This is a genomic window from Halorussus salinus (genome assembly GCF_004765815.2).
Taxonomy (GTDB): Archaea; Halobacteriota; Halobacteria; order Halobacteriales; family Haladaptataceae; genus Halorussus; species Halorussus salinus.
Genome location: NZ_SBIS02000008.1, coordinates 165,523 through 220,701 on the forward strand (window position 1 = coordinate 165,523; position 55,179 = coordinate 220,701).

The 55,179-nt window shown below is 66.0% G+C and carries 58 protein-coding genes (2 of these 58 cut by a window edge); 25 read left to right on the forward strand and 33 right to left on the reverse strand.

Annotated features, from left to right (window positions below; translation table 11 throughout):
- From EPL00_RS17855 to EPL00_RS17865, 3 genes are all read left to right on the forward strand, one after another.
- A protein-coding gene (locus EPL00_RS17855; RefSeq protein ID WP_135854195.1) for an acetolactate synthase large subunit crosses the window boundary here: on the forward strand, positions 1-394 show its end. 1,193 nt of this gene lie to the left of the window's left edge; only the last 394 of its 1,587 coding nucleotides appear in the window; its start codon lies beyond the left edge, outside the window; its stop codon occupies positions 392-394.
- A gap of 200 nt (positions 395-594) precedes the next feature.
- Positions 595-1,665: a halocyanin domain-containing protein gene (locus EPL00_RS17860; protein ID WP_135854194.1), complete on the forward strand. Its 1,071-nt coding sequence runs from the start codon at positions 595-597 to the stop codon at positions 1,663-1,665.
- 87 nt (positions 1,666-1,752) lie between these two features.
- A complete protein-coding gene (locus tag EPL00_RS17865) occupies positions 1,753-3,273 on the forward strand; it encodes an ATP-binding response regulator (RefSeq protein ID WP_135854193.1) in 1,521 nt (506 codons plus the stop codon).
- A gap of 45 nt (positions 3,274-3,318) precedes the next feature.
- Here the strand turns inward: EPL00_RS17865 and EPL00_RS17870 are convergent, their stop codons facing one another.
- The gene (locus EPL00_RS17870; RefSeq protein ID WP_135854192.1) at positions 3,319-4,716 is read right to left on the reverse strand and encodes an NAD-dependent succinate-semialdehyde dehydrogenase; all 1,398 of its coding nucleotides are present in this window, start codon (positions 4,714-4,716) and stop codon (positions 3,319-3,321) included.
- A 219-nt stretch (positions 4,717-4,935) separates the two neighbouring features.
- Between EPL00_RS17870 and EPL00_RS17875 the strand changes: the two genes are divergently transcribed.
- Complete coding sequence (locus EPL00_RS17875; protein ID WP_135854191.1) at positions 4,936-6,201, forward strand: ABC transporter permease; 1,266 nt, start codon at positions 4,936-4,938, stop codon at positions 6,199-6,201.
- A gap of 416 nt (positions 6,202-6,617) precedes the next feature.
- Entirely contained in the window at positions 6,618-8,243 is a 1,626-nt protein-coding gene (locus EPL00_RS17880) for an ArnT family glycosyltransferase (protein ID WP_135854190.1), read from the forward strand.
- A gap of 27 nt (positions 8,244-8,270) precedes the next feature.
- On the opposite strand, the gene EPL00_RS17885 is transcribed toward EPL00_RS17880, so the two are convergent.
- Positions 8,271-9,443 (reverse strand): tubulin/FtsZ family protein, encoded by a 1,173-nt coding sequence (locus EPL00_RS17885; RefSeq protein WP_135854189.1) that lies wholly within the window; start codon positions 9,441-9,443, stop codon positions 8,271-8,273.
- 364 nt (positions 9,444-9,807) lie between these two features.
- Between EPL00_RS17885 and EPL00_RS17890 the strand changes: the two genes are divergently transcribed.
- Positions 9,808-10,704 carry a hypothetical protein gene (locus tag EPL00_RS17890; protein ID WP_135854188.1) on the forward strand — a complete coding sequence of 299 codons (897 nt, stop codon included), beginning with the start codon at positions 9,808-9,810 and terminating at the stop codon, positions 10,702-10,704.
- A gap of 9 nt (positions 10,705-10,713) precedes the next feature.
- Here EPL00_RS17890 and EPL00_RS17895 read toward each other — a convergent pair whose 3' ends face one another.
- From EPL00_RS17895 to EPL00_RS17905, 3 genes are all read right to left on the reverse strand, one after another.
- Entirely contained in the window at positions 10,714-10,950 is a 237-nt protein-coding gene (locus EPL00_RS17895; protein WP_135854187.1) for an Rdx family protein, read from the reverse strand.
- Between the two features lie 414 nt (positions 10,951-11,364).
- Positions 11,365-11,913: an Ntn hydrolase family protein gene (locus EPL00_RS17900; RefSeq protein WP_135854186.1), complete on the reverse strand. Its 549-nt coding sequence runs from the start codon at positions 11,911-11,913 to the stop codon at positions 11,365-11,367.
- A 91-nt stretch (positions 11,914-12,004) separates the two neighbouring features.
- Complete coding sequence (locus EPL00_RS17905; RefSeq protein ID WP_162224256.1) at positions 12,005-12,208, reverse strand: hypothetical protein; 204 nt, start codon at positions 12,206-12,208, stop codon at positions 12,005-12,007.
- Between the two features lie 121 nt (positions 12,209-12,329).
- On the opposite strand from EPL00_RS17905, the gene EPL00_RS17910 reads away from it, so the two are divergent.
- The 3 genes from EPL00_RS17910 to EPL00_RS17920 all read left to right on the forward strand — a co-directional run bounded on the left by EPL00_RS17910 (position 12,330) and on the right by EPL00_RS17920 (position 14,209).
- Positions 12,330-12,869 carry a metal-dependent hydrolase gene (locus EPL00_RS17910; RefSeq protein ID WP_162224257.1) on the forward strand — a complete coding sequence of 180 codons (540 nt, stop codon included), beginning with the start codon at positions 12,330-12,332 and terminating at the stop codon, positions 12,867-12,869.
- 137 nt (positions 12,870-13,006) lie between these two features.
- Complete coding sequence (locus EPL00_RS17915) at positions 13,007-13,540, forward strand: hypothetical protein (RefSeq protein WP_135854184.1); 534 nt, start codon at positions 13,007-13,009, stop codon at positions 13,538-13,540.
- A 9-nt stretch (positions 13,541-13,549) separates the two neighbouring features.
- On the forward strand, positions 13,550-14,209 hold the full coding sequence (locus EPL00_RS17920) for a twin-arginine translocation signal domain-containing protein (protein ID WP_135854183.1): 660 nt from the start codon (positions 13,550-13,552) through the stop codon (positions 14,207-14,209).
- Between the two features lie 145 nt (positions 14,210-14,354).
- Here EPL00_RS17920 and EPL00_RS17925 read toward each other — a convergent pair whose 3' ends face one another.
- Positions 14,355-14,879 (reverse strand): twin-arginine translocation signal domain-containing protein, encoded by a 525-nt coding sequence (locus tag EPL00_RS17925; protein ID WP_135854182.1) that lies wholly within the window; start codon positions 14,877-14,879, stop codon positions 14,355-14,357.
- A gap of 228 nt (positions 14,880-15,107) precedes the next feature.
- Here EPL00_RS17925 and EPL00_RS17930 point away from each other — a divergent pair, with 228 nt between their 5' ends.
- Together EPL00_RS17930 and EPL00_RS17935 are read left to right on the forward strand one after the other, a co-directional pair.
- Positions 15,108-16,211, forward strand: a complete 1,104-nt coding sequence (locus tag EPL00_RS17930; protein ID WP_135854181.1) for a Gfo/Idh/MocA family protein — start codon at positions 15,108-15,110, stop codon at positions 16,209-16,211.
- Between the two features lie 42 nt (positions 16,212-16,253).
- A complete protein-coding gene (locus tag EPL00_RS17935) occupies positions 16,254-16,511 on the forward strand; it encodes a hypothetical protein (protein WP_135854180.1) in 258 nt (85 codons plus the stop codon).
- Position 16,512: 1 nt separating this feature from the next.
- Here the strand turns inward: EPL00_RS17935 and EPL00_RS17940 are convergent, their stop codons facing one another.
- From EPL00_RS17940 to EPL00_RS17960, 5 genes are all read right to left on the reverse strand, one after another.
- Positions 16,513-18,150 carry an alkaline phosphatase family protein gene (locus tag EPL00_RS17940; RefSeq protein WP_135854179.1) on the reverse strand — a complete coding sequence of 546 codons (1,638 nt, stop codon included), beginning with the start codon at positions 18,148-18,150 and terminating at the stop codon, positions 16,513-16,515.
- A 2-nt stretch (positions 18,151-18,152) separates the two neighbouring features.
- The gene (locus EPL00_RS17945; RefSeq protein WP_135854178.1) at positions 18,153-18,371 is read right to left on the reverse strand and encodes a hypothetical protein; all 219 of its coding nucleotides are present in this window, start codon (positions 18,369-18,371) and stop codon (positions 18,153-18,155) included.
- Position 18,372: 1 nt separating this feature from the next.
- Positions 18,373-19,143 carry a glycosyltransferase family 2 protein gene (locus EPL00_RS17950; RefSeq protein WP_135854177.1) on the reverse strand — a complete coding sequence of 257 codons (771 nt, stop codon included), beginning with the start codon at positions 19,141-19,143 and terminating at the stop codon, positions 18,373-18,375.
- Between the two features lie 285 nt (positions 19,144-19,428).
- On the reverse strand, positions 19,429-20,358 hold the full coding sequence (locus tag EPL00_RS17955; protein WP_135854176.1) for a glycosyltransferase: 930 nt from the start codon (positions 20,356-20,358) through the stop codon (positions 19,429-19,431).
- Entirely contained in the window at positions 20,355-21,617 is a 1,263-nt protein-coding gene (locus EPL00_RS17960) for a DUF354 domain-containing protein (protein WP_135854175.1), read from the reverse strand. Before EPL00_RS17960 ends, EPL00_RS17955 begins: the two co-directional genes overlap by 4 nt.
- A 256-nt stretch (positions 21,618-21,873) precedes the next feature.
- Between EPL00_RS17960 and EPL00_RS17965 the strand changes: the two genes are divergently transcribed.
- Positions 21,874-22,167 (forward strand): PadR family transcriptional regulator, encoded by a 294-nt coding sequence (locus EPL00_RS17965; RefSeq protein WP_135854174.1) that lies wholly within the window; start codon positions 21,874-21,876, stop codon positions 22,165-22,167.
- A gap of 116 nt (positions 22,168-22,283) precedes the next feature.
- Here the strand turns inward: EPL00_RS17965 and EPL00_RS17970 are convergent, their stop codons facing one another.
- The 4 genes from EPL00_RS17970 to EPL00_RS17985 all read right to left on the reverse strand — a co-directional run bounded on the left by EPL00_RS17970 (position 22,284) and on the right by EPL00_RS17985 (position 27,862).
- Positions 22,284-23,606, reverse strand: a complete 1,323-nt coding sequence (locus EPL00_RS17970) for an RDD family protein (protein WP_135854173.1) — start codon at positions 23,604-23,606, stop codon at positions 22,284-22,286.
- Between the two features lie 77 nt (positions 23,607-23,683).
- Positions 23,684-24,502 carry an aldo/keto reductase gene (locus EPL00_RS17975; RefSeq protein WP_135854172.1) on the reverse strand — a complete coding sequence of 273 codons (819 nt, stop codon included), beginning with the start codon at positions 24,500-24,502 and terminating at the stop codon, positions 23,684-23,686.
- Positions 24,503-24,993: 491 nt separating this feature from the next.
- Positions 24,994-26,844 carry an MBL fold metallo-hydrolase gene (locus EPL00_RS17980; RefSeq protein ID WP_135854171.1) on the reverse strand — a complete coding sequence of 617 codons (1,851 nt, stop codon included), beginning with the start codon at positions 26,842-26,844 and terminating at the stop codon, positions 24,994-24,996.
- A gap of 193 nt (positions 26,845-27,037) precedes the next feature.
- Positions 27,038-27,862, reverse strand: coding sequence for a phosphosulfolactate synthase (locus EPL00_RS17985; RefSeq protein WP_135854170.1), 825 nt, complete (start codon positions 27,860-27,862; stop codon positions 27,038-27,040).
- A gap of 122 nt (positions 27,863-27,984) precedes the next feature.
- Between EPL00_RS17985 and EPL00_RS23645 the strand changes: the two genes are divergently transcribed.
- Entirely contained in the window at positions 27,985-28,128 is a 144-nt protein-coding gene (locus tag EPL00_RS23645; RefSeq protein ID WP_202932688.1) for a hypothetical protein, read from the forward strand.
- 16 nt (positions 28,129-28,144) lie between these two features.
- Here the strand turns inward: EPL00_RS23645 and EPL00_RS17990 are convergent, their stop codons facing one another.
- The 4 genes from EPL00_RS17990 to EPL00_RS18005 form a co-directional block, all read right to left on the reverse strand.
- Complete coding sequence (locus EPL00_RS17990; protein ID WP_135854169.1) at positions 28,145-28,498, reverse strand: CGCGG family putative rSAM-modified RiPP protein; 354 nt, start codon at positions 28,496-28,498, stop codon at positions 28,145-28,147.
- 53 nt (positions 28,499-28,551) lie between these two features.
- Complete coding sequence (locus EPL00_RS17995) at positions 28,552-29,913, reverse strand: MmgE/PrpD family protein (protein WP_135854168.1); 1,362 nt, start codon at positions 29,911-29,913, stop codon at positions 28,552-28,554.
- A 224-nt stretch (positions 29,914-30,137) separates the two neighbouring features.
- Positions 30,138-30,674, reverse strand: a complete 537-nt coding sequence (locus EPL00_RS18000; RefSeq protein WP_135854167.1) for a helix-turn-helix domain-containing protein — start codon at positions 30,672-30,674, stop codon at positions 30,138-30,140.
- 133 nt (positions 30,675-30,807) lie between these two features.
- On the reverse strand, positions 30,808-32,982 hold the full coding sequence (locus EPL00_RS18005; protein WP_135854166.1) for a DUF7827 domain-containing protein: 2,175 nt from the start codon (positions 32,980-32,982) through the stop codon (positions 30,808-30,810).
- 351 nt (positions 32,983-33,333) lie between these two features.
- Between EPL00_RS18005 and EPL00_RS18010 the strand changes: the two genes are divergently transcribed.
- Positions 33,334-33,945 (forward strand): DUF998 domain-containing protein, encoded by a 612-nt coding sequence (locus EPL00_RS18010; protein WP_135854165.1) that lies wholly within the window; start codon positions 33,334-33,336, stop codon positions 33,943-33,945.
- A 132-nt stretch (positions 33,946-34,077) separates the two neighbouring features.
- Positions 34,078-34,707 (forward strand): hypothetical protein, encoded by a 630-nt coding sequence (locus tag EPL00_RS18015; protein ID WP_135854164.1) that lies wholly within the window; start codon positions 34,078-34,080, stop codon positions 34,705-34,707.
- Positions 34,708-34,744: 37 nt separating this feature from the next.
- On the opposite strand, the gene EPL00_RS18020 is transcribed toward EPL00_RS18015, so the two are convergent.
- Together EPL00_RS18020 and EPL00_RS18025 are read right to left on the reverse strand one after the other, a co-directional pair.
- Positions 34,745-36,376 (reverse strand): potassium channel family protein, encoded by a 1,632-nt coding sequence (locus EPL00_RS18020; protein ID WP_135854163.1) that lies wholly within the window; start codon positions 36,374-36,376, stop codon positions 34,745-34,747.
- 117 nt (positions 36,377-36,493) lie between these two features.
- A complete protein-coding gene (locus tag EPL00_RS18025; protein WP_135854162.1) occupies positions 36,494-37,108 on the reverse strand; it encodes a GbsR/MarR family transcriptional regulator in 615 nt (204 codons plus the stop codon).
- Between the two features lie 56 nt (positions 37,109-37,164).
- Here EPL00_RS18025 and EPL00_RS18030 point away from each other — a divergent pair, with 56 nt between their 5' ends.
- The 4 genes from EPL00_RS18030 to thiC all read left to right on the forward strand — a co-directional run bounded on the left by EPL00_RS18030 (position 37,165) and on the right by thiC (position 41,040).
- A complete protein-coding gene (locus tag EPL00_RS18030) occupies positions 37,165-37,968 on the forward strand; it encodes an ABC transporter ATP-binding protein (RefSeq protein WP_135854161.1) in 804 nt (267 codons plus the stop codon).
- On the forward strand, positions 37,961-38,770 hold the full coding sequence (locus EPL00_RS18035; RefSeq protein WP_135854160.1) for an ABC transporter permease: 810 nt from the start codon (positions 37,961-37,963) through the stop codon (positions 38,768-38,770). The genes EPL00_RS18030 and EPL00_RS18035 overlap by 8 nt, the downstream gene beginning before the upstream one ends.
- Positions 38,767-39,534: an ABC transporter permease gene (locus tag EPL00_RS18040; protein WP_135854159.1), complete on the forward strand. Its 768-nt coding sequence runs from the start codon at positions 38,767-38,769 to the stop codon at positions 39,532-39,534. Before EPL00_RS18035 ends, EPL00_RS18040 begins: the two co-directional genes overlap by 4 nt.
- A gap of 63 nt (positions 39,535-39,597) precedes the next feature.
- Complete coding sequence (thiC, locus tag EPL00_RS18045; RefSeq protein ID WP_135854158.1) at positions 39,598-41,040, forward strand: phosphomethylpyrimidine synthase ThiC; 1,443 nt, start codon at positions 39,598-39,600, stop codon at positions 41,038-41,040.
- Between the two features lie 52 nt (positions 41,041-41,092).
- Here the strand turns inward: thiC and EPL00_RS18050 are convergent, their stop codons facing one another.
- Positions 41,093-41,401 (reverse strand): nucleoside triphosphate pyrophosphohydrolase, encoded by a 309-nt coding sequence (locus tag EPL00_RS18050; protein WP_135854157.1) that lies wholly within the window; start codon positions 41,399-41,401, stop codon positions 41,093-41,095.
- Positions 41,402-41,460: 59 nt separating this feature from the next.
- Positions 41,461-41,742: a winged helix-turn-helix domain-containing protein gene (locus EPL00_RS18055; RefSeq protein WP_394352083.1), complete on the reverse strand. Its 282-nt coding sequence runs from the start codon at positions 41,740-41,742 to the stop codon at positions 41,461-41,463.
- A gap of 158 nt (positions 41,743-41,900) precedes the next feature.
- On the opposite strand from EPL00_RS18055, the gene EPL00_RS18060 reads away from it, so the two are divergent.
- On the forward strand, positions 41,901-42,698 hold the full coding sequence (locus EPL00_RS18060; RefSeq protein ID WP_135854155.1) for a creatininase family protein: 798 nt from the start codon (positions 41,901-41,903) through the stop codon (positions 42,696-42,698).
- Positions 42,699-42,700: 2 nt separating this feature from the next.
- Here EPL00_RS18060 and EPL00_RS18065 read toward each other — a convergent pair whose 3' ends face one another.
- The gene (locus tag EPL00_RS18065) at positions 42,701-43,735 is read right to left on the reverse strand and encodes a hypothetical protein (protein ID WP_135854154.1); all 1,035 of its coding nucleotides are present in this window, start codon (positions 43,733-43,735) and stop codon (positions 42,701-42,703) included.
- A 119-nt stretch (positions 43,736-43,854) separates the two neighbouring features.
- Between EPL00_RS18065 and EPL00_RS18070 the strand changes: the two genes are divergently transcribed.
- The 3 genes from EPL00_RS18070 to EPL00_RS18080 all read left to right on the forward strand — a co-directional run bounded on the left by EPL00_RS18070 (position 43,855) and on the right by EPL00_RS18080 (position 45,484).
- Positions 43,855-44,127, forward strand: coding sequence for a hypothetical protein (locus EPL00_RS18070; protein WP_135854153.1), 273 nt, complete (start codon positions 43,855-43,857; stop codon positions 44,125-44,127).
- A gap of 114 nt (positions 44,128-44,241) precedes the next feature.
- Positions 44,242-44,640, forward strand: coding sequence for a DUF308 domain-containing protein (locus EPL00_RS18075; protein WP_135854152.1), 399 nt, complete (start codon positions 44,242-44,244; stop codon positions 44,638-44,640).
- Positions 44,641-44,701: 61 nt separating this feature from the next.
- Positions 44,702-45,484: an SDR family NAD(P)-dependent oxidoreductase gene (locus EPL00_RS18080; RefSeq protein WP_135854151.1), complete on the forward strand. Its 783-nt coding sequence runs from the start codon at positions 44,702-44,704 to the stop codon at positions 45,482-45,484.
- A 32-nt stretch (positions 45,485-45,516) separates the two neighbouring features.
- Here the strand turns inward: EPL00_RS18080 and EPL00_RS18085 are convergent, their stop codons facing one another.
- The 9 genes from EPL00_RS18085 to EPL00_RS18125 all read right to left on the reverse strand — a co-directional run bounded on the left by EPL00_RS18085 (position 45,517) and on the right by EPL00_RS18125 (position 53,183).
- Positions 45,517-46,263, reverse strand: coding sequence for a DUF7504 family protein (locus EPL00_RS18085; RefSeq protein WP_135854150.1), 747 nt, complete (start codon positions 46,261-46,263; stop codon positions 45,517-45,519).
- Between the two features lie 71 nt (positions 46,264-46,334).
- Positions 46,335-47,009 (reverse strand): O-methyltransferase, encoded by a 675-nt coding sequence (locus EPL00_RS18090; RefSeq protein WP_135854149.1) that lies wholly within the window; start codon positions 47,007-47,009, stop codon positions 46,335-46,337.
- Between the two features lie 95 nt (positions 47,010-47,104).
- Positions 47,105-47,659: a DUF7282 domain-containing protein gene (locus tag EPL00_RS18095; protein ID WP_162224258.1), complete on the reverse strand. Its 555-nt coding sequence runs from the start codon at positions 47,657-47,659 to the stop codon at positions 47,105-47,107.
- Positions 47,660-47,960: 301 nt separating this feature from the next.
- Entirely contained in the window at positions 47,961-49,301 is a 1,341-nt protein-coding gene (locus EPL00_RS18100) for a M20 family metallo-hydrolase (protein WP_135854147.1), read from the reverse strand.
- 72 nt (positions 49,302-49,373) lie between these two features.
- Entirely contained in the window at positions 49,374-49,805 is a 432-nt protein-coding gene (locus EPL00_RS18105) for a universal stress protein (protein WP_135854146.1), read from the reverse strand.
- A 48-nt stretch (positions 49,806-49,853) separates the two neighbouring features.
- On the reverse strand, positions 49,854-50,933 hold the full coding sequence (locus EPL00_RS18110) for a hemolysin family protein (protein WP_135854145.1): 1,080 nt from the start codon (positions 50,931-50,933) through the stop codon (positions 49,854-49,856).
- A 141-nt stretch (positions 50,934-51,074) separates the two neighbouring features.
- Complete coding sequence (locus EPL00_RS18115) at positions 51,075-51,734, reverse strand: RNA ligase partner protein (protein ID WP_135854144.1); 660 nt, start codon at positions 51,732-51,734, stop codon at positions 51,075-51,077.
- A 441-nt stretch (positions 51,735-52,175) separates the two neighbouring features.
- Entirely contained in the window at positions 52,176-52,478 is a 303-nt protein-coding gene (locus EPL00_RS18120) for a HalOD1 output domain-containing protein (RefSeq protein WP_135854143.1), read from the reverse strand.
- Positions 52,479-52,688: 210 nt separating this feature from the next.
- Positions 52,689-53,183, reverse strand: coding sequence for a DUF7344 domain-containing protein (locus tag EPL00_RS18125; RefSeq protein ID WP_135854142.1), 495 nt, complete (start codon positions 53,181-53,183; stop codon positions 52,689-52,691).
- 258 nt (positions 53,184-53,441) lie between these two features.
- Here EPL00_RS18125 and EPL00_RS18130 point away from each other — a divergent pair, with 258 nt between their 5' ends.
- Positions 53,442-54,830, forward strand: coding sequence for a tryptophanase (locus tag EPL00_RS18130; RefSeq protein ID WP_135854141.1), 1,389 nt, complete (start codon positions 53,442-53,444; stop codon positions 54,828-54,830).
- A gap of 131 nt (positions 54,831-54,961) precedes the next feature.
- A protein-coding gene (locus EPL00_RS18135; protein ID WP_135854140.1) for an L-aspartate oxidase crosses the window boundary here: on the forward strand, positions 54,962-55,179 show its 5' portion. Its footprint extends 1,681 nt past the window's final position; 218 of the gene's 1,899 nt are visible here — the first part of the coding sequence; its start codon is at positions 54,962-54,964; its stop codon lies beyond the right edge, outside the window.

Sequence of the window (55,179 nt, forward strand, 5' to 3'; positions counted from 1 at the left end):
CACCTGCATCATCTCGAACGGACTCGCCTCGATGGGCATCTCGGTGCCCGGCGGTCTCGCGGCCGACCTCGCGGTGGATTCGAACGTCGTCGCCGCGACGGGCGACGGCGGGTTCATGATGAACGCCGCCGAGATAGAGACCGCGACCCGAATCGGCTGTGGCTACACGATTCTGCTGTTCTGCGACGACGAGTACGGTCTCATCACCGAGGAGCAGGTCGAACACCGCGGGGAACACTTCGGGACAGAACTCGCCAACCCGGACTTCCAGACGTTCGCCGAGAGCTTCGGTATCGAGGCGTACCGGCCCGACGACTGGCGGGAGTTGCACGACGCGCTCGAAACTGCGATTCCGAGCGACGAGATGTCGCTGGTCGAAGTCTCACTGGAGTAACGAGGCGCGATTCCGCCGAGCGACGACCGGCGACCGCGGCGGGACTCACCGGAACGACGACCTCGCCGGAACTCACCGGAACCCGCCGGAATTCGCCGAAACGACGACCCCACGTCACTCGCCCGAACACGTTCGACTCGATTTTCACCGGACGGGAACGGGAGCGGGTTTATATCCATCTTTCCGCGGAACGTCGAGATATGACGAACTCCGACATCTCCCGTTCCGGTGGCGCGTTGGACCGACGAACCTTCCTGAAGGGCGCGGCAGGCCTCGCGGGCGTCGCGGCCGTCGGCGCTGGCGCGAGCGCACCCGCGGCGGCCCAGTCGGCCTTCGGCGGGTGGTTCGAGAACGTGTCGAACTACGACGGCGTGGTGGATAAGACCGGCAACAGCGAGGTGACGGTAGAAGTCGGCGCGAAGGGCAACAACGGGAACTTCGCGTTCGGCCCGGCCGCTGTCCGGGTGGACCCCGGCACGACGGTCGTCTGGAAGTGGACCGGGAAAGGCGGGTCGCACAACGTCGTGGCCGAAAACGGCTCGTTCGAGAGTAAGATGACGGGCAGTTCGGGCCACACTTTCTCCCAAACCTTCGAGGAGAAGGGCATCTCGAAGTACGCCTGCACGCCGCACAAGGCGATGGGCATGAAGGGCGCTGTCGTCGTCGGAAGCGAGGCGGCCTCCGGGGCCGCGTCGAGTAGCGACTCCGCTGGCGACGGCGGCGGTTCCGGCGACTCCGACCAGTCGAGCGGTTCCGGCGGCTCCGGCGAGAAACTCGGCGACTGGCTGGGCGGCGTGTCGAACTACGAGGGCGTCGTGGACCTGACCGGCCGGTCGAAAGTGACGATAGAAGTCGGCGCGACGGGCAACAACGGGAACTTCGCGTTCGGTCCCGCGGCGGTCCGGGTGGACCCCGGCACGACGGTCGTCTGGAAGTGGACCGGCAAGGGCGGCAGTCACAACGTCGTCGCCGAAGACGGCTCCTTCGAGAGCGAGATGACGGGCAGTTCGGGCCACACCTTCGAACACACCTTCGAGGAGGCCGGACTCACCAAGTACGCCTGCACGCCCCACAAGGGGATGGGCATGAAGGGCGCGGTCGCGGTCGGGTCCGGGGCCGCCCCCGACGTGAAGTCGGTCCAGCCCGCGGGCGGGACCGGAGGCTCTGGTGAGTCGGACGTAGAGCGGAACCTGACGCTCGGGTTCGCCGCGGCGTTACTCGTCGGTCTCTTCGGCCTGCCGGTCGCCGAGATGCGTAAGCGAAAGGAGTAGCCGGAACGACCGGTCTCTCGTCGCGATTTTTTCGGCCGGACCCACCCCGAGGTTATATTACGACCGCCTCGGAAGCTTGCAGTCAGGATGACAGCAGGTCACGAGGACGCGGGCCTCTCCGTCCTCTACGTGGACGACGACGAGCATCTGCGGGAACTCGGTCGGACGTTTCTCGAACGCGCCGACGACGGACTGACCGTCGAAACCGTCCCCACGGCGGCGGCGGCTTTGGAGCGACTCGACGCTGGCGACTACGACGCGGTCGTCTCGGACTATCGCATGCCGGAGACCGACGGGTTGGAACTCTTGGAGACGGTGCGCGAGGAGCGCGACAGCGACGTGCCGTTCGTGATGTTCACCGGCCGCGGCAGAGAGGAGGTCGCGATGGACGCGCTGAACCTCGGCGCGGACCGGTACGTCCAGAAAGGTGGCGACCCGGACTCCCAGTACGACGTACTGGCAAACTCCGTCCGGCAGGCCGTCGAGTACCGCCGGGCCGAGGCCGCTCGCCGGGAGAACGAGCGCCGGTATCGGTCGCTGTTCGAGAGCAATCCGATGGTGTTCTGGGTCGAGGACTTCTCGGGCGTGAAGGCCCGTCTCGACGAGACGGCGGGGGACGTGGACGATTTGGAGGCGTATCTCGACCGGAACGCGGCGGAAGCCAGCCGGTTGTTGGACGAGGTTCGCATCATCGACGTGAACGAGAACGCCTTGGAGTACTACGGCGCGGCGAGCAAGCGCGAACTGGTCGAGAACATGGACGCGCTGTTCACCGACGAGTCCTTCGAGGCGTACAAGTCGCTGATGGCGACCGTCGCCCGCGGCGAGACTCACTTCCGAACCGAGTCGGTGATGAAGACCCTCGACGGCGAGCGGAAACACGAACTCATGGAGGTCAATGTCCCCGACGAGTACGCCGACGACTACTCGCGGGTGTACGTCACCATCACCGACATCACCGACCGCGTGCGGGTCACGAACCGCGAGGCGTTTCTCCACTCGCTGTTGCGCCACGACGTGCGGAACAAAGAGCAGGTCGTCCACGGGAACCTCCAGCGACTCGCGGAGTTGGACCTCCCCGACGAGGCAACCGACTACGTGGCGACCGCGACCGAGACCGTCGAGGAGAGCATCGACATAATCGAGAAGGTCGGCACCCTCCTCCGGGCCGAGGAGGGCGAGGCGACCGAACTCGTCGCGCTCCGCCCGGCGGTCCGGTCGGCCGTCGAGAGCCACGCGGCCCGCGCCGAAGCGCGGGGCATCGGCCTCGACGTGACCGGCGACGCACCGCGGGTCGAGGCCGGGCCGCTGGTCGAAGAACTGTTCGACAACCTCGTCGCCAACGCGGTCGAACACGCGGACGCCGACCGGATTCGGGTCGAACTCGCCGACCGGCCGGACGGCGCGGTCGTCACCGTCGCGGACGACGGCGACGGGTTGCCGACCGACGACCCCGAGGAAGTCCTCGAACGCGGGTTCACGGCCGGGTCGAACGCGGGTGCCGGTCTCGGTCTCCACTTGGTCGCGACGGTGGCCGAGAGCTACGGGGGGCGCATCGAGGTCGGCGAGTCGGACCTCGGGGGCGCTCGGTTCGACGTGTATCTCTGAGAGACGCCCGGTCGCGCGACCGGGCGTCTCGTGAACCGGTGGGCGCTACTCTATCGTCACGTCTTCGTCGCTCGCGTCGGCTTCCTGCACCCAGACGGTCTTCTTGTTGACGAACTCCTCGATGCCGTGTTCGGCGAGTTCGCGGCCGTAGCCCGAGTCTTTCACGCCGCCGAAGGGGACGCGGGGGTCTGACTTGACGAGTTCGTTGACGAAGGTACACCCCGCGTCGATGCGGTGGGCGACGCGCTCGCCCCGCTCCAAGTCCTGCGTCCAGACCGACGCGCCGAGACCGAGGTGGGTGTCGTTGGCCAACTCGATGGCTTCCTTCTCGCTCTCGACTTCGAAGACGGCCGCGGCCGGACCGAAGACCTCCTCGCAGGCGGCCACCGAGTCACGGGGTACGTCCGTGAGGACCGTGGGCGGGTAGTAGTAGCCCTCGCGGTCGAGCGGTTCGCCGCCGAGTTCGAGCGTCGCGCCCTCCTCGACGGTTTGCTGGACCTGCTCGTGGAGGTCGTCCATCAGGTCCTCGCGGGCCTGCGGGCCGAGGTCGGTCCCGTCGTCTGTCGGGTCGCCGACCGTCAGGTCGTCCATCTCGGCGACGAAGGCGTCGAGCCACTCGTCGTACACGTCGGTGTGGACGACGAATCGCTTGGCCGCGATGCAGGACTGCCCGGCGTTGATGGTCCGGGCGGTCGCGCCGGTCTTCGCCGCGGACTCGATGTCCGCGTCGTCCAGCACGACGAAGGGGTCAGACCCCCCGAGTTCGAGGACCGTCTTCTTCAGGTTCTCGCCTGCGGTCTTGGCTACCGAGCGCCCCGCGCGGGCGCTCCCCGTGAGCGTGACCGCCTTCACGCGGTCGTCCTCGATGACTCCCGCCGCTTGGTCGGAGCCGATTATCAGCGACTGGAAGACGCCCTCGGGGTAGCCCGCCTCCTCGAAGACCTCCTGAATCGCCTCCGAACACCCCGGCACGTTCGAGGCGTGCTTGAGGAGACCGACGTTGCCCGCGGTCAGGTGGGGCGCGGCGAACCGGAACACCTGCCAGAACGGGAAGTTCCACGGCATGACCGCCAGAATCGGGCCGAGCGGTTCGTAGGACACCTTCGCCTCGGCGTGAGCGGGACCCGGCAGTCGCTCGGTCTGGAGGTGTTCGGCGGCGTTCTCGGCGTAGTAGTCACAGACCCACGCGCACTTCTGGACCTCCGAGCGGGCCGACGCCAGCGTCTTGCCCATCTCTCTGGTCATCAACTCGGCGTACTCGTCTTCCTTGTCTCGAAGCACCTCCCCGGCGTTCGCCAGCAACTGCTGGCGCTTCCTGATGGGAACGTCTCGCCACTCCTCGAAGGTCTCGGTGGCCCGGTCGAGCGCGGCCTCGACGTTCTCCTCGGAGTCGTCCGCAATCGGTTCGAGTGACTCGCCAGTGGCGGGATTGAGTCTGTCCATGACGTGCGCAGTTCGTCGCCCACCGGGTTGTACCTTCGGGTGACGGGACGGTCGAAGCGCCGCCGGGCGTCGGTGAAACGGACGAAACGGCCTTTCGAACGGCCTAAAACGCCGGTAACGCGGCGTTTCGGTTCGGGGGTTTTTGTCGCTGCTCGTCGTAACCGAACCACGGAAACCCGGCGGAGTCGGCGACCGGGAACGGGGGACCGGAGGAACACGATGAACGTCATCGAAGGGGCACGAATCAGTTGGCGCAACATCCGGGAACACAAGCTTCGCTCGACGCTGACGACGTTGGGGGTCATCATCGGCGTCGCGGCGGTCATCACCTTCGTCACGCTGGGCGCGAGCCTCCAACAGGACATCATCAGCACCGTCGCTGGCGGCAACGCCGCGACGATGTACGTGACCGCCCAGTCGCCCGGCGACAGTCGCGTGCCGTCGCTGGGCGGCGGTGGCGGGTCGGTCGTGTTCACTCAGCACGACGTGGAACAGATACGCCAGCTTCCGGGAGTGGAACTCGCGGCCCCGGAGAGCGGCATCGCCGCCTCGTCGGTCACCTACAACAACTCGACGGTCGGGAGACAGTTCATCACCGTCTCGTCGCCGGGCTACTTCCAAGTCCGGAACATCCAGTTCGTCTCGGGCAGACCGTACCGAACCGGCGAACAGGAGGTGGTGCTGAACCAACCCGCCGCCCGGATGTTCGGCGACAACGTGACCGTCGGGTCGAACATCTCGTTCACGCGGGCCGCGAGCAACGAACAGCTCAACGCGACGGTGGTCGGCATCGTGGAATCGACGGGCGGCGGCGAGGTCCTCGGGTTCAGTCAGGGGAGCGCCGACCCCCGAATCTACGCGCCGACCGAACCCTACTACCTGCGGACCTCCCGGAGTCCGACCACCCAACAGGAGCAGTTGGTCTACGGGCGTCTCCTCGTGAAAGCCGAGTCGGCGAGTCAGGTCGATGCGGTGCAGGGCCGGGTCTACAACTACCTCGGCCAGAACTCCGACGCGCGCCAGCTCAAGTCCCAGTCCTACCAGTTCGAGGTCACGACCCAAGACCAGATAATCGGGCAGGTCAAGCAGTTGACCAGCACGTTCACCGCCTACATCACCGGCATCGCGGTCATCTCGCTCATCGTCGGGTCCATCGGCATCGCCAACATCATGCTCGTGTCGGTCACCGAGCGGACCCGCGAAATCGGCATCATGAAAGCCGTCGGCGCGCAGAACCGCGACGTACTCCAGTTGTTCCTCGTCGAGGCGGTGATGCTCGGCGTCCTCGGGTCGGCGCTCGGCGCGGTCGTCGGCATCGCCGGCGGCTACGCGGGTGCCCAAGCAATCGGGCTTCCGCTGGCGTTTCAGCCAATCTGGTTCGTCGCCTCGGTGGCCGTCGGCGTCCTCGTCGGCGTCCTCGCGGGGCTCTACCCGGCGTGGGACGCGGCCCACACCGACCCCATCGACGCGCTCCGGTACGAGTAGACGATACCTCGGCGCAGAGGAGTCCCGGCCGGAGACCCAACCGTCGAGGCGCTAAAATGTTCGTTACCGGACACCTACGCCGTCTGGTGTGTCACCTTTTCTCGTTCCTACCGGGTCGGGTCTCGTCTCCTCGCGGTCGGAGCGGAGTCGGAGTCCCGTCGTCTCGCCGGTCGAGGGCGGTATCGGAGTCTCGACCCGATGCCTCGGAGCGGCCTCGTCTCGGCCGAAAGGTATTTGATTCGTTTCGAACCGTTCACGAGGAAACCCGCGGTTGAACGGCGGCCGCGACGAGTAACGACGCGGCCGATTTCGCTCCCGCTCGCGGCGGATTCGATAGCCACTGGATAACAAAGGGACCCCCGATACAAGGCCACGCCAAGACTAGCGCGTCCAATTGGACGCGAGGAGTCCGCTCTATGACCGAACAGAACGTCACACACGAGACGACGGTACGCGAAGAGGGTTGGAAACGGGAACTGATGTGGCTCGCGCCCGCGCTCCTGTCGGGAATCGTCCTCTTTTTAGTTTATCTGCGTTCGCACCCCTACCCCTCGTTCGGGGCCGGACTGTACCTCTTCATCGCCGAGCGCATCTCCGAGATGGGCTACGCGCTTCCGGAGACGATTCCCCACTACACCGAGGGCGGCGTCCCCTTCGCGTACCCGCCGCTGATGTTCTACGCGGTGGCGGCGATACGCGACCTGACCGGCGTAGACCCCATCGCCATCTCGCGGTTCCTGCCGGGTATCGTCACGCTGGCGTATCTGGTTCCGCTGTACCTGTTCGCCCGCGACCTGTTCGACTCCCGGCCGCAGGCCGCGCTGACGAGTCTGCTGGTCGCGGTGAGTCCGCCGGTCCTCCAGTGGCACATCTCGGCGGGCGGCATCGTCCGCGCACCGGCGTTCCTGTTCTCGCTGTCGGGCATCTACGCCGGACTGCGCCTCTACAAGTACCGGGACCGTCGGTGGGTCGTCCCCTCGCTCGTACTGTTCACGCTGACGGTTCTGACCCATCCCGTCTACACCGTCTTCTTCGCGCTATCGTACTTCCTGCTCTTTCTCCAGTTCGACCGGTCGCTCCGGGGACTCGTCCGGGGCGCGGTGGTCGGGTTCGGCGGCATTTTGCTGGCCGCGCCGTGGTGGACGCAGGTAATGGCCGCCCACGGTATCGACGTGTTCACGGGCGCGGCGGGCACGCACGGCGGGTTGGGCGGCGGCATCCCCTCGCTGTCGGCGCTCACGCACGTCAGCCTTCAGAACGTCTTCTTCGGGAGTCTGCTGTCGGTCCTGCCGCTGGTCGGGGCCGTCTACCTCCTGAAAGAGCGGCGGTTCTTCCTGCCGGTCTGGTTCGTCGCGGTGACGGCCGTCATCGGGAAGGCGCGCTTCTCGATGCTCGCCGGGTCGTTCATCACGGCGGTGTTCCTGCTGGAGGTGCTGGGGGTCCGTCTCAAGGAGCAGTCCCGGTTCGCCGTGGGTCGTCGCGGGGTCGTCACGGCCGCGCTGGTCCTGATAGCCACGGTCGGCATCGCCGGGAGCGCGATGTACACGACCGGCGACGTGGACGCCCACGCCGGGAGTCCGTCGCTCCCGCAGTTCGTGGACCACGACGACGTGGAGGCGATGGAGTGGGCCGAGCGCAACACGAAGCCGAGCGCCACCTTCGTCGTACAGGGTGACGCCGCCGAGTGGTTCCCACAGCAGACCCACCGGACGATGCTGGTCGGACCGTGGGGCGTCGAATGGAAGGGCCACGAGCCGTACACCCGCCAGTTGGGCCTGTTTCGGGGAGTCTCGTCGTGCAACAGCGCCCAGTGCATGAGCCACACGCTCTCGGAGGAGGGCGTCCACCCCGATTACATCTACCTGCCGAAAGGGGAGTTCACGGTCCGCGGGATGCAGTACCAGCGCACGAGCAAATTGGCGATGTCGATGCACCTCTCGCCGACGTACCGGACCGTCTTCGAGAACGACGGCGTCATCGTCTTCGAGGTAGTGGGCGGGCAGAACTCGGACGGGGATTCTTCCGGAGGAGGCAGCGCGTAACTCCGGAAAGCCGACTCGAAGAAAGATTCAGAACAGCGGGTCCAACTCGCCGTCGTCGTCCTCGATGAGGTCGGTCGTGTTCTGCTCGCTCTCGGCGCGAAGCTCGTCGATGTTGTCCTGCGTCTCGACGGCGACCTCCTGTAGCTCCTCGACGCGGGGCACCTCCGAGACGCCCGACAGGAGGACGACGCCCGCGACCTGCTCGGCCCCCTCGATGGGGTAGTCGCCGCCCCGGACCTCCATCGAGGAGGTCTGGTCTTCGAGCCATTTCCGACCTTTTTCGACGCCCTTGCGGTTCAGGTACTCGGGCGGTCCGCTGGCGACCAACAGCGACCGCTCGGCGCTGTCGATTTCGCAGGGCAGGGTGAGTCGCCCCAGTGCGGCCTTCCGAACCAGACTCGTGATGCGGTTGGTCGCGTGGGCCGAATCGACCGCCTCGGTCCCGTCGCTCTTGAACCGCGAGAGGAGACCGCCCGAGGGGTTGTCTACCTCCTCGGCCGCGTAGCCGATGGTCGAGACGCCACCGGTCGAGAGGGTGTTGATTATCTCGCTCGAATCCACGACGCTCTCCCCCACCGCCTCGTCGCCCTCAACCTCGCCCGCGCCGAAGAGGATGCCGAACCGCCGGACTATCTCCTCGTTGATGCGGTCGTAGCCCGCGCCGACGCTCTCGCCCGCCTCGCGCCACGCGTCGTTGTCGAAGACGAGGAGGTTGTCCACCTCGCGCACGAACGTCTGGAACGACCGCGCGGCGTTGAGCGTGTAGATGCCGCCCTCGTCGCGGCCCGGCAGGACGCCGAGTCCGTAGACCGGTTCGGTGTAGATGCGCTTGAGGTACTTCGCCAAGACCGGCGCGCCGCCCGACCCGGTGCCGCCGCCCATCCCCGCGACGAGGAGAAAGGCGTCCACGTCGTGAATCGGGACGTTGTCTATCGCGCCCTGCACCTCGTCGATGTCCTCCTCGGCGATTTCGGCCCCTAACTCGTTGTCCGCGCCGACGCCGTGGCCCTTCACGCGGGACTGACCGATGAGGACCTGATTCGACTCGGGCACGTGGTCCAAGCCCGCGAGGTCGGCCTTCGCGGTGTTGACCGCCACGGCCGACCGGACGGCCTCGCCGCCGGTCCGGCGGTCGTACTCGATGAACTTGTCCACGATTTTGCCACCGGCCTGTCCGAAGCCGACCATCGCCAACTTCATGCGAACTCCTCCGTCCCGTCGGTCAATCGGTGCCTGTCGCGATCGCTGGCGGCACCTGTAACTGTGACACTACCCCCGTACTGGCTGATACACATTCCGTAGCCCCCGAGGGGTAGACCACGCGGTCCGTGATAAATCCTCGACTCGGTTTTGTGGCGCGGGTGACACCTCGACTCGTCAGGAGATGCGTAACTCGGCGACTCGGCGTCTTCCGGCGTCTCGTCGGGGTTTCGGCGCGTCTCGGGCGCGCGACTCCGACCGTTCGAAACCTTCCGGGCACCGACAGGTAGAAATTACAGTCGGCGGACGTGACGACAGGCAGTAACTAAATGTCGCTCGACAGTGACGATGGACAGGGAAACCGATGACGCGAACAGTTCTAGCCTGCCTCCTCGTCCTCGGGGTGGTCGGTGCCGCGGTACCGCCGTCCTCGACTGCCCACGTCTCGAAACCGAACGCGTCGTTCACGACCCACTCCGCTGACGCAGGTGTGGCGTCACAGGCTCTCGTTTCGGACGCAGATGCCCCGTCGCAGGCGAACGCCACCGAGTTCCCGCCGGGCGTGAACGAATCGGGAATTACCGACCCGCTGGCGCTCGTGGATGCCCACCAGCGGGCGCTCGGAAACACCTCCTACACCGTCTCGACCAGCGCGACGTATCGCCGCCCGAACGGCACGCTGGTCGCACAGGAGTACACTGTCGTGCGGGTCGCACCCGGCGGCGACTCCTACTCCGCGGTCAGGACCCAGACGGTCGCAAACGATACGCGCTGGTTCGGCGGCGAACGCTCCCATCTCGCGGTCTGGGCGAACGAGACCGACGCCGTAGTCGCCGAGAAACCCTCCGGCGCGGAGACGACGTATCACTGGACGAGTCCGTCGCGGGTGAGGCTCGGCCCGACCTCGCAGTGGGAACGACTCTACGCTACGGTCGGGGCCGGTGACGCAGAAGTCGTCGGACAGGTCGAGCGCGACGGGACGACGCTGACCAAACTCGTCTCCACGCCCTCGCTCTGGTTCTCGAAAAACGAGACGGCCGACTCCGCCACGGCGAAGTTGCCGTCCGAGTTCACGGCACTGGTGGACTCGCAAGGCGTCGTTCGCTCGATGCAGACGCTCCGCCGGACGATTGTCGAAGACCGGCGAGTCGTCGTCACTCGAACGATTCGGGTGTCAGAGATGGGGAACACGACCGTCGAGCGTCCGGGGTGGTACCAGCAGGCGGCGGACAATCGGACGACGAGCGAGGGTCGGAGGTGAGCGTTCGGCTTACGCCGACACGCTCTCGCCGACTGAGGCCACGATAGCGTCCACGTCGAACTCGTCTTCCTCCTTGTCGAAGACCTCCTCGCCGTCGGCGCGCACCTCGAAGACGCCGCTGTCGCCCGTGACCAGCGCCACCGAGTCGAGTCGTTCGCCGTACTCCTCCAAGAGCGCGTGCTGTACGTCCTGTGCCCGGTCGAGCATCCCGCAGGGGACGCAGTACTCGATTTCGACCTGTGTCATGTTCGCTCGTGGGTAGGTGTCGGAGGGAGTTAAAAACCGGTGTGGAGGCGAGCGCGGGTGGGTTTCGAGTTCGAGGAAACCGCTGATCGCTCCTTCGGAGTCACCACGACAGTAGACAGCACCACGACAATAGACAGCACTTCAACAGTAGACAGCACTCCAACAGTAGACAGCACTCCAACAGTAGACAGCACTCCAACAGTGAACCGCACTGTCGCCGACAACGAGGAGTCACCGCAACCGCACTGCACCGCATCAGCCACACGCCTCCCCAACCGACTGCGTTTCTCGATCCACTGCGTTCCGCTCCGATACTCGTCCCTCGCGCGCTGATGGCGCGTCGCCCGCGGACGACGCGCCAGCGCGCGCCGGGTAGTTTGTCGAGCAATCGACTGCGGAGTCCAGTCGCGCCGACTACTCGCTTTCGAGTCGGTAGATGTCGATTTCCGCGCCGGTGTCCGTGTCGCGGTCGGCCGCGGCGTCGATGGCGTCGCGCGCGAGGTCTTCGGCCTTGTCCAACGACCGGTCCTCCTCGCGGCCGTCGAGGACGCCGAGGGCCAACTGCGCGCCCGACCCGAACGCGACCACCGCGTCGCCGAGGAGTCCCCCGTCGCTCCGGATGCCCCGAATCGAGGCCGACCCGTCCTCGTCGCGGGCCGCGACGACCGCTTGGACCGACTCCTCGTCGGCGAGTTCGCTGGCGCGCGTGGCGAGTCGGGTTAGTCCCATCTCCTCGCCGTGTTCGGTCTCGTGGGACTGGACTTCGGTTTCGAGCCTGCGCCGGAACTCGTCGATGCCGCCGGTGGTCCCGGCCCCCTCGCCGCCGACCGCCGCCGCGCCGACCGCGCCGAAGTCGAAGACGTGGGGCTTCTCGTCGCTAGCGACGGTGTCGCCCGCGGCGTGGCGTCGGTCCCCCGCCAGCACTGCGCCCTCCTCGGACTCTATCGCGACGATGGTTGCCATGTCCCGACGGACGGCGGCCGGTCGGAAGTGCGTTGTTGCCGGAGGGCCGACGCTCGAAACGCCGTCGGTCACTGTCTCGACGCGCTGTCGGTTACTGCTCGGCGTAGGTCCGGTAGGACCCCCACGCGAGCGACGCCACACCGACGGTCAACACGACCAGTCCGACGACGATGGGAACGACCGTCCCCGGAAGCGGCCCCGTCGCCGGGTTCAGTAGCATCGACCACACGGCGTACACCGCCAGCGTGACGCCGAGGATGGTCGCGAGGTGGTTGGCCGCGTGCTGTCGAGTCATGACGACGGTCCCGGCTTCGCCGTCCCGAAAAGTACGCTTTGGGGAGGTCCGCGGTGGCCGGTGGCCTCTTTTGGCTCCTCGACGTAGTACCGACCGAGAAGCGACCGATTTTCCTTCGACCATGTATCCCCTCGGCCACTTCGGCGTCGCGCTGCTGTTCACCGCGCCGATAGCCGCGGGGCTTCGCCCGCGGACGCAGACGGGGTTCACGTCGTACGCGCTAGCGGCGGCGTTGGTCCCGGACTTCGACAGGCACGTTCCCGGTCTCGTCCACCACGGAATCACGCACACGTTTGCCTTCGCCGCCGTCGTCGGTCTCGTCGGCGGCGTGGTCGCGTCGGTCGCAGTGGTGGTCTCCCGGCGGACGAGCGAGGAGGGCTTCGGAGACGAGTTCGACCCGGTGCGCGTCTTCGCGTTCGTCTCGCTTGGCTTCTTCGTCGGCACCGCCAGCCACGTCGTCGGCGACCTGCTCGTCCTCCTGCCGGGGACGAAACCGGTGAGTCCGCTCTGGCCGTTCAGCACCGAGACGTACCGCGTCGAGTTCCTCCGACTCGGGAATCCGGTCCGGAACGCGGTGTTCCTCGTCGTCGGCCTCGCGGGTCACGGCGTGGTCAGTTGGCGCGCGTCTCCCGACACCGGCAGGTCGCTCCGGACCGACTGATTCGTCGCGGACGCCCGACGACCGGGGTCCTCGTCGGGATTCGTCGTCCGGCCGCCGGTTCGTGCGCGTTTCGGTGGTACGTACGAACCGATTTCCCGCCCGGAGACCGCTCCTTCGTTTTTGCCATTTACCGATAGTTGAAACTCGACTGGCTCGGATTCCAGTCGCCTAACGACCGCTTGATTCGACAACTGGCCAACGAGATTAACCCCGAGGATAAGTTTGTTCTCCTCGTCCCGGAGGGGGCAGTCTACTACACCATGAACGGAAACGAGACCGACACCACGGCGAGCGAAGCCGCGTTGCAGGACAGCGGCGGGGAAGCGTACATGTTCCAGAACCAGTTCTTCCCCGACGGTCGATTCCACGTCGTCTCGACCGAACTGCAGGGGATGTCGACGCCCGCCGGGGCTGGCGAAGGCCAGTTCCTCGCTAGCTTCGACAATCGGCTCATCCAGTACGTGGGGGCCAGAAACATGTTCGCGTTCTTCTTCCCCTACGAGGACGCCGAGATAGAGCAGGGCGTCCTCTACCGGCTCGGGGGTGACTGGGAGGACATCGACGACGGCAACAACAACGGGGGCGGGGACACGCCCTCCTCGAACCTCGTCAACGTGACGTTCAGCGCGGTCGGCAACGTCGATAACGACGACGGCTGGTTCGACTTCTGAGACACGACCATGACCGAAAACGACACCATCATCGACGGAATCGCGGACGAATCGTCTCGTCGGTCGTTCATGAAGAAGAGCGCCATCGCCTCCGGGGGCCTCGCGATGGGCCTCTCGGGGACGGGGACGGTCGCGGCACAGGACGGAGGCGACCAGAACGGGGACGCCATGCGCGGGCTGATGTTCAACACGCAGTTCCACCCGCGCGCCCGGTTCGAAGTGAACTCCCAAGCCATCGACTGGGCACCGATAGAGACCGACCAGCAGGGCGACAACTTCCTCGCGGACCCGAACGACGAACTGCTGTTCGACGACCCCGAAGTGTTCGCCAACTTCAACACCCGCGTCATCGACTACCGAATCGGCCGCCAGTCGTGGGCGCTCCTGTTCCCCTACGAACAGGCGAACGTCCAGCAGGGCCAGACCTACCAATTGAGTCCGGCGTTCAGTCCCTACGGTCCCGATGACTTCCAGCAGTTCGGCATCGACCAAGGCGACTACGACGGATTCTACGGCCCGGACCAGAGCCAGTACGCCAACCAAGGCTACAACGAACTCGGCATGGTCACCGTCGAGTTCTCGCCCGTCGGTGGCGACGGCGGCGGTGGCGGCGGTGACGGCGGAACGCAGGGCGACGGCAATCAGACCGACGGAAACGAGACCGCCTGACGGGAACGAAACCATCTGACGGACTCGCTAACGAGAGCGGTAATCGTTACTCCGCAATTCGGTCGCCGTTTTTCGAAGCGCCCGGAACGGGAGTGAGTGCTAGACAGTCAAAAGAGTCTTCTCCGCGGTCGGCCCCGGCAATCGGTTACTCGCCGGTGCTGACGCCGGGACCGGTCCTGATTTCTACGCCGGGAATCTGGGTCGCGTTCAGTCCGACCCACTCGCCCGGACACTCCTCGACGCGGTTGGCGACGAACGGCGTCCCCAGCGGGACGGGCGAGTCCTGTTCGTCCACGTAGATGGTGTCGAGTTCGACGAGTCTGTTCGCGCGAACCACCGGTTGGGCACCGGAGAACATTGACCGCAAGTCCCCCGCCGCGCTCTCCCAATCGACGATGATACCCTCCCAGACGCCTACGTCGGTCGGCGGCCAGTCGGCGAACGCGCACCCCGCCACCTCGCTCACGTCCGAGTTCTCCTCGTCTCGGTCGGTCATGAGCAGTATCTTCTGTCTGGGTCCCCCTTCGAGGCGCTCGGGATAGTCCAAGACGACGCGTCTCGCCGTGCGCGCGGCGGACGGTTCGTCCTGCGACAACACGCCAGCCAGCCCCACCGGTGCGACCGCGCTCTTCTTCAGGAACTCCCGTCTGTCGATGTCCGTGTCGTGCATAGTAGATACCCCCGAAACCGTACCGGAGTCGTAGCCCGTGCGTCCACTGGTTGGTTCGTCGCGTCGCCGGTCCGCGTCGAGTAGGCCGACGGTTCGCCGGACGCGACCGGACTCTCCGCTCCGACTCCTCCCTGCGCGCCCAAAAGGCGTGTGGCCGACGCGTTCGGCGTCCGACCCGACGAACGGCCGAAGAATGAATTACTACTCTCGTACTCCTCTCGTACACGGATGTCTCAGGCCGAGAAACTCCGAGTGGGCGTCGTCGGCGGCGGCTACATCGGAACCACGGTGGGCGCACAGTTCAACACCGACCCGCGCTCGACGGTGACGGCGCTGGCGGACGTGAATCCCGAGACCAGACGCACCGCTGGCGAGAGTCTTTACGTCGGCGAGGGGTCTCAGTACGAGGAGTACCGCGAGATGTTCGACGCCGAACCGCTCGACGCGGTACTCGTCGCCACGCCTCACACGCTCCACTACGAGATGGTGACGGCGGCGCTCGACCGGGACCTCCACGTCTTCTGCGACAAGCCGCTGACGACCGACTTGGAGGAGGCCCGCGACCTCGCGGAGCGCGACGAGGAGACCGACCGAGTCCTGATGGTCGGCTACCAGCGCCACCTCAACCCGGCGTTCCAGACCGCCCGCGAGCGGTGGCAGGGGAGCGACGCCCCGAGCAGTGCGGACGCCGCGACCGGCACCGACGCCGCGAGCGGCGACTCGGACGCGGACGCCGGTTCGACCGCGGACGCGGCGTCGAACCCGGAACCGGACTTCGTGAGCGCCGAAATCACGCAGAACTGGATTTCCCGGTTCGAGGACACGTGGCGGACCGACCCGGACCTCTCGGGCGGCGGGAACCTCTACGACACCGGGAGCCACCTCGTGGACGCCGTGCTGTGGACCACCGGACTCGTCCCCGAGGAGGTCAGCGCCGAGATGGTGTTCGCCGACGACGAGGGCCGGGTGGACGAGCGCGCAATCCTGACCGTCGAGTTCAAGAACGGTGCCCACGGAACCATCTCGGTCCACAGCGACGCGCCCTGCGTCCGCGAACACATCCACGTCTGGGACGACGAGGGCGCGGTCTACCTCGAAGGCCGCCAGTGGGAGGAGCGCGAACTCGAACGCGTCGAGGCCGACAGCACGACGGTCATCCCCTACATCGACCGGAGCCAACAGCGCACGAAGGCCGAGGCGTTCCTCGATTGCATCGAGACCGGCGAGGAACCGCCCGCCACGGCCCGCGACGCGCTGGCCGTGACGGCGTTGACGGAAGCGGCCTACGAGTCGGCGCGGAGTGGGGAGAAGGTGGCAGTCGAACTGAATTGACCGAACGCCACGATTTTTATTCTGGACTGCTATAGAAAAGTTATGTTTGAACTGCTACGCGAATCAGGCGAAACCGTACTTGGTGGTGCTATTGCCGGTGTTGTTGCTACTGCAATCACTCAAAGCAGTAGTGAAATATCGGCTACTTTCTTGGCGATTACCGGGGTTGCGATGCTTGTATTTTATAAAGGATGGATGAAAATCCTTGACAGCAGATACTCAGAAGAAAATAGCAAAAGAGAAAACAAGATAGTTGAAAATGAAAGGAGAAAGGCCGACAAAAATTGGAAGTACACCTAATTTACTGTTCGATGTCTCCGACCACTTCCCGCACCGCGCGCTTCGCCTCGACCTTCCCGTCGAACCGCTCGCGCTCGCCGCGCACGTCCACCACGTCGTCGCGGACCTCGCCGTCCATCTCCTCGGGCACCGGCACGTCCAGTAGCGAGCAGGCCGTCGGCGCGAAGTCGGTGAGGTCCACCGTCACGCCGGTCTCGCTCTCGACGGGACCGCCCCACGCGTAGAAGATGCCGTGCATCTCGTGTTGGGAGGTGTGGGAACCGGTCTTGGGCGGGTCGGCGAACACGCGCTTGGTCTTCATCGTCTGGGGGTACTGAATCTGGTAGCCCGGCGCGGGCATGCAGACGAGGTCCGGGCGCGTCTCGTCGTACTCGTCGCCGTACACGTCCTCGCCGTACAGCACCGAGTCGATGACGCGCTCGCCGCGCTCGGGGTGTTCGATGGCCAGTAGCTCCTCGCGCAGGCTTTCGCGCACGTCGTCGTACATCTCGGGCGAAATCGCGCCCTCGTCGTGGTCGTCGGTGTTCAGATAGATTTGGCCGCCGCTGGCGACGGTGAACGCCGCGGTCCGACTCCAGTCGATGTCCTTCCGGGAGATGGTCAGCAGTTCCGCGAGGTCCGGGCCGGAGCCGTCGCCGCTGGTGCGGGCGACACCCATCTTGAGCTTCGAGAACAGGTTGAGTTCGCTCATCGCCGTCTCCACGGCGTCGTAGACGTGGTTGTAGCCGAACTGCTTGAGGCGGGTCCACGGCCGGTCTTCGAGTTCGAGGTAGCCCGCCTGATGGAGCCACGAGTTGAGGTTGATGGTCTGGTAGATGGGACCGTGGCCGTGGTCCGAGAGGACCATCATGGTGTCCTCGTCGTCCATGCGCTCCATGACCCAGCCCAAGAAGTCGTCGTAGAGTTCCAGCAGTTGGAGGGGCTTGTCGTCGTACCGCGCCGCAACGTCGGGGTCGTGCTTCGGATGAGTCTCGTCCAGCACGTGCCCGAGGACGTGCAACACGTTGTCGGGGCCGGAGAAGACCAGCGAGTAGAAGTCACAGCCGTACTCGTCCACGAGCATCTTGGCGACCTCGATGCGCTTTCGCTCGATTTCGAAGAAGGCGTCGAGGAGTCCGCCGAGGTTCTCCTCGTCGGTCCCGTCGTCGTAGCTCTCGTAGGGGTCCACGTCGTACTCGCCGACGCGCGATTCGATGTCCGCCTCCAACTGGTCGGGGAAGGCGTACGACCCCGACGAGGGCGTCGTGATGTTGTCCGAGATGTGGAACCCGGAGGTCCGCGACGGGGGATACCCCGGCATGACGTTCATCACGCCCGAGCGTCTGCCCTCGGCGTCCAGATACTCCCAGACGGGCACCGACTGCTCGCGGAGGGTGTCGGCGTTGACGAAGTTGGTGCCGTACCCGCCCTCCTCTTTGAGCATGAAGTTGTAGACGCCGTGGTTGCCGGGGTTGCGCCCCGTGGCGAACGAACTCCACGCTATCATCGAGAGGGGCGGGACCGTAGAGCGCGTCGTCCCATCGGTGCCCTCGCCGCGCATCCGCTCGAAGTTGGGGAGTCGTCCCGCGTCGATGCCTCTATCAACCAGTTCGGGCGGTACGCCGTCCAGCCCGAAGACGTAGACTGAGCCGTCGCTCATCGTCACTTTTCGAGGTACCCCAGTTGTTCGAGGCGGTCCTCCACCACGTCGTCGTCGGCGCTGTCGGCGGCCCCGCTGGCCGCGTCGCCGCGCTCGATTTCGGCGGCGGTCGATTCGAGGACGTACTCGGCGAGGTCGTCGGCGTCGTCGAACCCGTCGAGTTCGTCGGCGAGCAGTTCGTAGCGGTCGCTGAGGTTCGCGGGGAGTCGTATCGTAGACATGTTAGCTGTTGTCTCGGGGGGAAGTCGGTCGTCGTCGCTTCGCGAGTCGCGCCAGAAACGCCAGCACGGCGAGCCCGTGTTTGACCGGGTTGTGGGTCTGGCCTTCCAAATCGTCGTAGCGCGCGTCGATGGCGCGCTCGGCGATGGTCAGGTCCTCGCTGGTCGCGGAGTCTATCATCTCGCTCTCGACGCCCATGCCATCGGTCGTCAGCGAGAGGGTTTCGAGCGCCTCGGGGGAGAAGGCTCGATAGCCGCTCTGGGTGTCGGTCAGGTCCTCGCCGCCGGTCACGCGCGAGGTGCAGTAGTCGAGCAGGACCTGTCCCACCCGCCGGTAGGCGGGCGTCTCGTCGTCGGGGTCGTCGGCGAGGTACCGACTCCCGATGACCATGTCGGCGTTGTCGTCCACGACCGGTTCGGCCAGCGAGGGCACGTCGGCGGGGTCGTGCTGACCGTCGGCGTCCAGCAGGACCAGCGCGTCGCATTCGGCCTGCTGGGCGTGGTCGAACAGGGTCCGGACCGCGGCTCCCTTGCCCCGGTTTCGCTCGTGGCGCAACACCGTCACGTCGGCCTGTTCGGCGATTTCGGGAGTCCTGTCGGTACTGCCGTCGTCTACCACCACCACGTCGTCGGCCCACCGCTTGACCCCGAGGACGGTACTCCCGATACCGCTCTCCTCGTTGTACGCGGGGATGCCGACGACGACGTGGGCGCTGCCGAGACGTTGCTCGGCAGAGTGGGCGACTCCCTCGCCCTCGGCTACCTGTAAACTCATGATTCCTTCGGAGTATTCGTCCGTTTCTCGCCACTTTGTTCTCAAGCGCCTATATCGAGATAGCGGTAGGTTGCCCCGACTATAGGACCGCCGTACGGGGTTTACGCGGCGTATCGAGTGGTACACCGTGCCTAGGGTTCGGTCGAGCGACAGGTTCGACCGGAGCGGTTGGGACCGCCTACGACCGGGCGAGCAGGGAGTAGGCACCGGTTGGCGGGAATCAATGGAAACGCAGGATAAAGAGAAGGCAGAACTGGAACGAAATCCGAGCGAAGTAGCGAAAAATTACGACCGGACCGACTCGTAGACGCCCTCGATGCGCTCGGCCATCCGGTTCAAACTAACGTCCCGAATCGCCTCCCGACCGTCGGAGGGCCGGGGGTCGGCCAACACGTCGGCCAGCGCCGCGACCAGTTCGTCGTCGTCGTCCGAGACGGCGGACGGCGACACGCCGTCGAGTCTGTCGCGTACGTCGCCCACGTCGGCCGAGACGACCGGGAGGTTACAGCTCATCGCCTCCTTCACCGAGTTGGGCGACCCCTCCCGCTTCGAGGTCAACACGAGCGCGTCGGCGGCGTTCATGTACGTCGGGACCTCCTCGTGAGCCACGCCGTAGACGACTTGCAACTCCACGTCGGCGTCCACGCGCTCGCTCGCACGTTCGACTATGCGCCGCGCGCGAGGGTGGTCTTTCACGTCTTGGGAGGGCGGGTACGGGAACAGGACGTGGCGCGCGTCGGGGTTCCACCCGACCTCCTCGCGGGCCTCCTCCTCCGATTCCGGCGCGAACCGGTCCATGTCGATGCCGTGAGGGATGACGTGGCAGGGCTGGCCGAGTTCGCGGGCCATCTCGTCGGACATGACGATGGTCGCGTCGCAGTGGCGCGCACACCGCTTCGAGAGCCACCCGTACTCGCCCATCAGGTCGGTGCCCCACAGCGAGAGGACCACCGGAAGCCGCAGTTGGGCCAGCGCCATCGGCGCGGTCAGCCCGTAGTTCGCGTGAACGAGGTCGTAGCCGTTTTGCGCCTCGCTGACCACCTGCGGCACGAACTTGAGGTAGTCGCCGACCGTCCGTTCGGTCATGTCCTCGCGGGCCACGTGGTCGCCCGGCGGTTTCATCGTCGTGCAGTCGATGCCGCGCCGCTCCAATACCTTCTCCTGTTGCTCGAAGAACCGCGCGTCCTCGTTCGAGACGAGGTTGAGGACCTTCACCGTCGGTTTCCCTCCGTTCGGTCGCGGTCTCTCGCTCCGTCGCGGTCCCGCGCTCGCTCGTCTCGGGCCGCTCGTCGGGGCGGCGTCTCGTGGCGAGACCGGGTCTCCTCGCCGCCGTCGCTCCGGACCGCACCGAAGGGGAGCGCACGGTCGGCGTCCCTGTCGGCGCTCCGGGAGTCGAGTCCGGCCACGCGGTCGAGCGAGCGAGCGTCGAGACCGCCCGAGGAGGCCGCGCGTTCGGCCACCTCGACCACGACTTCGGTGAGGTTCACCTTGTCGTCGAGGTACTCCTCGCGGAGGGTCCGCCAGCGTTCGGCGGCCGTCTCGTCGCTCAGGATGTCGGTCGCGGCGTCCAGAACCGCGTCGAACTCCTTGAGGTTGTAGACCAGCCCCGCGCGTTCGAGGGCCACGAAGTTGCCCATGTCGTCGTCGCCGACGAAGGAGTTCGACCGAATCGCTGGCGTCCCGAGCAGGGCGGCCTCCGTCACCATCGTCTGGGTGTCCGCCACGAGGAGCGACGCCTCCGCGAGCGCGTCGTGCAGGAGCGCGGGGTGGAGGTCGAACGGTCTGGCGGGCGTCTCCTCGGTGTCCAACTCGCCGCCCTCGTCGGAGACGAAGACGGTCGCTCGCTCGGCCAGCCGCTCGATTAGCTCCCGGCGCTTCGCGGGCGTGAAGCCCGCTTGCCCCACGTCGTGGTGCGAGCCGAACGCGTTCAGGCGGACGATGGCGAACTCCTCGTCCGGGCCGACGCCGAGTTCGTCTCGGATGTCGCTCTGGCGCTGGTACTCGTCGGGGTGGAGGTAGGCACACTCCTTGAACCCGCGGAACTCGTAGTGGCTCTCGCCGAGGTCCTTCTCGAACGTGTGGGGCGTCAGCACGGCGTCGGCGAGGGGGACCGCGACGGCGTGGTCGAGGTCGGTGGTCTCCGAATCGTCCACGAGGACGACCGGCGCGCGGGCGACGGTGCCCGCGAGCGCGGCGAACGACCCGCGGCCGAAGACGCAGTCGGGGTCGAACCGCCGGGTCTCCAAGACGATTCTGGCGGCGTGCTTGGGTAGTTCCGAGGCCAGCGAGAACTTGTCGGTGCCGACTCGCCCGTAGGACTCGTAGGGAACGTCGTAGTGGTCGAGGAGCGCCACGGTGCAACCGTAGTCCCGCGCGAGGACTAGCGCGTCGTGACCTCGCTCCCGGAGCGTCGTGACTGCGCGCCTGTACTGGTGGACCTGCGCCGGTGTGTTCGTGAAGAACAGATACTTCATGGTGGTGTCTCCGCCGGACCGGACTCCGGCAGTCGTACCGACTCGTAGCCGCGGGACGGCCATTGTTATACGGTGCCTGAAACGTTGGACGACGGCTACACCCCGACGAGAACGCCGAAATCGTCCGTGCGGATTACTATCATACTAGCTGACAGCTTCGTAAGATACCACCCAAAGTTGAGGGTTTGGGGCAAAATACTGAATTAAGCGGCCACCAAGCTTATAATTACAGGGGAACTATCGGCTATCGTAACTCATGCACGACCTGACTGGTTTCCAGCGGGACCTGTTGTACGTCATCGCGGGGAAAGACGAACCGCACGGCCTCGCCATCAAGGAAGAACTCGAATCGTACTACGAGAAAGAGATTCACCACGGCCGTCTGTACCCGAACCTCGACACGCTCGTGGACAAAGGTCTCGTGGACAAAGGTCAGCGCGACCGGCGCACCAACTACTACGCGCTCACCGACCGCGGGAGCCGCGAAATCGAGGCCCGCCGCGAGTGGGAGACCGAACACCTCGGCGAGAAGTCCTCCGTCACCGCGTAACCCCATCTCCCGACCCGACTCCCGATTCGCCCTTCACGCAGTCTCTATCTCGAACTCCTCGAAAGTCCGCTCGATAGTCCGGTACTCCTTCTCGTCGGCCGCCCGGCCCGAGCGCGTCACTCGGTCCGGACGACGACGGTGTCGGCCGCCGCGTCGCCGAGTCGCTGTGCGCGGTCGGTCGCCAGCATCACGACGAACCCGAGCGCGTAGCAGACGAGGAGGTCCAGCGGCCGGAGCAGGTTCCGCACGAGGACCGCGCGCCGGGAGACCGGCGACCCGTCGCCCGCGACGACGACCAACCCGAGCAACCACTTGCCGGGCGTGCGACCGAGCGTCGCCTCGAAGACGAGGTAGTACAGCGGCGGAGCGACGACCAACCCGACGACGACCGAGGCGGTGATGGCCGAGTCGCCGACCGCGAGAAAGCCCGCGCCGCCGACGACCACCGCCCCGACGACGCCGAACGCCAATCCGCCGACGACGCTCGCGACGGCCGCGCCGCCGAGGTCCACGATGGCGGCGACTATCCGCCTGCCGAACACCGCCGTCTCGGTGCCCCGTGCCGGTTCGGGGCGGCGGAGTCCGAACGCGGTGGTCAGCCACCCGAGCGGGGACGACCCCCCGAACTCCTCGGGGTCCGGGTCGTCGGTTACGTCGTCCGAGCGTCTGAGCCACCGGGAGACGTGGACTCGGGAGACGGCGAGGTCGGCGTCCGCCGCGAGACCGGCGAGGCCCGCGACGTGGGCTTTCCCCGTGACGAGGCAGGCCCGGTCGTACCCTTCTCGGCCGGAGATAGTCGAGATGCGCTCTAGCATGTGCGAATTCCGGTACTCGTTGAGGAGGCCCGCCGACGCCGCGTAGAAGACCAGTACCCCGGCGACGGGAAAGATGGAGACGAGACCGTTCGCCGCCGCGAGGGCGAACGGCCCCACCGTCGCGGGAATCGCGGCGACGAGCCAGAGGCGGCGGTCGAGCCACTTGGTCAGAAGCGTCGCACCGACCGAGAAGACGAGGAGACCCGCCAACGCCGCGAAGGCGGTCCCGAAGGCGTACGCCAGCGCCGCGAGCGCGGCCCAGTTGGCCAGTATCCAGCGCGGTCCCGCCCGACTCATGTAGAGAACCGGGTGGTCGTCCACTTCGTGAACCGGGAGGCCCCGGTCGGCGGCGACCCGGCGGACGGCGATGGCTTCGGCCTCGTCGTACTCCCGGTGCAGGAGAACGTACAGCGGTACGAACGCGACGAGCTGGACGAACATCCCGAGGAGGAACGTCGGCGTGCGGGCGGCCACGCGGCCGAACGTCCGGAGCGTTATCTCGGTCTCGGGTCGTTCGATGAACAGCGCGTCGGCGTCGGCGGCGAACTCGTCCAACTCCGCCCGGACCTTCGCCGGACGGTCGGCGTGGATGACGCCGAAGAGGCTGAGCGACGGGGATGGCATTCGACCGGGACTGTCAGTGCGACGACCGAAAACCTATCGACTCCGCGGTGAGGGCGGTCGGACTCAACCGCCAGCCGTCAGACCCCGAACCGACCGCGGAGGAACGACGCGCCGGTCCGGAGCCGAGAGGGGCGCTCGATTCGGACCATCTCCTCGTCGGTCAACTCGAAGTCGAACACTTCCAGATTCTCCCGGAGGTGGCGTTCGCTGGTGGACTTGGGGATGGCGACGACGCCCTCCTGCTGGACGACCCACCGGAGCGCGATTTGGGCGGGCGACTTGCCGTAGACCACGCCGAGTTCCCGAAGCACGTCGTCGTGGAGGACGCCGCCGTGGGCCAGCGGACTGTAGGCGGTCACCAGCACGTCGTGAGCGCGGCAGTACGCCCGGAGGTCGCGCTGTGGCTGGTAGGGGTGAAACTGCACTTGGTCGGTGAAGATGGGCGCGTCGGCGGCCGCCTGCGCGGTCCGCAACTGCTCGACGGAGAAGTTGCTCACCCCGATGTGCCGGGCGAACCCGGCGTCGATGCAGTCCTCCAACCCGGCCATCACCTCGGCGGTGGACGCGAGGGGATTCGGCCAGTGGATGAGGAGCAAATCGACCTGCTCGACGCCCAACTGCGCCAGACTCGACGCCGCGGAGCGCCGGATGGCGTCCCTGTCGAGGTGGCCGGGCCAGATCTTCGTCGTCAGGAACACCTCCTCGCGCTCGACCGACGACTCGGCGATGGCCCGCCCGACCTGTCGCTCGTTGTCGTACGCTTGGGCGGTATCGACGTGGCGGTAGCCCAGTTCCAGCGCGGTCTCGACGGTCCGGCGACAGGTCTCGCCCTGTAGCCGCCACGTTCCGAGGCCGATTTTGGGGACCTCCTCGTCCCCGACGGTTTCGTACTCCATGCCTCCCGAGAGGGTGGGCACGGGCATAGAGGTGTGGGCGATTCGGGTCGGCGGGACTCGGTGTAGCAGGATTCGGAATGGTGGGACACGGAATAGCGGGATAATCTCGGGTTCCCCCACTGTGGTCGGCGCGTGCAGGCGCGGCCCGGAGTGGCCGCGCCTTCTCGCGCGAGGGCTGAGTAGCGCACGTCGGAGCGAAGCGGAGACGAGCAACGCAAGCGGTTGGGGAGGCGTGAGGTTCGCCGTAGCAGTGCTGTTGCGGTTCGAGAGGTGTCGGCGATAGCCAGCGTTGTGGTCGCAGTGCGGTCGAGGGTAGCGGTGCGGTCGCCGTACGGTGACTCCTCGGCGTCGGCATCGGCTCGCCGTCCGGTCGCGGTGCCGTGCGGTCGCAATCCTGTGCCGTTATTAGATAAAAAAGACATAGCAACGTCAAAGAAATCTACAGTTATGCTAAAGATTGATAGAAACACGTCAAAAGCGCGTCGAACCGCTCACTCGTCGTCGGAGAGAACCACCGTCACTTCGTCGCCGTGGTCCAAGTCGGCGTCGTCCAGCAGTCTGAGGAGGGTCACGTCCTCGCCGCCGTCCACGACGCGGGCGCGGACCGACTCGCCGGTCTCGTCCGAGGAGAGCGCGTCGAGGCGGCCGAGGACCGCCCGGCGGAATCGTTCGCTATCCTGCACCGCGTCGTGGTCGGCCGCCACCGACTCGCCGAGGAGGGACCCGTCGCCGCCGGTCTCCTCGCCGCTGGTCTCCTCGCCGCCGGTGGCGGCGTCGGCTCCGGTCCCGGACTCGGCCGCCGCGTCACTCCCGGCGCGGGCCGCCGCTCCGGTCTCGGATTCGGTCGCCGCGTGGGTCCCGGACTCGTCGCCGGTCGCACGCTCCGCCGCGGTCGCACCGTCCGCCGAGGAGGCCGCGACCGCGGTTCCGTCGGGCGAGTTCGCGCCGTCGGCGGTCGCCGACGGGGCGGTGGCCTCGCTCGCGCCGAACCGGTCGTCGAGGCGTTCGACGCCGACGCCCTCCGCTTGGAGGTCCGGGTCGTCGGCACGGACGATTTCGGGGAGTTGCCGCTCGCCGTCCGCGACGAGGTCGCCCAAGCGGGCACCGTTGGTCTGCCAGTCCTGCGCGCGGATGGACTGGACCGCGGTGTCGCTCAACCACGGCGGCGGCGACCAGCGGCCGTTCTCGTAGAGGGTCTGCTCGCGGTCGTCGTCGCTGGCCCAGACGAACCGCTCGTCGTAGCGCCCCCGGAAGTTCCGGAGCGCGCGCCGCGGCCCGTGGCCCGCGACGACGTGGATGGGGTTCAGCGCCGACACCACGTCGTCGATGACTGACATCGAGGGGTGGTTGACGATTTCGTAGTCGTAGACGGTGCAGGAGGCGGTCTCGACGGGGTTGGTCGCGCCCGCCGTCAACTGGACGAGCGTGGCCGACGAGTCGTCCTCGATGGTTTTGAACAGGCGACGCGCGCTCCCTTCGGTCGGGACCTCCGGTCCGGCGAAGGTGACGGTGCCGCGTTCGAGGAGTTCGTCGGGCGACTCGAAGACCGGGACCGCCTCGACGTTCGGCACGTCGTAGCCGAAGTCGGCGTAGAGTTTCGCGGCCTGCCCGGCCAGCGTCACCGGGACCGACTCGCCGACCTCCTCGCCGAGGTAGCCGAGCAGGTAGGCGTAGTGGACCGCGGTGAGCGCGCTGGCGGTGACGACGGTGCGGGACCCGGCCTGCGAGCGTTCGAAGAGCGTGAACAGCGAGTCGGTCAGGGTCTCCTCGAAGTCGTCGGTCGTGGAGACGTTGACGAACAGCGCGTCGATATCGACGGGGAGGTCCGACTGGAAGCCGCGATAGCCCGCCGCGCGGCGCATCGTGAAGTCGCCGGTGAACAGGAGGTGGTTGGCCCGCGACCCGTCGTGGAACCGGACGACGAATCCGGCCGCGCCGGGCGTGTGACCCGCCGGAACCGGCGCGACTTCCACTTCGGGGACGATGGTCTCCCAGTCGTCGAGCGGTTCGATGGCGTCGGCGACCGAATCGGTCGCGCCGATTTCGTAGTTCTTCTCGCCTTCGGTCAGTACGTTTTCGAGGACGTTCGCGGTCGCTTCGGCGGTGTAAACCGGCGCGCCGTCCCGGAGCGAATCGGCCAGCGAGGCGTAGTGGTCGAGGTGAGCGTGAGTCAACAGGACCGCCGCGAGATACTCGTCGTCCGCCAGAAGCGAGTCCAGATCGACGCCGACGCCGGAGTCCACGAGGAGACAGGGCGTCCGGTCGAGCGTCGCGTCCGTAAAGCGAAGGAGATACGAACCGCCGCCGGTCGCGGGGTTCGCGTGCTGATAACTGAGGTTCATCCGTAGTGGCTTCGACCGTCACCCCTCTCTGTTCCGACACGCATCATGCTGTAGCAATTAACCTCCGGGAACGTAAGTCCTTTTGTTAAACCCTTGGCCAGTAAGGGTGACTTATATATGAAACACGATATTCGCCGGAACTCGTCGCGCTCCTCTCTCGTCACGCGATTGGCGTCTGACACGTGCCGGACCGCTACTGCTCGCGGTCGTACGACGTGACCCGGCCCCACGAACTCTTCTTGCCCCACAGCCCCGACCGCATGCACTCCAACTCGACTATCTGGGAGTTGTCCACGAAGAGGTTGACCTCCGGGCCGAAGTTCTTGATGTACCACTCGAACACCTCGGGGTCCGCCGCCTCGAACACGCAGTTCTCGACGCCGACCTCGTTGGCTATCTCGAAGGCCACGTCGGTCCGCCACTCGCGGACGCGCTCGGTGATGCCCTCCGACTCGACCATTATCTTGTAGGCTCCCGCGTCGAGGTGGCGCTCGGCCTCCCGAACCGCGCTCGCGGGGTCGATGGCCTCCTCGCTCTCTAGCTCCTCGACCGACGAGGCCCCGCCAGCGCCGAACTGGACGTTTATCTCGGGCTTGGGCTTGAGGCCCTTCTCTTGGACCATCTCGGTCAGCGCCACCAAATCGTCGGTGTCGATGGCGACGAACCCCGACGAAATCTCCACGATGTCGAAGCCCAGATTTCCGGCCTCCTCGACGTACTGCTCGACTTTGTCGTGGTCCTTGACGAGGACGTTCTCCACGAACCCGCCGGTCGAGACCTGTACGTCGTGGTCGTGACAGATGCCGATTAGCTCCTCGACGGCCTCCTCGGGCATCAGCGCGAACGACCCGCCCGAGAACTTGTAGATATCGACGTACTCGCCCATCGTGTCGAGGATGTCTTGTAACTCCCGCGGTCCCATCGGGTCGTAGTACGGCCCCCGAATCTCGGTGATGCCCTTCTCCCGCGGTTTCGATTCGCGCTCGTTGACGTGCAGAAAGTCGAATGCTCTGTCCATCCCAATCTCCCGTCCGGGGTACGACGAACCCGCACTTTACTGTTGGCCAGCGGGAGAACGGCGGGCGCTCCTCGGCGTCGTTCGCCCCCAGAACCCAACTGCCTCGACTTCCTATTGGACGTATGACCTACCAAACGACGGTCGGCTGGTCGCTCCTCTCGTCGGGCATCGTCACGCTCATGCTGAAGGTACTGCCGTGGGACTCGCTGTACTGGGGCCTCCTGTTCATCCTCCTCGGCATCGCGACGCTGTACGTCCGCCAGTAGGAACCGAGCGAACCCCCTACTCCACGTAGACCCGAGTCACGTGGCCGCCACAGCCACACTGCTCGACGTACTCCCACGAGAGGTCCGTCCCGGAGAGTTGCCCGCCGAACCCCTCCGAGAGCGCGTCGTAGAGGTACGTCTCAGGGTGGCCGTGGTCGCCGTGCGTGACGAGGTTGACGTGGTTGCCCTCGGCGGTGTGTTCGACCGCCTGCCGGGCCTGCTCGACCACGAGGTCCCGGCTCTCGGCGTGGTGAGGCTGTTCGAGATTCGCCGACCACGAGTTGTCGTGAACGCGGTCGGTGATGGGTTCCACGTCGTCGGCGAGGTCCACGTCGTGGTTCCGGTCCTCGGTGGCGGTGTCACTGCTCATACTTCGAACGACGAGTCTCCCGCGAGAAGGAGTTACCCCGAACGTGTTCGGCTTCAGTCGAGGAGGTCCACCAACTCGGACACGTCGCGGTCCTCCAACTGCAACACGGTCTCGACTATCTCGTCGCGGCGCGCCTCGTCGTAGCGTTCTCCGGCGGTCTCGTGGAACTTGCGCTCGATTGCGTCCCACGACATCGAGTCGTTGGGGTGGCCCTCGAACCCGTCTTTCTCGATGCGGTAGACCGTTCCGTCGTCGGTCTCGACCGTGACGTGGGCGGGCATCTCGCCGTTCTCGAAGCGTTCGGTGAGTTCCGGGTCCTCCTCGACCTCGACGGTTCTGAGCAGTTCCTGTACGTCCGACCGGCGGATGCGCTCGGGGTCGTACTGGTCGTTGCCCATCTCGCGGTCGAGGAGCGCCGCCGCGAGCATGTAGGGGAGCGAGTGGTCGGCTTGGGCCTTCGTCTCGACCTCGTAGCGACTCCCCTCGCCGCCGCCGATGATGAGTTTCGCGCCAGCGAACGTGTCGAGGTGGATGCGCGCGACCGATGCGGGGTCGATGGACTCGCGCTCGGCGAGTTCGATGATGCCCTCCACCGCCGACTGGGCGTACGTCTCGGCGACGTACTTCTTCGTCATCACGTCGTGGACGCGCTCGGCGGGCGAGAAGTCGGCCTCGAACTCCCCGGAGACGACTTGTTTCCACCCCTTCTGGCCCTCGAAGAGGTTCTTCGGGCCGTCCATGCCGTGCTTGGCGAGGAACGCCGAGTAGACCGCGTTCCGGGCGGCGTTGGCCGACGCGACGCCCTTCCACTCCGAGATGCCTTCGGTACGGGTCACGCGGAGGGCGTTGTGCGCGGTGCCCGCGATGCCGACCGCCGACCGCAACTGCTCGCGGTCGAGACCGAGAATCGTCCCCGCCCCGGTCGCGGCGGAGACGACGGTGTGGGTCACGTGGTCCCACCCGCGCTCGCGGACCGGCGCGTTCCACGCGAGTTCGGCCTGCACCTCGTAGGCCACGCCGACCGCCGCGAGTAACTCCTCGCCCGAGGCGTCGGCGTACTCCCCGCAGGCGACGATTCCGGCCACGTTGTCGCTCGGGTGGGGCGTCTCGCCGGGCGCGAGAAACGAGTCCATGTAGTCGAGATAGCGCACCAGCGTCGTGTTGTACATCGTCGCGTCGGGCGGCGAGGCGGTCGTCGCCCCGGAACTACCTGCACCGCCCCACAGCGTGCATCCCTCGCCGCCGAACTCGGCCACCGTGTCGCCGACGACGCCGACCGGTTGCTCGTCCATCGCCGCGATTGCGATACCGAGCGAGTCCACGATTCGCTTCTTTAGCTCGTCTGCCGTGTCGTCGCTCAGGTCCGCGAAGTCGAGACCGAGCGCGAAGTCGGCGATGTCTGCGGTCGTGGTCATAGGTGACATCCGGCGACCGCGAGCAAAAAACGGCGCGTGCGTTCAGGTGGAAATCGGAGTCGAAGGTGGAGTAACCTCGGATTACGGCGGCGGTGAGTTCCGGCGAGAGACCGGGAATCCGGCGGCGAGCGCGACCGCAGGTGTCGTCCACGTTCGGAACCGCGTCCCGCGGGACGACCTGTCGCACGTCCATGAGAGTCGGCTCCGAGCGGAACGCAGAAATCCTACCCGTCCCAGTAGATGCTCGCCTCGCCGTCCTCGCCCTCGTCGGCCCGACCGTCGCCGTCCGCGCGGGTCATCGCCGCCAACTTCTCGCGGTTGACGTGTTCCACGATGTCCAGCGCCTCGTCCATCCACGCGTAGAGGCCGACCGTGAGTCGCTTGCGGACCTCCTCGACCGGCACCGGCGAGTAGACGTTGACGTACCCGCCGTCGGTGAGGAGTCGCTGGCGCTTGTCGAGGACGCCCACGTCGGTCAGGTGGTTCACCTGTCGGCCGACCGTGCTGCGGTCGATACCGAGTCGCTCGGCCAGTTCCGCCGCGGTCGATTCGCCCTCCTCCATCAGGCAGAGACAGACCTTCAGACCGGTCTCGGAGATGCCGAACACCTCCCGGAGGACGACCGCGAGGTCGGGATGCTCGACCGGTTCGGCTTCGACGGACTCCATCGACTCGCCGCAACACGCGGTCGCGTCGCCGAACGAAACCCCGCCGCACTCGCCGCACTCGTACACCTCGCGGGGCGTGGCACGTTCACTCATGATTCCCGGTTGGACGCGACGGCACAAGACCGTTCGGTGAGTCCCGAGTTACGCGGTTACGAGTCGGTAACTCGCGGCCTTCTACGTCCCGCGCGAGAACGAAGCGGAGAGAGCGACGAAGACTCCTCGGTCGTCAGCGCCGCCGGACGACGAACGCCGCGCCAGCCAGCAGGACCGCCGCGAGCGCGACGAGCGCGGCACCGACGCCGAATCCGGGGGCGGGGGCGGTCCCCGCCTCGGCGACGGTCGTCGTGTCGTCGGCGACGGCCGCTTCGGTTTCTGTCGCGGTCTCCTCGGTCGTCGTCTCACCGTCGGCTTCGGTCGTCTCCGCGCCGCCAGCACCCTCCGCGGTCGTGGTCTCTTCGGCCGCGGTCTCGGTCTCCATCTCGGTCGTCGTCTCTTCGGCCGCCGTCTCCTCGGCCGTCGTCGTGGTCTCGTCGGCGGCACCGGTGTCTTGGTCGCCCGCTTCGCCGTCGGCCGCGCCGCCCGCTTGGCCGGTGGCCTCACCGCCGACGACGCCGGTCACGCGGGCCCGCGGTTCGTCGATGGTCATCGTGACGCTCGTGTTCGTCGGCACGTCCGAGAAGTCGAACGTCGCTTCCCACGTGCCCTCCTCGGAGACGGTCGCGGTCTGGCGCTTGAGGAACGGGTTCCGGCCGGTGTTGAACGCCTCGATGTTCAGCTCCGTGCCGGGCGCGAGCGTGCTGGTGCCCGAGACGGTCGCGTCGCTCGACGCCGGGACTTGGACCGGCTGGTCGAACGAGGTCGAGCGGTTGACCACCGTGAAGTTGCTCACGAGCGAAGTCCCGTTGCCCTCCTCGACGTAGGGGTTGGCCGACGAAATCGTGAAGTTGGCGCTGTACTGCGCGCCCTCCTCCAGCCTGTCGGAGTCGATGACGAGGAAGAACTGGTTGCCAGACTCGTCCACGACGAGTCGCCCCCGATTCAGCGGCACCTCGGTCGGCGGCACGTTCAGTCCGCCGGTGTTCGTCAGAGTCATCGAGACGCCGGTCTGGTTGTTGTTCAGGTCCGACATGTTCTGCACGTAGCCGTAGAGACCGGACGCCTGCACTTGGACGATGGCCCAGTCTTGGAACGCGATGTCACTGTCTTGGGCCGCGACTTCACCGATCTGGGCCGCGGTGTTCACGTTCGTCCGGTCGGGAGCGGTCCACGTCTGGATGCCCTCCGTCGAGCGTTCGGTCAGGAGGATGGACCCGACCGCGGTGCGGGACGCGCCCACGGTCAACTGAATCGGATACGTCGCCGCGTCGAGGCGGCCCGGAATCGGGTTGGTCTCCAACTGGAAGTCGGTGTAGCTGTCCTCGCCGACGACCGAGATGCCCGGCGAGTCGGGCGAGATGCCCGCGCGGAACGTGTTCATCTCGACGGTCGCGGTGCCGTCGCCGTTCTCGTCCACGACGGTGAACCGCGAGAGGTAGTTGACCTGCCGGGACCCGAGTTGGACGATGGCGCTATCGGTCCCGTCGAAGGTGACGTTGAACCGAACCACGTCGCCGCGCTCCTCGGTGTAGGTCGCGTTACCGAGCGACGCGGTGCCGTCGACGGGTTCCGAGACCGTCACGCTCGCGGTGTCCTGTGCGGTGCCGTCGGCCGTCACGACTCGAACGTCGTACGTGCCGGGTTCGACGCCCGAGAAGTTGGCCTCGTAGAAGGCGTTGCCGCCTGCCTCGCGCGTGGCGACCGCCCGGCCGTCACGGACCTCGACCGACTCGAAAACGTCGGCGAGTTGTTGATTGCTCAGGTTCTCGGAGAACAGATAGAAGCCGTAACCCGCCCGGTTGGACTGCAAGCGGAGGTCGGTCAGCGCGTCGGTGCTGTCGTCGTTCAGCACGGTACGGTCGGCGAAGGAGGCGTTCAGCGTCTGGTTGGCGATTTCGAAGCTCGCCTCGCCGACGCTCCCGGTCCCCTGCACGCTCCCGTTCTGGAGGACGACGGGCTCATCGTCCTCGTTCACGACGACGAACTGGCCGTCGAGATTGCTCGTGCTGAAGATGGCCGACCCGGAGCCGTCCAGCAGGACCTCGGTCTCCAGCGACCCGACCTCGCCGTTCTGGACGCGCCGGACCGCCCAGACCTCGCCCGAGTTGGTCTGGTTCGCCGAGAACTGGAGGAACTGGCCCTGCCAGAAGGTTTCGCCGGAATCGACGGCCGAGAACTCCTCGCCGTCGTCTTGGGCTTGATACGCCGTCTCTGCTCCCGTCACTGCGCCACCGGTCACGCCCGCCGTCACCGCGCTGACGACGAGCAGTGCTGTCAGCAGTACACTCTTGCGTGTTCGTGTCATGATTTCCCCATCTGCCCCCTCCCGCACAATCGCTTCTCGAACGGTCGTGCGGGCGTTCGTCGGACGTTCGGCGAATTCCGGTAAGTATCTTGTGACGGTAGGCTTCGCTTGCGCCGGGATAAAGAGAGCCTAGCCCGGCGAACGCGCCACAACCGCCCGCCGAAACGGTCACTCCGCTCACGGCTTCGGGGCGTCGCTCGGACTCCGAACGGTTCGCTCCGACGCCGACCGCGGCTTTTTCCGGCCCAATCCGGGCTTTCCGGACCGTTTCGATGGTCGGCGAGAGACGACGCAATCGGAATCCGACCCGTCGAACGGGAATATAAATACCGACCCGCCAAACTCCCGGACGTGTCTCGATTCAGGAACGTCGCTCGCGTCTCGGGTCTCGCCGCGCCGGTCGTCACGCTCGGCGCGATACTCCTCGCCACGCTCGTCTCGCCGTCGTTCTCGTGGGCCGACAGCGCGCTCTCGGACCTCGGCCGGGCCGGGGCGGGGACCGTACCGATTTTCAACGGCGGGCTGATTCTCGGTGCCCTCCTCGCGCTCCCGTACGTCGCGGGGGTCGCGCTCGCGGCCGAGCGACTCCTGACCCGACTCGGGACCGCGACGTTCGGACTCGCCGCGGTCTCGATGGGACTGGTCGGCGTCTTCCCGAGTGGGACCGCCTACCACGCGCCCGCCGCAATCTCGCTGTATCTCTGCGTGACCTACGGGCTGTTCCTGTACGGTTCCGGACTCGTCCGGGCCGGTCCGAGGAGTCCCGTCCCCGAGCGTGGTGACGACACCACGCTCGGACTCGTCGCCATCTGGCTCGGCGTCGCCCACGTCACCTCGTGGCTGGCGTGGGCCGCGGGCCTGCGCGTCGGTCCCGGACTGGCGATTCCCGAGACCGTCGGCGCGGCAATCTTCGTCGCGTGGATTCGGCTGTCGTGGCCGCTGGTGACGGCAGAGACGGCGTAGAGCAGTGAGTTCCGTTTCGAGGAGTCTCCCGGAGCGTCGCCCTGACGCCGACCGGGGACCGGCAATCGCTGGCCAGCCCGCTCGTGTAAATCGAGAAATGTTTATTGTCGAGCAGTAGGGAGAGGTCGGTAGATGATTCGCTCGGAACTACGGGAACTGCTCGAAAGGGAGACCGGACTCCTGCTCCTGATCGCGGGAGGAGTCCTCTCGGTCCAGATCGCGGTCGGTGCGCTTCCGGATTTCGTCGGGGTCACCGTCCGACCGGGACTGCCCGAGTGGGCTGGCGTCGTCGTCTCTATCGGACAGTTCGCACTCGTCGGCTTCGGACTCGGACTCCCGTTCGTCGCGTTGTTCGGCCTGTATCACCGCCTGCGTTCCGAGGCTCCTCGGCTGGCAGTCGCGGGTGGCGCGCTGATGACCCTCGCGCCGATTCTGTTTTTCGGCGGTCTCCTGAGCGCGCTCCTCGCTCCGCTCCCCGACTCGCCGTCTCTACTCTTTCTCGGTCCGTTACCGTACGTCGTGGGGACTGCGTTGTTCGGACTGGCCTTCCTCCGGCGAGACGGTTCCGTCTCCTCGGTCGGGATTCCGGTACTCGTCTTCTCGGCGACGTGGATTCTGGCGTACGCCCTCGGTCTGCGACACGGGGAGCTTCCGGGATGGATGCCGTTCGTGGAACTCCTCGCCGTCTCCCTCGTCGCGATGGGATATCTACTCTCCGGTAACTCGACCGCCCGGAACGACGGTGTTCCCGCTCGTAGCTGACCGTCCGCGGTCGTACTTCGCGAGCGAATTTTCCGGCTCAGTTCGCCAGCGTCGTGAACCGATTGACGCCCTCGTCGGTCCCGGCCACGATTACGTCGTCGTCGCGCCGGAACCGGAAGTCGGGGCCGACCTCGGTCAGAATCGTCCCGTTTCGCTCGACGGCGACGACCGTACAGCCGGTCCGGGCGCGCACGTCGGCCTCCGCGAGGGTCTGGCCCGCGAACTCCGGCGCGGTCGTCCGGACGATTTCGACCTGCTTGTCCATCGAGATGACCTCCTCGCGTTCGAGGATGGTCGAGGCGAGCATCCGACCGGAGACAGTGGCCAGCGCCAGCACGTAGTCCGCGCCAGCGCGGTAGATTTTCTGGACGTTCTCGGTCTCCTCGGCGCGGGCCAACACCTCGATGCCGGGGTTGAGGTCCCGCGCGACCAGCGTGCCGAAGCCCGTGAGCGTGTCGTCGGCGATGGTGAACACGACCGTCCGGGCCTCCTCGATTCCGGCCTCCTCCAAGGTCTCGGGTTCGGTCGTGTCGCCCACCACGTCCACGCCGGGTTTGTCTTCGATGTCCACCACGGTGTAAGGGATGTTCGAGGAGGCCAGCGCGTCGGTGACGGTCGAACCCACTTCGCCGTGGCCGACGACGAGGACCGTGCCCCGTCGGGGTCGGTGGGCCTGCGACCGGGTGAGCTTCTTCAGGCGTTCGAGTTGGACCTGTCGCCCGGTGACCAGCAGGACCGTCCCGGCGGTCAGTTCCACGTCGGGCGACAGCGGCGTGTCGAACTCCCCCTGTACCCACGCGCCGATGACGTTCGCGCCCGACCGCTCGCGGATGCCGCTCTCGGCGAGGGTGTGGCCGACCAACTCGCTCCCGCGCTGGATGGACAGCTCCGCGATTTCGAAGTCCTCGCCGATTTCGACCGCGCTCCCCAGTTCCGTCGAGACGGCGGTCGTCACCTTGTCCGCCAGACTCTCGCCGACGAGTCGGCGGGGCGACAGCACTTCGTCCACGCCCGCGAGTTCGTGGTACGTCTCGTGTTCGGGTTCCTCCACGACGCTGACGACGCGCGCGTCGGCCTCGGCCTCGCGGGCGGTCAGGACGATGCTCACGTCCACCTCGTCGCTGGCGTCGGCGACCAGCGCGGTCGCTCCGGCCAAGTTCGCGGCGTTCAGCGTCTCGACGGACTCGGGGTCGCCGTGAATCACCGAGTGGCCCGACTCGTAGAGTTCGAGGGCCTCCTCGCGGTCGGGTTCCACGATGACGTACTCCACGTCCCACGACTCCAGCTCCGAGATTAGCGCCTCGGCCCGCGGCGAGTGCGTGCAGATGATGACGTGGTCTTCGAGGTCTTCGACCGCGGTCGGGATGGTGGTCGAGAGGGCCTCCTCGAACAGCGGCACGACGAACACCGGAAGCGCCATGAAGATGAGTAAGACGCCCGTCAAGTCCATCACCATGACGAAGACGTTCATCTCCAGCGTCTCCCACCCCGCGTCCGAGCCGTACCCTGTCGTCGTGAACGTCTCGATGACCACCTGTAACGACCTGTAGAAGGGCTGGTGGTGGTCCTCGTAGACGGACATCCCGTAGTCGTACGCCATCGCGAAGGTGAGGATGACGACGGCCAGCGTCGAGAGGTAGTAGACGGTCCGGCGCTTCCACGTGTCCATTCAGTGGTGGTTTTCGCCGGATGCTATATTGGGCTTGGGGTCCGCGGCCGTCACTTCCCCGAGAGAGTGTCGGTAACTCCCCGAATGAATTGCGACTCCTCGTTCGATGAGTCGCGACTACTCCCTCGACCGGAACCGTCCGAGGACGGACATGATTTGGTCGAACGACGAACTCGTCAGGACGCCCAAGGCGGTGTCTCCCTTCTCGTAGACCGCGAGGAGTCGCTCGACTTTCTCTAAGTCGCGGTCCGCGCGTTCCGAATCGGCCTCCCGGAGCGTCTGGGCCGCCTCGTCGAGCGCCCGCGTCATGATTTTCACTTCGCTTCGGACCTCTTGGTTGAGCAACTGCTGGAAGACGTACCAGAAGTCGGTATCGGCCTCGAAGTAAGCCTTCTTCCCCTCGCCGGGAATCGACCGGCGGTGGACGAAGTGGTACCGCTCCAGTGCGGACATCGCGGTGCTGACCGTGGACTTGGCGTAGTCGCTCTCGGCCACCAACTCGTCCAGCGACAGCGGCTCCTCGGCGAAGTAGAGCAGTCCGTAGAGGCGGCCGTAACTGGGCTTGATACCGTAGACTTCCGCGGCGCGGGCCATCGCTTCCACGACCTCCTCGCGCGCTCGTTCGGTCGCGTCCGAGTCGGCAGGAGTGCCCGACTCAGTTCCGGTGTTCGCTTCCGGGGCGGTGTCGGACGGGCCGTCGGTCTCGGCGGCGTCTCCGTCGGAGTCTGTCATCGCTCGACCTTACGTCACCGAAACCAATAAATCGCGTCATACGGAATATTCGGTATATGTCGAATATAGAAAAACGAGTTCGGGACGGCACCGAGACGCCCGACGACGACCGATTGCCAGCCGAAGTCGTCGTTCGCGGGCGGAACCTGACCAAGACCTACGACTCGCCGCTCCCGTTCACCCGTGCGGTCGAGGTCCTGAGCGGCGCGGACCTCGACGTTCGCGCTGGCGAGATTCTTGGCATCGTCGGCGAGAACGGGTCGGGCAAGTCCACGCTGATGAAGACGCTCGTCGGCGCGCTCGAACCGGACGACGGCGAGGTCGTCGCGGACGGCGTGGTCGGGTGGTGTCCGCAGGACCCACTACTGTACGACCGTCTGACCGTCGCCGAGACGTTCCGGCTTTTCGGGACGGCTTACGGCATGACCGACGAGGAGATACGCGACGCGCGAGACCGACTCGCAGACCGACTGGGGTTCGACGAGTTCCTCGACTACCGGATAGACCAGTTGAGCGGCGGGAATCGCCAAAAGGTCAATCTGAGCGTCGCGGTCATGGCCGACCCCGACGTGCTGTTTCTGGACGAACCGTACACCGGGTTCGACTGGCAGACCTACCTCGCGTTCTGGGAGTTGACCGACGAGTTGACCGACCGGGGCATCGCCATCGCGGTCATCTCGCACTTCGTCAGCGAGCGCGAGCGGTTCGACCGCATCCTCGAACTGGAGGAGGGCCGACTCCGCGACGTGACCGACGACGAGTTAGCCGACGCGCCGACCGAGGACCCGCGAGACCCGAGTTCGTCCGGAGGCGACACCCGAGCAGACACCTCGTCGAAGGGGGTCGAAACCGATGCCTGACACGCCGAACGCGGCGACTCGTGCGAGTAGTGCGGGTCGCCTCCGTAGGCTCCGGGTCGGTGTCAGTTCGCACGTCCGGGCGTTCGTCCGGACGCCGCTGAACGTCGCGCTACTCGTGGCCTTCCCGCTCGTCGTCGTGGAGGGCTACGGGACCGCGATGTCAGCGTTCCCGCAGTTCCCGCGGTTCGACGCCGCGAGCGTGGCCGCGATGGGCCGGGTCAACGGCGCGGTCTACGCGTCGGCGTTCCTCGCGGGCATCCTCGGTCTCTTCCAGAGCATCGGCGCGGTGCAGGCCGACGAGCGACTCGGCATCTGTGGCTACGACCGGGGGGAACTGTTCGCCTCGCGGCTGGCCGCGGTCGGTCTCGGGGGTCTCCTCGTCGCGGCCGTCTCGATCGGCGTCCTCTGGTGGTCGGTCGAACTCGCCGCGCCGCTCGCGGCGTTCGGCGCGCTGACGCTCGCCGCGCTGATTTACGGATTAATCGGAATGCTCGTGGGCGCACTCTTGCCGCGCACTCTCGAAGGCTCGCTCGTTCTCGTGTTCCTCGTGGACTTGGACGACTTCCTCTCCAGCGGCTTACTGAACGTCGATTCGCCGGTCGTTCACCTCCTCCCGCTCTACTACCCTCACGACGTGTTCCAGTCGGCGGTGTTCGACGGGACGGTCGCGACCGGCGACGCCCTGCTGGGGACCGCGTATCTCGGCGTCGTCTTCCTGCTGGCACTCGCGGTCTACGTCCGAGTGACGGGCGAGGGGAGCGCGGGTCGAGGAGGGTCGAGCGACGGAGGTGTCTCGGCGTGAGTCGGACTGATTCGGCGCTTCGAACTTCGGCGGAACGAATCGCCACCGCGTTCGAGTCGGGTCTGCGCGAGTACGCCCGGACGCCGGTCCTGCTCGCCCTGCTCGTGTTCCTCCCGGCGTACTTCGTCGGCGTCTTGGTCCTGCTCCTGCCCGAGTCGTCGGTCCCCGTCGAGTTGGCCGGACGGGGAGTCGTCACGGTTCCCTCGTCGGAACTCTACGGCGTCCTGCTGGTGCCCCTGACGAGCGCGCTCGTCGGCGGCATCGCGGGCCTGTTCCTGATGTCGGCGGCGCGGTCGGCCGACGCCCGACTCGTCGTCGCTGGCTACCGCCCGGTGCAGTTGCTCGCGGCGCGCGTCGGCCTGCTGGCGGTCGCGGGAGCGGTCGCGGCCGGAGTCGCCCTCGGCGTTCTCTCGATAGAGGTGGTACCACAGCGCGTCGGCTGGTTCCTCGTCGCGTCGGTGCTGGCGGGCCTGACATACGGACTCGTCGGCACGCTGGCGGGCCTCGTCCTCTCGCGACTCGCGGGGGTCTACCTCCTGCTGTTCGCGCCGATGGTGGACGTGTTCTTCTTCCAGAACCCGATGGTCGGCGACCCCCACCGGCTCGCGGCGTATCTGCCGGGCCACTTCGCGACTGAGGCCGCAGTGGACGCGGGACTCTCCGCGAGCGTGGCGCTCGAACCGTTCGGATGGGCCGCAGCGTACCTCCTCGGGGTCGGCGTCGCCACCGCCGCCGCGTACTACCGGACGATGCGTCTCGGGTGACGAGTACCGACGCCGAGACCCCATCCCCGAATTTTATTATCTAGTGGTACAACCTAGTAATTCATGACGCAACTACAAGACGCCCGCGAGGGCACGGTCACACCCGAGATGGAGCGAGTCGCCGACCGCGAGGAGGTCGCCCCCGAGTTCGTCCGCGAGCGGGTCGCGGCGGGACGGGCGGTGATTCCGGCGAACGTCGAACACGACCGTCTCGACCCGATGATTATCGGCGAGGAGTTCGCCACGAAAGTCAACGCCAACATCGGCAACAGCGAGGAAGAGAGCGGCGTCGAAGACGAGGTAGAGAAACTTCACACCGCGGTCCACTACGGGGCGGACACGGTGATGGACCTCAGCACGGGCGGCGATTTGGACCGAATCCGGAAGGCGAACGTCGAACGCTCGCCGGTTCCAATCGGCACGGTCCCCATCTACGAGGCCGTCAAACAGGTCGAGGAGGTGGCCGACATCACGCCCGACCTCCTGCTGGACGTAATCGAGAAGCAGGCCCGGCAGGGCGTCGATTACATGACGATTCACGCGGGGATTCTCGCCGAACACCTGCCGCTGACCGACGGCCGGAAGACCGGCATCGTCTCGCGCGGCGGGTCGATTCTCGCCCAGTGGATGGAGGAGAACGGGAGCCAAAACCCCCTCTACACCGAGTTCGAGGCCATCTGCGAGATTTTCGAGCGATTCGACGTGACGTTCAGCCTCGGGGACGGACTCCGGCCCGGTTGCCTCGCCGACTCGGGCGACGACGCCCAGTTCGCCGAGTTGGAGACGCTGGGCGAACTGACCGACGTGGCCCGCGACCGGGGCGTGCAGGTCATGGTCGAGGGGCCGGGCCACGTCCCGATGGACGAGATAGAATCGCAGGTCGAGCGCCAGAAAGAGGTCTGCGACGGCGCGCCCTTCTACGTCCTCGGCCCGCTCGTGACCGACGTGGCTCCGGGCTACGACCACATCACGAGCGCCATCGGCGCGACCGAGGCGGCCCGCGCCGGGGCCGCGATGCTCTGCTACGTGACGCCGAAAGAACACCTCGGTCTCCCGGACGCCGAGGACGTGCGCGAGGGACTGGCGGCCTACCGCATCGCGGCCCACGCCGCCGACGTGGCGAACGGCCGGGAGGGCGCGCGCGACTGGGACGACGCGCTCTCGGAAGCGCGCTACGAGTTCGACTGGTCGCGCCAGTTCGACCTCGCGCTCGACCCCGAGCGCGCCCGGTCGTACCACGACCAGACGCTCCCCGGCGACAACTACAAGGAGGCCAGATTCTGCTCGATGTGCGGCGTCGAGTTCTGCTCGATGCGCATCGACCAAGACGCCCGCGAGGCGGACGGCGAGATGACCGAAATCGAGGGCGGGACCGACGTGGCGGACTCGTTCGCGGCCGAGGTGAACCGCCCGCCGGTGGGCACTCACGAAGTCGATGGCGCGCCGCTCGAAGACAGTGACGTGGACGTGGCTCTCGACCGCGAGTATCCTTCGGCCGACGACTGACGAGGAGCGACCGAACGGCGGCCCCGGACCCGCTCGTTCTACTCTGCTCGCTCTACTCCACTCGCTCCAACACCACGCCGTCCTCGAAGCCGCCGCGCTCGTCGGCTTTCTCCTCGCGCAGGCGGTCGATTTCCTCGGCGTCGAACCCCTCGGCGTCTCGAATCGCGGCGACGACCGCCAGCACGTCGGCTAGCTCCTCGGGGTCGCCGCTCTCGCGGAACTCGGCGGCCTCCTCGAAGAGTTTTTCGCGGAGGCGCTCTCGGTACTCGTCGCCCTCGGCGACGTGAGTCACGGGTCGCTCGTCGTTCGCCCGAATTATCTCGGGAATGTCGTCGCGGACGAGTTTGTCGTACTCGGTCACGTGCGGCCCGACGCAGGGGCGGGAAGAAGAAGTTCCGGACTTATCCGCTCGTCCGCGAGTCAGACCGCTTCGGCGCTGTCGGGCGTCGCCTCGCTCGCGCTCAGGCACTCCTCGACCGAATCGGTGAGCGCGTACAACTGCTTGCGCGCGTCCGGGATGTAGACGCGCTCCTCGATGACGTTCTGGTCTTTCAGTCGCTTGATGGAACTCCGGACGGTCCGAGGAGAGAGCCGCGTCCGGTCGCTTATCTGTTGCTGTGTCAGGGCGTCGTCGCTGTATTCGAGGACTTTGACGACTAGCTTCGCGCTCGGCGGGGCGTCGTCGTCGAGGCAGTCAGACATCGTGTTCCAATCGTGGGACGCCATCGAATTATACGTTTGCTAACGGCGGTGAAACGAGGTTACCGCGAGGTAACCGCCTCGCGTGCGTCGCTGGGTCGCGTTTCGAGTATGTCGCCCCGCGGGTAAGAACTTTACTCGCTGGCCCACAGCGTAGCAGTATGTACCTCGCAGACCAGACGTGGCCGGAGTTAGGAGATTACGTCGCCGAGGAGTCCGTGGCGGTCGTCCCGTTGGGTTCGACCGAGCAACACGGTCCGCACCTGCCGCTCTCGACCGACCACACGATTGCGGAGGGACTGGCCCGCGAGGCGGCCGACCGGACCGGATTCCTCTGCACGCCGACCGTGAACGTCGGCGTGAGCGTCCACCACAAGCAGTTCCACGGGACGATGTGGGCCGACGCCCCCGAGTTCCGCGACTACGTCGAGAGCTTCTCCCGCAACCTCGCGTACCACGGCATCGACCGCATCGTCTTCGTCAACGCCCACGGCGGCAACCAGACCCACCTCCGGGAGGTCGGTCGGAGACTCCGCGAGGAGGAAGTGGCCTACGCCGTCGAGTGGATGTGGGACGAGTCGATTCCGGACCTCGTGGACGACCTCTTCGAGACGAACGGTCCCCACGGCGGCCCGAAGGAGACGGCGATGATGATGCATCTGGACCCCGAGAACGTGAAGACCGACCAACTCGAAGCCGCCCGCGACGGCGGTCTCGTGGACTGGACGAACAGCGACGACGCCTACGTCCACGGCGCGCGCAACTTCTACGACTCCATCGATAACACCGAGAACGGCGTCTTGGGCGACCAAACCGATGCCACGCCCGAGAAGGGCGCGGAGCTGTTCGACGCCGCGAGCGAGCAGTTGGCCGCCCTGCTGGAGTGGCTGGACGACCGGCGATTCGAGGACTTGATGGCGAAACCCCACGTCGAGCCGCGACCGGGCAGTCGGCGGTAATATTATTCCAACGACTCTAGTATCGCTTTCGCTTGATTAGCTTCTTCTCGAATTCCTTTTGATAGTTCATCTGTATTACTGACATTGTAGTTCGAAAGTGTTTCGTCGATCTTATCCGTAGTTGTATTTGATATCTGTATCGTATCCCCTAGCTCGTTTTGAATTTCCATCTGATTCTGAATTATCTCTTCTAACTGGTTTTCAGAAGCATACGGTATAGACAAAAGAATTATATTTTTTCTCAATTCATCTTTTAAGGAGAATCGCTCAGTTTCATCAAGAAGATGAGCAAGATCCTTTGTCTTGATTACCGGATCTTCTTCAAATATATTATTAATTATCTCTGAACCAAAGCCGTTTGAGTCTTCACGAGACTCATCTCTTCCAAATACTTCACTCAAACTTACAAGAGACAAAAGCTCTAGCCTATAATTTAGATCTTCTCTACCACCTAATATCTCGTTTTCAAACCAACTTTCTAAATCCGATTTAGATTCGATATCTTGATCAATACTTCTCGGTGGAATCACTCTAGTTGCACCTTGGAGGGATTGAGACCCAAGTCTATCAAGATTATCATGAATGAACTCAGCATCCTTCTCAGAGTTGTGTTTTGGATAATTGAAATGTGTAAGTACCAAGAGTGGAGCTTTGAGCGACTCACCATACTCTTCAACGATATAGGCAGGATCAATCCCTTTTCGTTCGAGAAATCGCTTTAAGTTACTAAATCGTTGGCTTTTTTGTTGCTTCTCTAATTGTACCTCTTCATTTTTCTTTTTAATTTGTCTCAAGTCCTCCTCAAGATTTTCTTTCTCTCCGAGAATTTCGGTGAGAATCCTCTCATATGTTGCGACACGTTTTTCTTTTCTCGTTAATTGCTTCCTTTCTTTTTCACCACCTGCAAGCGATATCACACCTACTAAAAAGGATAATAATGAGAGGAGAACGGGCATATCTAAAAGAAAGCATATAATACCTAGTAGAGTCATCAGAAAGAATCCTGCATAGAATAATATGTTCTTCTTATTGAACATGAACAAACTTTCATATTTGTGCCGGATATATTTTCTGATTTCAACGGATTATGACCTCACCTCAACTTTAGCAAGTTTGGCCATAGCCCATAACCGCCTCAGAACCCAATTTAACCCATATGGCGGACGACCCGTACACCGACGACGAGTACGACGACACGTACAAGGAGGTCCACAGGGACGAGCCTAGGCGCGACCAGTACGCTGGGGACGCCGCCACCGAGGAGTCCGACGACCGAAGAGGCGACGGATTCTGGGACGTTGGTATCGTCACGGCGCTCGTCCTCGGCGGACTGGCGCTCGTCGTCTTCCCCGAACCCGCGACTACCATCACGGGGGTCTTGCTGGTGACCATCGGGGTCAGCCTCGCGGTACTAAACGCAGTGGGGTGACGCCCTCCTCGGGTGCGATGTCGGTCTCCTCGGGCGTTATATCGGCCGATTCGTCGGCCTCGAACCGACGAATCGGCCACAGGCCATAACCCTCTCAGTCCGCACGTTCCACGCGTGAGCGACAACCCCTACACCGACGACGAGTACGACGACACGTACAAGGAGGTCCACGGGGACGAACCGACCCGCGACCAGTACACCGACGAGACCACCGACGACACGTTCTTCCCGTCGGGCGTCGGCAACTCGCTGTCGCCGTCCGGGTGGGGAATCTGGCCGACCGGCGACGCCAACGACGCCGCCAGCGAGAGCGAGGTCGGCGAGGACGACCGGCGCGACGAGTACGCCGAGACCGCGACCGACGACGATGGATGGCTCGGCGAGGGCATCGCTGGGACGCTCCTTCTGGTCGGGGTCGTGCTGTTCTTCTTCCCGGAACCCGCGACATCGGCGTTCGGCGTCGGTCTGATAGTCCTCGGCGTCATCGCGTGGGTCGCCGAGGAGATGCTGTGAACGCTGGCGACGCGGTGGCCCGCGCCGCAACCTACAACCGCCCGGCGGCCGACAGTTCGGCATGGGCAATCTGAACGCAGACTTCGCCGACGAGACGGTAATCGTCACGGGCGCGAGCGCGGGCATCGGTCGCGCGGTGGCGCTCGCGTTCGGCGAGGCGGGCGCGACGGTCGTGAACGCGGACGTGCGCGAGGAGCCGAAAGCTGACGACGAGGAGACCCCGACCCACGAGAAAATCGAAGACTCGGGCGGTCGTGCGGAGTACGTCGAGACCGACGTGTCCGACCCCGACCAGATTCGGTCGGTGATAGAGGCCGCCCGCGAGTTGGGCGGCGTGGACGTGATGGTGAACAACGCGGGCGTCTACACCAAGACCCGATTCCGCGAGGTCACGCCCGACGAATTCGAACGAGTCCACGCGGTCAACGCCCGCGGAACCTTCTTCGGAACGCAAATCGCCGCCAACGACATGATTTCGCGGGGCGAGCCGGGCGTCGTGGTCAACACCTCGTCGGACACGCAGGGCCGGGCGGCGTGGGACCACTCCCACTACGCCGCGACGAAGGGCGCGATTCGGATGGTGACTCGGAGCGCGGCGCTCGAACTCGCAGGCGAAGACGTGCGGGTCAACGCCGTCGCGCCCGGTCCGGTCGCCACCGAAATTCGGGAGGGCTGGTCCGAGGAGGCCGCGGAGTTGGGTCCCGAGGGCGAGACCCCCGACCTGCCGCTCCGGGCGGCCGACCCCGACGAGTTGGCGGGCGCGTACCTCTTTCTGGCGAGCGACGACGCGTCGTACGTGACCGGCGAGACCGTCTGGGTGGACGGCGGCGGCCACGTCTGCTGAGAGCGAGCGACCGAACTCCGGCAGTCGGTCCGTCAGAGCCGAACCCAGTTGGTCGTCGTCCCGCGGTCCGGGACGTGCCACCGCTGTTCGGCGTCGCGCCCGTCGGCCGCGGGGTCCGCCGCGCGAATCTCGATGACCGCGTCCGCTTCTCGTTCGAGCGCCCGCACCCGGTCGCTGTCGTAGGCGTCCCGCAGGACGTAGTGAGCCATCCCGTCGTTGTCCCGGACCCGGCGGCCGACCGCCCGACAGCACTCCCGGACGACCGCCTCGCCGTGGTGGTCGAGCAAGGTTCCGACCGAGTCCACGCCGACGCGCAACTCCGCGGGACGCAGACCGCTGGCCCGGTGGGCGAACTCCTCGACGCCGGAGACGAGCGCCGACCGGAGACCGCCGAGTTCGGCGTCGGTGACGCGCGTCTCCGGAATGTCGTCGAACTCCTCGCTTCGGGGTACCGCATCGGCGACCGACCGCGGCGTGACCTCGTAGTTGGCTATCTTCGTCGTCCGGGCCAGCGCGAACGGCGAGTCGCCGGGACTCGGGAGTCGCCGCTCGACGCTCCGGGAACTCGCGTCGGTCACCGCCAGCAGGCGATAGCGTAGCGTCTCGGGATTGCCGAACAGGCTGGCGCTGGCGCGGGTAAAGAGTTCGCGCCGGGCGTCGCCGACGACGAGGAGGGTACAGCCCGTAGATTTGAACTCGTTCAACAGGCTGAGGAAGTCGGTGAACTCGTCGTCCGGACGGTCGTCCGAGCGCCCGGCGCTCCCACTGTCTGTAGCCATCGGTCCGTTCTCTACCCCTTTTTCTCCTCTAATGCGTATAAAATTTCTTAATCTGGCTCCCTAAAATATATTTAATTCGATACTTCCCCGCGGAAACTCACGGCGATTCCCTCGCCGAGCGGGAGCGCGACGGTCTCGAACTCGGGGTCGTCGCGCACCGTCAGGAGGTAGTCCGCGATACCTCGCGTCTGGTCGTCCACCTCGTCGGGGTCGTCGCCTTCGAGGAGTGCGAGGATGGTCTCGAAGTCCTGAATCCCGCTCTCCATCGCGTTGTCGGCGATGACGACGCCGCCCTCGGCGACCTTCCCGCGCACGGCGTCGAGCGCGTCGGGGTAGCCGTCCTTGTGGCAGTCCACCAGCACCACGTCGAAGGGACCGTCGTACCGCTCGACCGTTTCGAGGGCGTCGCCCTCCTCGAAAACTGCTCGGTCGGCGTACCCGCCGCGAGAGAGGTACTCGCGCGCATCGTCGAGTTCGTCGGCGTCGTGTTCGGTGAGGACTATCTCGCCGTCCGCGGGGAGCGCCTCGGCGAACCAGTACGCCGAGTAGCCGAACCCCGAACCGAACTCGAAGACGCGCTCGGCCTCGACCATCCGGGCCGCGAGTCGGAGGAACGACCCCACCGCGGGGCCGACCGTCGGAAAGCCGATCTCCTCGCCGTGGGCCTCCATCTCCCGGAGGGTGTCGTCGCGGTCGGGAACCATCGCGCGGACGAATCGCTCGGTGTGGTCCGGTAGGAGCGTCATGGTCGAACCGTCGCGCGTCGAAAAGGTAAGTGTTCGTGGGACGGCGCTACCGGCGGCGTCGGACCGAGTTCGTGCGGTCGGTCGCCGCGGTCCGGTCAGGCGGTCGTGGTGGTCCGGTTCGCGGCGGCTGTCGTGGTGCGGCGCGGTGCGTCGCCCGTGATGACGAACGCGACTTCGCCGATGGGTAGGCCGTTCGGGCCGATGTACGGCCGGTCGGTCGCGTTCTCGGCACCGACCTCCGCGGCGCTCGTGGCGTTGAAGCCGAACTGCCGGTCGCCGTCGGTGTCCACGTGCGGCGCGGCGATGACGACCTGCGACCCGTTTATCTCCGTGTTGAGCGGGACGGTCACGTTCTCGTAGGTGCCCGGTTCGAGGTACGACGAGTTCCCGAGGAGCGTCCCGTTCTGCGCGAAGATTGCGAGGTAGCCCCCGTCGGAGAGGTTCGCCTCGTCCACGACGACGGCCGACCCGTTGGTCCGCTGGTCGGTGAACGTCACGGTCGCGTTGGCCGTCTCGTTGGCCTCCTCGCCCTGCGTCGTCGTCTCCTGCGCGAGCGGCGCGGCCGAGGAGTCCGCGAGTCCTGCCTCGGCCCCTCCTCGGGTGGGCGTCGCACCGACCGCGCCCGACAGCCCGGCGGTAATCAACAACACTGTGAAAACGAGCGCTCCGAACGTCGCTGTTCGTGTCATTCTCCCGTGAGTCCTGTACCCGCCGACGAATAAACGAAAGCGACTGTTTCCGGCCGTTCACGCCCGTAACCCTCGGATACGACGGTTACGGTCGAACGAACGAGGGGTTAAGTTCGACTTACGACGCGCGGCAACCGGCTCCCGACCCGCGGCGAGTTCGCTCCGCGAGCGGGCCGCTCGCGGAACGGACTCGAAGAATTCTCCACCTGCTTTTGCAGTTAGTAATTATTGCTCTTGGAACGACGTAGGTAGCCGAGGTGGCTCACTCGGCTCCGAGGTCGGCCCCGGCGAGGTCGGCGAGCGCGCCTGCCAGCACTCGGGTCGCGGTCGCGCAGTCGTCCCAGTCGGTCCACTCCTTCGGGTTGTGGGAGATGCCGTCGCGCGAGGGCGCGAACAGCAGGCCCGCGTCCGTGACGCTGGCGACGTGCATCGTGTCGTGGGCCGCGCCCGAGTGCATGTCCAGCGTCTCGATACCGGCCCGCTCGCCCGCGTCGTGAGCGGCGTCCCGAACCCGGTCGCTCATCGGCGTCGGTTCGAGGTCGAACGGGCGACGGAACTCGGTCTCGACGCCGCGCTCGCGTTCGAGTCTGGCGAGGCTCCGCTCGGCGCGCGCGACGAGTTCCTGCATCGCGTCGCGGTCCACGTCTCGAATATCGACGCCCGTCTCGACCGCGCCGGGGACGACGTTGGTCGCGTTCGGGCGCACGTCGAGACTGCCGACCGTCCCCACGGCGGTCTCGCTGTCGGCCGCGACGACCTCGTTCGCGGCCCGCTCCACGTCCAGCACGAACTCGCTGGCGGCGGCCAGCGCGTCGGTCCGGTCGCCCATCGGCGTCGCTCCGGCGTGGTTGGCCTCGCCGCGGACCGTCGCCTCGCAGTGAGTGATACCCGTGATGGCGGTGACGACGCCGACCGGGACTCCGGCGTCGGTCAACCGCTCGCTCTGCTCGACGTGGAGTTCGAGCCACGCGTCCCACTCGCTGGCGTCGAGGAGTCCCTCGCCCCGAAAACCGATAGTCTCCAGCGCGGATTCGAGCGTGACGGTGCCCTCGCGGTCGCCCACGCCGTCGGCTTCGAGCGCGAGGGCGTCCTCCACCGACCGCTCGCCCACCGCGACCGACGACCCCAGCAAGCCCGACGCGAACCGCTGGCCTTCCTCCTCGGTGAACGAGACGACTTCGACCGGGCGGTCGGGTTCGAGGCCCGCGTCCTGCATCGCGCGGACGGCTTCGAGCGCCGCGTAGACGCCCAGCGGGCCGTCGAAGATGCCGCCCTCCGGGACGGAATCGAGGTGGCTCCCGGCCGCCACGGGTGCCGGGTCGGCGTCGCCGTCCGCGTCGGAATCGGTCTCCGGCGCGACTCCGACGCTCTCGGGCGTCCACCGACCCGCGACGTTCCCCACGGCGTCGATTCGAACGTCGAGTCCGGCGTCTTCGAGTCGTTCCACGAGGTACTCGCGGGCCTCGCGGTTGGGTTCGGTGCCGGTGAGGACGGTCCGGCCGCGGCCCTCGTCGGCCTCGATGTCGCCGAACGCGGCGTTCCGCTCGATGTCGTCTCTGAGTCGCCGGGCGTCTACCGCGAGGAGGTCGTCGTCTGCGTCCATGGCGGTGAGTCGCACGCCGGAGTAATGAGTGGTCGGGAACCAGCGAAGGAGTCGTCGGGACTCCTCGCCGCGTTACGGTCGCGCGACCAGCACGGAGGCGTCGGCCGAGCCGACCACCTTCTCGCTGGTCGTCCCGAGGAGACGGTCGGTCAGTCCCGACTCGCCGCTCGCGCCCACGACCACGAGGTCCACGTCCCGGTCGTCGGCGTACTGGGTTATCGCTTCGTGGGGCGTGCCTTCGAGGATTTCTCGTTCGTGGGCGACGCCCGCCGCTTCGGCCCGTTCTTCCCCATCACCGAGCGCATCGTCGGCCTCCTGTCGGTGTGTCTCCGCGAGGTCGTCGGCGATGGCACCGACGGCCGACGCGGACATCTCCTCTCCTATATCGACCACGTACAGGAAGTGAGCCGTCGCTCCGCGGTCGCTCGCGATAGCTACCCCCTGTTCGACTGCGGCCTCACTCCCCTCGCTCCCGTCGGTCGGTATCAGAACGTCGTGATACACCTGTCGGGTTACTGCATCGGTATGCAAAAAGGTGCGGGCGGTGGCGGGCTACGCGTTCCCGTCCACCGCGGGCCGTTCCTTGTCGAGCGGGTCCTCGATGTCGCCCATGACCGTCTCCAGCAGGTCGGTCACGGTCACGAGGCCGACGACATCGCCGTCCTCGACGACCAACGCGAGTTCCTGATTCTCGGTCTGGAACTGGTCGATGGCGTCGCTCACGTCGGCGTCCGGCGAGAGGGTCATCGGCGGCGCGGCCAGTTCCGTGAAGTCGATGTCGTCACCGGTCAGCATCTCGCGGTGGCGCACGAGGACGGGCGTGTAGACGATACCCACGAAGTCGGTGAGGTCGCCCCCGACCAGCGGGTACCGCGTCTGGGGTCGCTCGGACATCCGCCGAAAGTTCTCGTCGGCGTCGGCCTCGGTGGACAGCGCGACGATTTCGTCCGGCGGCACCATCACCTCGCGGACCGACTGCTCGCCGACGTACAGCGCGCTCATCACCTCGTCCCGGCGCTCGTCGGAGAGGTCCCCGCGTTCGAGGACCGAACCGAGTCGGTTGCGGAGGTCGGCCCGCGACTCGATGGCGTCCTCCTCGGTTTCGAGCCACGCGCCGGTCATCTCGATACCGAACAGTTTGAGCGTCCACTTGGCTACCGTGTCGCCGAGCGTGATGAGCGGCGAGATGACGTAGTGGAACCAGTACAGCGGGGACGCGCCGTACCGACAGACCATCCGGGAGCGCTCGACGCCGAGATACGTCGGCGTCTGCTCGCCGTGGGTCAGGTGGACGAGGTTGATGATGAGGAACGCGATGATGGCACCCGCGCCGACCGACGCGAACGCGGTGTTCGCGAACAGCGGTTCGAAGATGGCCGCGAGCGCGGGTTCGGCGACGATGCCGACCGCGATGCTCGACGCGGTGATGCCGACCTGACAGGTGGTGAGATATATTTCCAAGTTCTGGGTCATCTCCCACGCCCGCTCCAACGCCGGGGTGTCGTCGACGAACTCGTCTTCGGTGAACTGCCGGGCGCGCGTCAGCGCGAACTCGATGGCGACGAAGAAGCCGTTCGCCAGTATCAGCATCGTCCCCGCGACGAGTCGAGCCCCGACTTCGAGTGAGTTCATCGTTTCGACGGTAGGACGCTCCGCGTGAAATGAATGGTGGCTTTCGACCGGCGCGCCGGATTCGGCGTCCTTCCCGACAGTTTCGGCCGACCGTCCGTCGAGGAGCTATCCGGCGTCGCCACCTCCGGTCGTCGCGTCCGGTCACGCCGCTCGGTCGTTCGCGTCCAGATACTCCGCCAACAGCGACGGGAAGTCCCGACCGCGCAGGTAGCGCAGGCCGAAGTCCTCGGCCCAACTGACGATGCCCACGTCCTCGGTGACGACGCCCGCGTCGAGTTCGCGCGCCAGCACCAGCAGGTCGAAGTCCTCGTGGGAGTCTAACACGCCCTGCCGGAGCGCCTTGCGGTACTTCTCCCGGAGGTCCGAAACCAACTGGTCCACGTCGGTCATGTACTCTTGGCCGTCGAGGGGTTCGCCGTCGAGGGCTTGGGCTTCCCGGACGGCCTCCTCGGAGACGCGCAACCCGCGGTTCACTCGGTCGCTCATCTCGTCGATGAACTCGAAGACGATTTCGGCCGGAATCATCACCTCGAAGCGCGCGGGGTGTTTCTTGATGACCCACGTGTTGAGCTTCGAGAACACTTCGTCGGAGACGCCCCTGTCCCGGAGCATCCCGGTCAGTTCGTCGTAAACCGACGGCGGGATGTAACACGAGATGTTGAGCGAGAGTTTCGCCTCGGCTATCAGGTCGAGCAACCGCAGTACCGCCTCCTCGCGCTCCTCGTCGTCCCGGCGAATCTCGTCGGCGAAGAACACCGACGTGTCGAGGACGAACCGCTGTTCGAGCGGAAATTCGGCCATCTATCGGTAGTTCCGCGGCCACGGACATGAACGCATCGGCGCGGCGGAATTTGGTGTGGTAACACATATCACGAAACCCCGAAAAAAGCTTACTATCTCGCCCGTCGTACCTACGGTTGCGGCGAGACGGAGGGACACACCGGACGAGCAGTCTCGAACCGTCCGTAGTGGCGACGACGAGACGGCTTAGGGGTGAACACTAAATGGCCGATAACACGGTCACGAGGTCAAAGCCCCGAAGGAGAACCGCAGCGACCCGAAACCGTCCTGCCATGGCAGGACGGTACGAAGACCAAGTAACGGACGCCACGTGAGCGGCGTTCGCAAAACTGACAGAAGTCAGCACGGTCGTACGGGTCGCGGAAAACGTCTCCCGTCCGGGTTCTAGCTCCGGTCTCGCCCGTCGATTTCTGGCGGTCTCGAACCGAGGAGCGACCCGTTTCAGACCGGCGATAACTCGAACAGTCCGCTCGGATAGACAGTCACGTCGAACCCGGCGTAGGCGAACGAGACGTGACCGTTCACCTCCGGTAGGCCGTCTTCGCCGACTAATTCGTCTATCAACTCGGGGTCTACCGCGTCGTGGAGCGGATTCAGCTCCAGCGGATCGACTCCCGCCCGGTCGGCGACGCCGACGACGAGGGCGTGACTCGGCTTTGCGTCGCTCGCCGGGTCGTAGTTGACTCTGTGAGTCTCCGGACCGCAGTTGGCGGGACCGTCGTTCGTCTCGTCACTGTCGAACATTGTATCACTGGATGGGCTACCGACAGGTAACTGCTCGAAATCGCGGACCGATAGAGTACGTCTACGGAACGGTTCGTACGGGACGGACCTGCATATACTTACCGACTTTCCGTTTCGAATTAGCACTGCGCCGCTCGCATCGAATCGTCCTCCGAACGTTCCGCATCGGACCGCTCCCTATCGAACCACTCGCTCGCGCATCTCGACCGTTCACCCGTCCCGATGGCTCTCGTCTCGGTGCCATCCGTCTTCGGCCGCCTCGTACAGTTCCAGACAGGCCGACACCCGGTCGCCGCCCCAGTAGCGAACCGTCTTCGTGCGCGAGTCGTAGTCAACGAACGCCTCCTCGGCGAGTTTCGGCAGGTGCTTGTGGTGGAGCGCGATGGCGACCCGCTGGCGGTGTCGCTCGTTTTCGACCGCCGAGGAGTCCCCCGTTGACGCTTCGCCGTCGCTCGGCGCTTCGCTGTCCGGGGACGCTTCGCCGTCCGGGGACTCCTCGGCTTCGCGCTCGGTCACGTAATCCACGAGTCGGTCCAGTTCGACCGCGTCCACCGACGCCGAATCGAAGAACGACAGCACGTATCGGGATCGCCTGTCGGCTATCGTCTCGAACAATCGGTCGATACACCACTCGTCGCTGTCGGAGAGCGACGAGGAGAACGGTGGGGAGTCGTCGTCGCTTCCGCTAGACGCGTCGTCGCACATGTTAGCTGTTACCAGAGGTGTGCCGTGTTTAGGTCTGACGGGCAGACGCGCCGCGCGTAATAAATTGAAATCGAGCGAGGCGAAACGTTTGCGTTTACTGAATCGAGGCCGGAAACGCCACCGGTGGTTCGGGGGTCGTCCGTCCGGGCATGAGTCCGGAGTCGGATGTGCAGATTCGGCGGATATCGACCGCAAGCGGCCATCTGAAGCCATAACTGTCCCGGAAGCAATACGTTGCGCGAGACCGACCCACCGACCATGCGAGCCTACAAGTCGAAGGTCGTCTCTCCGATTCGCCTCCCCGAGCGCGACGAGCGCGAAGCGCAACTCGAAGCGGCCGGGTACAACGTCTTCAATCTCGACTCCGAGGCGGTGTTCGTGGACCTCCTGACCGACAGCGGCACCGGGACGATGAGCGAGTCCCAGTGGGCCGCGATGATGTCGGGCGACGAGGCCTACGCCGGGTCCGAGAGCTTCGACCGCTTGCAGGAGTCCGTCGCCGACGTGATGGGCTTCGAGCGAATCCTGCCCGCCCATCAGGGTCGCGGCGCAGAGAACGTCCTCTACGGCGCGCTCGTCTCCGAGGGCGACTACGTGCCGAACAACACCCACTTCGACACCACGCGCGCTCACATCTCGAACAACGGGGCCGAACCGGTCGATTGTCCTCACGCCGAGGCCCTGTCGAGCGACCGCGACTTCGCTGGCGACATCGACGTTGAGCGCGTCCGGGAACTGGCCGACGACGTGGGAAAGGAGAAGATTCCCGCAATCCTGCTCACGCTCACGAACAACTCGCTGGCCGGGCAACCGGTCAGCGTCGAGAACGTCCGCGAGACCCGCAAACTGGCCGACGAACTCGACGCGACGTTCGTCATCGACGCCTGCCGATTCGCGGAAAACGCCTACTTCGTCCGCGAGCGCGAGGCGGAATTCGCCGACCAATCGGTCGCCGAGGTCGCGCGCGAACAGCTCTCGTACGCCGACGCGCTCGTCATGAGCGGCAAGAAGGACGGACTGGTCAACGTCGGCGGCTTCGTCGCCCTGCGGGACGACCCCGAACTCGACGACCTGCACGCGAAAGCCCGCGAGCGGGCCATCCTCTACGAGGGCTTCACCACCTACGGCGGGATGGCGGGTCGGGACTTGGAGGCGATGGCGGTCGGCCTCCGGGAGGCCGTCGAGGAGTCCTACGTCGCCGACCGCGTGGGGCAGGTCCGGCGACTCGGCGACCTCCTCGCGGAGCGCGACGTGCCGGTCCAGCGCCCGACCGGCGGCCACGCCGTCTACGTGAACGCCGCGGAGTTCCTGCCCGAGATTCCCGCCGAGCGATTCCCCGGACAGGCGCTGGTCTGTGAACTCTACCGCGAGGGCGCGGTCCGGGGCGTCGAGTTGGGGAGTTTCGCGTTCCCCGACACCGACCGCCCGGAACTGGTTCGCCTCTCGCTTCCCCGCCGGACCTACGGCGCGGACCACCTCGAACACGTCGCCGAGACGTTCGAGCGCGTCGCCGAGCGCCGCGACGCGGGCGAGATTTCCGGCCTCGAAATCACCGACGAACCGGAGATGGCCGAGTTACGCCACTTCAGCGCGGAGTTGCGGCCGGTCGAGGAGTCCGAGGCGACCGAGACCGCGACCGCCGACTGAGCGGACTCCTCCGAGCGAGGTGGGTTCGGGGCAATCCCCACATTGTTATCGACTACCACGAACTCCTTATCTCGTCTCGATACTAACCTCCGAACGTAACCGTCGCACGGAGCGACGGGTGGGGATATCGAATGACATACCACAGACCTGCCGGTGAGACGTACGGCGGCATCGCCCCGACCGAGGAGCGAGGCCGCGGGACCGACCGGCGAGACGACGACCGGCGACGCGGCGACCGACGGTCTGGCGACGGACCGCTCGACTACGAGACGGTATCGGTCCCGGTGCTGGTAATCGGTGCGGGCGCGGCCGGTGCCCGCACGGCGATAGAACTCGCGGAGCGCGGCGT

Excerpts from the sequence above, each read along its gene's own strand:
- EPL00_RS17895 (WP_135854187.1), bottom strand. The coding sequence starts at position 10,950 with ATGACACAGGTCGAAATCGAGTACTGCGTCCCCTGCGGGATGCTCGAC.
- EPL00_RS17985 (WP_135854170.1), bottom strand. The coding sequence starts at position 27,862 with ATGGACAGAGCATTCGACTTTCTGCACGTCAACGAGCGCGAATCGAAA.
- EPL00_RS18110 (WP_135854145.1), bottom strand. The coding sequence starts at position 50,933 with ATGAACTCACTCGAAGTCGGGGCTCGACTCGTCGCGGGGACGATGCTG.
- EPL00_RS18070 (WP_135854153.1), top strand. The coding sequence starts at position 43,855 with ATGGCGGACGACCCGTACACCGACGACGAGTACGACGACACGTACAAG.
- EPL00_RS17935 (WP_135854180.1), top strand. The coding sequence starts at position 16,254 with ATGTTTGAACTGCTACGCGAATCAGGCGAAACCGTACTTGGTGGTGCT.
- EPL00_RS17905 (WP_162224256.1), bottom strand. The coding sequence starts at position 12,208 with ATGACTCGACAGCACGCGGCCAACCACCTCGCGACCATCCTCGGCGTC.
- EPL00_RS17900 (WP_135854186.1), bottom strand. The coding sequence starts at position 11,913 with ATGGCAACCATCGTCGCGATAGAGTCCGAGGAGGGCGCAGTGCTGGCG.
- EPL00_RS18090 (WP_135854149.1), bottom strand. The coding sequence starts at position 47,009 with ATGACGCTCCTACCGGACCACACCGAGCGATTCGTCCGCGCGATGGTT.
- EPL00_RS17990 (WP_135854169.1), bottom strand. The coding sequence starts at position 28,498 with ATGAGCAGTGACACCGCCACCGAGGACCGGAACCACGACGTGGACCTC.
- EPL00_RS17970 (WP_135854173.1), bottom strand. The coding sequence starts at position 23,606 with ATGCCATCCCCGTCGCTCAGCCTCTTCGGCGTCATCCACGCCGACCGT.
- EPL00_RS17860 (WP_135854194.1), top strand. The coding sequence starts at position 595 with ATGACGAACTCCGACATCTCCCGTTCCGGTGGCGCGTTGGACCGACGA.
- EPL00_RS18100 (WP_135854147.1), bottom strand. The coding sequence starts at position 49,301 with ATGGACGCAGACGACGACCTCCTCGCGGTAGACGCCCGGCGACTCAGA.
- EPL00_RS18030 (WP_135854161.1), top strand. The coding sequence starts at position 37,165 with ATGTCGAATATAGAAAAACGAGTTCGGGACGGCACCGAGACGCCCGAC.
- EPL00_RS18015 (WP_135854164.1), top strand. The coding sequence starts at position 34,078 with ATGATTCGCTCGGAACTACGGGAACTGCTCGAAAGGGAGACCGGACTC.
- EPL00_RS18130 (WP_135854141.1), top strand. The coding sequence starts at position 53,442 with ATGCGAGCCTACAAGTCGAAGGTCGTCTCTCCGATTCGCCTCCCCGAG.
- EPL00_RS17920 (WP_135854183.1), top strand. The coding sequence starts at position 13,550 with ATGACCGAAAACGACACCATCATCGACGGAATCGCGGACGAATCGTCT.
- EPL00_RS18060 (WP_135854155.1), top strand. The coding sequence starts at position 41,901 with ATGTACCTCGCAGACCAGACGTGGCCGGAGTTAGGAGATTACGTCGCC.
- EPL00_RS18065 (WP_135854154.1), bottom strand. The coding sequence starts at position 43,735 with ATGTTCAATAAGAAGAACATATTATTCTATGCAGGATTCTTTCTGATG.
- EPL00_RS17890 (WP_135854188.1), top strand. The coding sequence starts at position 9,808 with ATGACGCGAACAGTTCTAGCCTGCCTCCTCGTCCTCGGGGTGGTCGGT.
- EPL00_RS18005 (WP_135854166.1), bottom strand. The coding sequence starts at position 32,982 with ATGACACGAACACGCAAGAGTGTACTGCTGACAGCACTGCTCGTCGTC.
- EPL00_RS18025 (WP_135854162.1), bottom strand. The coding sequence starts at position 37,108 with ATGACAGACTCCGACGGAGACGCCGCCGAGACCGACGGCCCGTCCGAC.
- EPL00_RS17885 (WP_135854189.1), bottom strand. The coding sequence starts at position 9,443 with ATGAAGTTGGCGATGGTCGGCTTCGGACAGGCCGGTGGCAAAATCGTG.
- EPL00_RS23645 (WP_202932688.1), top strand. The coding sequence starts at position 27,985 with ATGACCTACCAAACGACGGTCGGCTGGTCGCTCCTCTCGTCGGGCATC.
- EPL00_RS17910 (WP_162224257.1), top strand. The coding sequence starts at position 12,330 with ATGTATCCCCTCGGCCACTTCGGCGTCGCGCTGCTGTTCACCGCGCCG.
- EPL00_RS17980 (WP_135854171.1), bottom strand. The coding sequence starts at position 26,844 with ATGAACCTCAGTTATCAGCACGCGAACCCCGCGACCGGCGGCGGTTCG.
- EPL00_RS17925 (WP_135854182.1), bottom strand. The coding sequence starts at position 14,879 with ATGCACGACACGGACATCGACAGACGGGAGTTCCTGAAGAAGAGCGCG.
- EPL00_RS18115 (WP_135854144.1), bottom strand. The coding sequence starts at position 51,734 with ATGGCCGAATTTCCGCTCGAACAGCGGTTCGTCCTCGACACGTCGGTG.
- EPL00_RS18020 (WP_135854163.1), bottom strand. The coding sequence starts at position 36,376 with ATGGACACGTGGAAGCGCCGGACCGTCTACTACCTCTCGACGCTGGCC.
- EPL00_RS17950 (WP_135854177.1), bottom strand. The coding sequence starts at position 19,143 with ATGAGTTTACAGGTAGCCGAGGGCGAGGGAGTCGCCCACTCTGCCGAG.
- EPL00_RS17930 (WP_135854181.1), top strand. The coding sequence starts at position 15,108 with ATGTCTCAGGCCGAGAAACTCCGAGTGGGCGTCGTCGGCGGCGGCTAC.
- EPL00_RS17875 (WP_135854191.1), top strand. The coding sequence starts at position 4,936 with ATGAACGTCATCGAAGGGGCACGAATCAGTTGGCGCAACATCCGGGAA.
- EPL00_RS17975 (WP_135854172.1), bottom strand. The coding sequence starts at position 24,502 with ATGGAGTACGAAACCGTCGGGGACGAGGAGGTCCCCAAAATCGGCCTC.
- EPL00_RS18120 (WP_135854143.1), bottom strand. The coding sequence starts at position 52,478 with ATGTTCGACAGTGACGAGACGAACGACGGTCCCGCCAACTGCGGTCCG.
- EPL00_RS18125 (WP_135854142.1), bottom strand. The coding sequence starts at position 53,183 with ATGTGCGACGACGCGTCTAGCGGAAGCGACGACGACTCCCCACCGTTC.
- EPL00_RS17945 (WP_135854178.1), bottom strand. The coding sequence starts at position 18,371 with ATGTCTACGATACGACTCCCCGCGAACCTCAGCGACCGCTACGAACTG.
- EPL00_RS18035 (WP_135854160.1), top strand. The coding sequence starts at position 37,961 with ATGCCTGACACGCCGAACGCGGCGACTCGTGCGAGTAGTGCGGGTCGC.
- EPL00_RS18055 (WP_394352083.1), bottom strand. The coding sequence starts at position 41,742 with ATGTCTGACTGCCTCGACGACGACGCCCCGCCGAGCGCGAAGCTAGTC.
- EPL00_RS17865 (WP_135854193.1), top strand. The coding sequence starts at position 1,753 with ATGACAGCAGGTCACGAGGACGCGGGCCTCTCCGTCCTCTACGTGGAC.
- EPL00_RS17965 (WP_135854174.1), top strand. The coding sequence starts at position 21,874 with ATGCACGACCTGACTGGTTTCCAGCGGGACCTGTTGTACGTCATCGCG.
- EPL00_RS18085 (WP_135854150.1), bottom strand. The coding sequence starts at position 46,263 with ATGGCTACAGACAGTGGGAGCGCCGGGCGCTCGGACGACCGTCCGGAC.
- EPL00_RS18000 (WP_135854167.1), bottom strand. The coding sequence starts at position 30,674 with ATGAGTGAACGTGCCACGCCCCGCGAGGTGTACGAGTGCGGCGAGTGC.
- EPL00_RS17995 (WP_135854168.1), bottom strand. The coding sequence starts at position 29,913 with ATGACCACGACCGCAGACATCGCCGACTTCGCGCTCGGTCTCGACTTC.
- EPL00_RS17870 (WP_135854192.1), bottom strand. The coding sequence starts at position 4,716 with ATGGACAGACTCAATCCCGCCACTGGCGAGTCACTCGAACCGATTGCG.
- EPL00_RS18080 (WP_135854151.1), top strand. The coding sequence starts at position 44,702 with ATGGGCAATCTGAACGCAGACTTCGCCGACGAGACGGTAATCGTCACG.
- EPL00_RS17880 (WP_135854190.1), top strand. The coding sequence starts at position 6,618 with ATGACCGAACAGAACGTCACACACGAGACGACGGTACGCGAAGAGGGT.
- EPL00_RS17940 (WP_135854179.1), bottom strand. The coding sequence starts at position 18,150 with ATGAGCGACGGCTCAGTCTACGTCTTCGGGCTGGACGGCGTACCGCCC.
- EPL00_RS17960 (WP_135854175.1), bottom strand. The coding sequence starts at position 21,617 with ATGAAGTATCTGTTCTTCACGAACACACCGGCGCAGGTCCACCAGTAC.
- thiC (WP_135854158.1), top strand. The coding sequence starts at position 39,598 with ATGACGCAACTACAAGACGCCCGCGAGGGCACGGTCACACCCGAGATG.